Here is a 57,377-nt window from a genome sequence, read left to right as displayed (position 1 = left end):
GATAACGGCCTTAGTGGTTACGCGAAGAGCCTTGCATGACCAGCTTGATCAATGGCCCCAGCGTGGTGCCCAGACGAACCAGTCGAGTCAGGCTGCTGACGCCACCGCTCTTGGCGCCCTTGCCCGTCAGAAAGCCCAGCAAGGTGACGGCGGCCACGCCCCAGAGTGGAGCGTGTTTGATGCCGAAGCCATCCTGCAGGTTTTGCGTCATCCCGCGCACACGCTGCAAGGGTTGCAGCAGTTGCGCGGATTCATGGCGGATTTCCTGACGATGCATTTCCATGCGCAGGCGGATCAGCGCCTTACGCATTTCGGTGCGCGAGCTGTTGTGAGGCAGTTCAGGCAGGTTCATGGCAGCAGGCGCTCCCGATCGTTGGCCAACTCTTCCAGGGTGCCGTGGAAGGGCGACGATTCATCGAAAATCGCCGCTCTCAAGCGCATCGCACAGAAAATGGCCGCAAGGGTGTAGAAAACACAGAGCCCGATGATGGCCGCCAGTCGATAGGTGTCCCAAAACAGGATCAACACCAGCGTCGACAACCCCACCAGCAACAGCAAGGCAAAAACCAGCGTCAGGCCTGCGAATAGCAACAGGCTTACCGTGCGGGCTTTTTGCTCCTGCAATTCGATGCCGAACAGTTCGACATGGCTATGCAGCAGTCCAAGAAAAGCGGCACCCAGGCGCCGCGGTGAGGAGCTTGGGCCCGTCGCGGACGAGCCGGATTCGCCGATCGCCATATCAGCGCCGAGTAGCCAGCAAGCCAAGCAGGAAACCCACGCCGGCCGCGATCCCGACCGATTGCCATGGGTTGGCCTGGACATAGTCTTCGGTGGCGGTAACGGCGGCCTGGCTGCGTTCGCGCAGGGAGTCTTCGGTCAGTTTCAAGGTTTCGCGCGCACGCAGCAGACTGTCGTGGATTTGCTCGCGCAGTTCATCAGCCTGATCGCCGGCCAGCGTTGCGGTGTGTTCCAGCAACCGTTCGGTGTCGCTGACCAGAGTCTGAAAATCGTTCATCAGGATTTCTTGAGCAGTCTTTGCCTTGATGCTGGCCATGGGTGGATCTCCGTAAGTGACTTCTGAAACGTTCGAGTATGAGCCTTGCGCGAAGGTTCAGTACAAATGACTGGTACAACTTTTGCTACGTCGTGGTGCGTCTGCCTGCGCCGTTGCGCTGTTGCTGGGCAGGATTCGAGCAAAACCTTATCTCAAATAATGAAAACTCGCGCAAAGGTTCCAACCTTGTGCGCCAAAGTGGCTCATCGGGATCAATCTGCTGATCCCGGCAAGTCGCAACTTGGTGCATGAATTGTCTGCGCGAACTGCTTTGGTGCTTTTTTAGCCTTCAGGTCTGCCAACCCCATGGAAAATCTGCAAAGCGCTGTGGACAGTCTGGTCCATAGCTCCAATACGTTGTTCATTCTGATCGGCGCGGTCATGGTGCTGGCGATGCACGCCGGTTTCGCCTTTCTTGAAGTCGGCACGGTTCGACAAAAGAACCAGGTCAACGCCTTGTCGAAGATCCTCAGCGATTTCGCCATTTCGACCCTGGCCTACTTCTTTATAGGCTATTGGATTTCCTATGGGGTGACCTTCATGCAACCGGCGGCTGTGATCAATGCGGATCATGGCTATGGGCTGGTGAAGTTTTTCTTCCTGCTGACCTTTGCTGCGGCGATACCCGCGATCATTTCCGGCGGCATCGCCGAGCGTGCCCGCTTCGTTCCGCAGTTGTGCGCAACGGCACTGATCGTGGCGTTCATCTATCCGTTCTTCGAGGGCATGATCTGGAACGGCAACTTTGGCTTGCAAGCCTGGTTGCTGGAGCGCTTTGGCGCCAGCTTCCATGATTTCGCCGGCTCGGTGGTGGTCCACGCCATGGGTGGTTGGCTGGCTCTGGCGGCGGTGTTGTTGCTCGGGCCGCGCAATGGTCGTTATCGCGAAGGGCGATTGGTGGCGTTCGCGCCCTCGAGCATTCCCTTTTTGGCGTTGGGGTCGTGGATCCTGATCGTTGGCTGGTTCGGTTTCAACGTGATGAGCGCGCAAACCCTGCAAGGTGTCAGCGGACTGGTGGCGGTGAACTCGCTGATGGCCATGGTCGGCGGTACCGTGGCGGCGCTGATCGTCGGGCGCAATGACCCGGGTTTTCTGCATAACGGCCCGCTGGCCGGACTGGTGGCGATCTGTGCCGGTTCCGATCTGATGCACCCGGTGGGCGCGCTGATCACGGGCGTCATCGCCGGCGCATTGTTTGTCTGGTGCTTCACTGCGGCTCAAGTCAAATGGCGCATCGACGATGTGTTGGGCGTTTGGCCGTTGCATGGTTTGTGCGGCGTCTGGGGCGGGATCGCCTGCGGCATCTTCGGCCAGAGCGCATTGGGTGGGCTGGGCGGCGTGAGTCTGATCAGCCAGTTGATCGGCACCGCGCTGGGGGTGGTCGTGGCGCTGGCCGGTGGCTTTGCCGTGTATGGCGCGATCAAGGCGTTCCATGGTCTGCGCCTGAGTCAGGAAGAAGAGTATTACGGCGCGGACTTGTCGGTGCACAAGATCGGCGCCGTCAGTCAGGACTAGGTCTCTTCGTCGTCAGCGCCTGGATAGAAACCGTGCAGCAGGCGATAGCGGTCGTGCCGAATCTGGTCGGCCCGCTCCTGTACCTGATACGCGGGTAATCCCAGCATGATCAGCGCGTGGGAGGCGAGCATCAGGCTCGACTCCAGCAGTTCGGGCACGACTTCGCTGGCGCCGGCTGCCTTCAACTCGGCCAGTTGGCTGTCGTCGCGCGTGCGCACCAGAATCGGCACGGTCGCGTTGAGTCGCCGCGCTTCCTTGAGGATCAGCAATGCGATGTCACTCTGATCCACGGCGATCACCAGCAGCCTGGCGCGCTCCAGCCCTATCGCGACCAGCAGTTCACCGCGGCGTGAGTCGCCATAATGCACGCAGGTTTCACCGACGGCGGCTTCCTGGACACGCACCGGATCAGTATCCAGTGCGATGTAGGGTTGCTGCGCGTTGCGTAGCGCGCGTCCGATTGACTGACCTACACGACCGTAGCCACATATAACGACATGGTTGTGTAACCCGGCATTGAGCGCGCTGATTTCTTCAAGTTTTGCTTCTTCGTTGGGTTTGCGGTGCAGGCGTGTGGCGATGTGGGGGGCGGCGCGCAGCAACAACGGCGTGACGAGCATCGAACAGAAGGTCGCCGCCAGCAGCAGGCCGCCAAAATCAGCGGGCATCAATTTGTTCTGCTGCATCTGTGCCATCAGTGCAAAGCAGAACTCGCCGCCCTGGGCCAATGCCAGGCCGCTGCGCCAGGCGGTTTCGCCATCGCTGCCACGCCATTTGACCAGCAGCGCAACGACGCTGCCCTTGAGCAGCAACAACCCCAGGGTCAGGCCGAGAATAAGCAGGCCGTGGCTGGCGAACAACTGCAAGTCGATCAGCATGCCGATACTGACGAAGAACAGCCCGAGCAGAATGTCGCGGAACGGACGGATGTCGGCCTCGATCTGATGCCGGTAATGGCTTTCCCCCAGCAGCATGCCGGCGAGAAATGCACCCAGGGCAGGGGAGAGACCGAGCAGGTGCGTCAGCCACGCCGTCAGCAGAACAATCACCAGCGCCAGTAGCACGAACAGTTCCGGGGAACGGGCAGCCGCCACTTCATGGAACAGCCGCGGCAGCAACCAGCGACTGGCCAGCAGCAGGCCGACGAACAATACGACGGTTTTACCCAGCGTCAGTGGCAGCGCCCAATACCAGGCCTGATCGCTGCTGCCAGCGAACACGGGCACCAGGGTCAGCAGCAACACAGCCACGACGTCCTGGAACAGCAATACGGCAATGGCATTCTGGCCGTGACTGCTGAAAATCTCGCCGAGACTGCTCAGCTCTTTACTGACAATGGCCGTGGAAGACAGCGACAGGCCGGCGCCGAGTAACAGCGCAGGCGTGATCGACACGCCGAGCAGCATCAGCAAACCACCTAGCAGCATCCCGGAACACAGCACCTGCAGACTGCCAAGCCCGAACACCACTCGGCGCAACACGAGCATTTTCGACAGGGAGAACTCCAGACCAAGGGAGAACAGCAGAAACACCACGCCCAACTCGGCGAGGTCCGGCAGTTCTTCGCTTTCATTCACCCAGTTGAATGCAGTTGGCCCGACGATCAGCCCCACGCACAAGTAGCCCAGCACCGGTGGCAATCGCAGGCGCTGGAACAGTGCAATCACCACCAGGGAGGAGGCGAGGATGATCAACAGGTTAGCGAACACAAAAAACTCCGGTGGTGGGCGCTGGCAATTCAAGCGTAGAGGCAAATAGTCTGTGAGCATCGCGCAAAGGATATTGAAAGCGACTGATGTGCGTCAGCGTATTGCCGCGATCCATTGCGGTTATGGCCCAAGGGTAGAGTATTCAATGGCTCGACGGCTTTTCGGGGCGGGCCTAGAATGATGACTTAATTTTTTCGGTTGAGCGCTCATGCTTCCTGAATGTCAGCTGTTCGGCACCCTTGGGTGTCATCTCTGTGAAGTCGCCGAAGCCATGCTGATGGAATTTGTCGAGCGCGGTCTGCTGGTGGAACTGGTGGATATTGCGGACGACGAAACATGGTTCGAAGCTTACAGTCTGCGTATTCCGATATTACGGCGGGTCGATACTGGCGCTGAGTTGGGCTGGCCGTTCAGTGCCGATCAGGTAGTGGCGTTCCTGCGTTAAGCGGTTGCTGCGGTGGCGTTGTTCCGGCTGTCGAACTTTGCGATGGATCCCCTTGGCTTTACCGGTACTGATCGGATACTGTATGCGCATACAGTTATTCGTGATGCCTGCCTTGTACCTCTGGTTTTCGGGTTTGGGCAGGCGGTCCGGGCGTAAGAGGGATGAATCGTGGTCAATGTCGAACAATTGAAGAACAGCGTGAACCGGATGTCGGCAGACGTGGTGCGCGAGGCAGTCCTCGAATTGCGTCTGGATGGCTTGGTGACAGAAGGAAAAACTCCCTTCAATAAACTGCATTTCAATACCTGTTTCGCCGAAATCGAAGCCTTGTTCCAGCGCGCGGGTTATCACCGGCAGCTGGATGTCGTGGGCTATCAGGGCTTGTTGTATGCGCTTTATGATCCTGGTCGCTGGGAGGCAGTCGATGTGCTGCGCTGGCTCAAGGAGTTCACCGAAGCGGCAGCGCGCGCGCAGATACCGGCATGAGGATTCTCTTCTAGGTTCGTTCCGGCCGCTGTTGGATAATGCCGCCCTGTATTGAGGGTTAGAACTTTCGTATGTCCACTTCAACTTTTTCTGCTGCACACAACCAGGCCAGCACGCTCTACTTGCCGCCTGGTCCGTGGCAGACCGTACTCGATTGTCTGTGCGAACACTTCAGCGCCATCGGTCGTGAACAATGGCTGGACAGAATCGCTCGCGGTCGTGTCCTCGACGGTCACGGAATGCCGATCGCCCTTGATCTGCCTTACAAGGAAGGCTTGCGGATTCATTATTTCCGTGAGGTGCCGGACGAAAAGCCGATCCCGGTGGTTGAGTCGATTCTGTACGCGGATGAGCATCTGGTCGTGGCGGACAAGCCGCATTTTCTGCCAGTGACTCCGGCGGGTGAATACGTGGAGCAGACCCTGTTGCGACGACTGATCCGTCGACTCGATAACCCGCATCTGGTGCCTTTGCATCGCATTGACCGGCATACGGCGGGGCTGGTGCTGTTTTCCGCCAACCCTCAGAGCCGTTCTGCCTATCAGTCGTTGTTTCCTACGCGGCAAATCGAAAAGCGCTACGAGGCAATTGCCCGAGCGTTGCCCGAACTCTCATTTCCATTGGTCCATAAGAGCCGGCTCATTGATGGCGAGCCTTTTTTCCGCATGCAGGAAGGTCCGGGCGTCAGCAATACCGAGACGGCTGTCGAAGTCAGGGAGAAGAACGGTGATCTCTGGCGTTATGCGCTTTACCCGGTGACTGGCAAGAAGCATCAGTTACGGGTGCACATGACAGCCTTGGGCGCCAGCATCTGCAACGACCCGTTTTATCCGCAGGTACTCAAGGATGTTGAGGATGACTATGCCAATCCTTTGAAACTGCTCGCTCAGGGGCTACGGTTTGTGGACCCGGTCACCGGCCAGGAAAGAGCATTCGAAAGCACCATCACCCTGCAGTGGTGATCACGAAGTTCAGCGAGTCTGTTGATCTTCAGCCACGAAAAAGCCCGCATAAAGCGGGCTTTTCCATATCCGGTTGTTACCGCAAAAATTACAGCTCTTTAACGGTACGAACCTGATCCTTGTTGATGCGGGTCTGCTTGCCATCCAGTTGTTCGAATTCGTAGAAACCCGAATCCTTATCGTACTTTGGCGCGTCGACAGCCTGGATTTCTCGACCGTCATTCAAGGTGATCACTGTAGGCGATGCGCAACCGGCGAGGGTAGCGAGACCCAGTGCGAGCATGAAAGTGGCGAGGGGCCGTTGAGTCATGAGTGTGTCTCCGAATATGAATTCTTTTGGTTACCGAGCTTGAGACGTGTACAGCGAGCGCAAGTTCCTTCTCCTGTCAGTCTGACACAGTGTTGTGGACACTTAATAGTTCTGGTGTGTTGAGGTTGGCCAGGCGTGGGTCATTGTCGGGGCATTGCAGGGCGGTAGCGCCCAGTTTGCGCATCAGGCGACCCGGGCTGCGTTCGCCGTCGTTCCAGGCACTGTCGAAATCGGCCGAGAGTGCCACGGGGATGATGCACAGCAGAGGCTCCCAATGTTCGCCATGGCGCAGCATCAGCGGTTGGTCCGGGTGCTGGCTGGCGGCGTCGCGCATGCTATTGAGCAGCGCGGCGTCGATGCGTGGTACGTCACACGGCAGTACCAGCAGATGCGTATGGCGGGCGGCCTTCAGGCCTGCGCGAATACCGGCCAGGGGGCCAGGAAAGTCGCCTTCATCGTCATGAACCAGCTGGTCGGCGTAGGGCGCGTACTTTTCCAGGTTTCTGTTGCAGGAGATGATCAGGTCATCGCTCAGTGAACGGGTCTTGCGGTGCAAGTGGGCAATCAATGGCTCGCCGTGCCATTCCAGCAGCCCTTTGTCCTGACCGCCCATGCGTTGGCCACGACCACCTGCCAGGAGCAGAATGGAACAGGGCGGCAAATGTGTATTCGAGGTCATGGCAGGTCTCCATGGGGGCGGCGAAAAAATGAGGCGCTGTGATATAACACCGGGCTGTTTCTCCTACAACTGGATGAGCCTATGAAAGCCAAGGCTGATGTACCTTTCGCACCGCTCAACATCGCGGTGCTGACGGTCAGCGATACCCGTACCCTGGAAACCGATACCTCCGGCCAGGTCTTCGTCGACGGTTTGAGTGCTGCCGGGCATAACCTGGCGGCCCGGGTTCTACTCAAAGATGATCTCTACAAAATTCGCGCGCAAGTCGCCAACTGGATTGCCGACGATGTCGTGCAGGTGGTGCTGATCACTGGCGGTACCGGTTTTACGGGACGCGACAGCACCCCGGAAGCGGTAAGTTGCCTGCTCGACAAACAGGTCGACGGTTTTGGTGAGCTGTTCAGGCAGATATCGGTGGCGGATATTGGCACCTCTACCGTTCAGTCCCGTGCCTTGGCCGGCCTGGCTAATGGCACGCTGGTCTGCTGCCTGCCAGGTTCGACAAATGCCGTACGCACCGGTTGGGATGGCATTCTTGCCGAGCAACTGGATTCGCGGCACCGCCCGTGCAATTTCGTCGCTCATCTCAAACAGGCGGCACCCTGTGAATCCCGCGGGTAAGCCAGGCAAGACTGGCAGTCTGATGGCTGTCGAGGTGGCACTGGCACGCTTGCTGGCAATGGCCGAAGCTTCACCGATTTGTGAGCGTGAACGCTTGCCATTGGCGCAGGTTCAGGGTCGGGTGCTGGCCGATGACCTGGTCTCGACACTTGATCTGCCACCGTGGCCCAACAGTGCCATGGACGGCTATGCCTTGCGCGTGGCCGACTGGACTGGAGAGCCATTGGTGGTCAGCCAGAAGATTTTTGCCGGTCTGGCTCCGGAGCCCTTGAAGCCTGGTACCTGTGCACGAATCTTCACCGGTGCGCCAGTGCCCGCCGGTGCAGATTGCGTCGAGATGCAGGAAAACACCGAGGTTCAGGCGGATGAGCGAGTACGTTTCACCGAAACCATGACCCCGGGACAAAACATTCGTCCTCAAGGCCAGGAAGCTACTGTCGGTGAATTGATTCTGCCCGCCGGCACGCGCCTCGGGCCGATCGAACAGGGGTTGGCTGCATCGCTGGGATGCGCAGAGCTGAACGTGATTCGCAAGGTTCGCGTTGCTGTTCTGTCCACCGGGGATGAACTGATTGAACCGGGTCAGGCTCTGGGGCCGGGGCAGATCTACAACAGCAATCGAGTGTTGTTGTGCAGTTGGCTGCAGCGCCTGGGCTGTGAGGTGATCGATGCCGGAATTCTTCCGGATGATTTAGCGGCCACCCGCACTCAACTGGGTGAATTGAAAGATGTCGATCTGATCCTTTCCACCGGTGGTGTCTCGGTGGGAGAGGCTGACTTTCTGGGCATTGCCTTGCGTGAAGAGGGCGAGTTGACGTTGTGGAAACTCGCCATCAAACCCGGCAAACCGCTGACATTCGGGCATTTTCGCGGCGTACCTGTGATTGGTTTGCCTGGCAATCCGGCTTCAACGCTGGTGACCTTTGCTTTGTTGGCAAGGCCCTATCTCTTGCGCCGACAGGGTGTAAAAGAGGTTGAGCCCCTGAAGTTTCAGGTGCCTGCAGGGTTTGCATGGCCAAAAGCAGGCAATCGACGCGAGTACTTGCGCGGACGTCTGGAGAATGGCCGGGCGATTATCTACAGGAATCAGAGTTCTGGTGTACTGCGTAGCGCTGCCTGGGCTGATGGTCTGGTTGAGGTGCTGGAGGATCGCACGCTGATCGAAGGTGACTATGTGAGCTTCATCCCGCTGAGCGAAGTCCTGAGCTGACTCCTGCCGCTGGCTTGCTACGCAAACCCGGTTGATCGAACCGGGTTTTGCGTTCATGGCTTACCCTTGGTGAGCCAGGAGTGTCACGAGCTGGTCGAAACGGCTATTGGCGATCCAGGCCAGCACCCCGATGACGACGGCTGTTCCAATAGCCGAATAGGCAAGCCTGTGTTTTATGGATTTGACGTCACTACGGACTTCATCCATGTCTCGTCGGATGTATTTGAGGTGTGTCTCCAATTCAACGACGCGAGATTCCATAGCAGCTTCTCCAATGGGCTTTGCGCTGTTTTTGAACTCAGCTTGATGATTGGCGAGTTTTTCTGCGAACGGTACGACCGGAATGACCGGTGACCTGATCTCTTGGCTTTGCATGGCACGTCCTTGTGTAGTTCCTGCTGATGTTTGATAACCGCAGGCGCCAAGGTGTACCAATCGCATGGGTCGGTCAATTGAGCCGATTCCTCACTTCTTGTAAGAAAAAACTCCGCCTTGTAGGACGCTATAGGGCTCGACTTCAAATAATTTAAATTCTTGCGACTTTTGTGCGGTGCGACGAGGTCAACATCTCCCATACGGATTCAATCATGGGAGTGACCACTAATGAGCGAACGCAAGGCGCTGTTGATTCTGCATGGCAAGCAAGCGCTCAACGAGGCGGTTCGTTCGGCCGTTGCGGACAAGCGCAAACAGGGTTGGGAGCTGGCCGTTCGAGTAACCTGGGAGGCGGGTGACGCACAGCGTCTGGTAGATGAAGCGCTGGCGGCAGGCTACACGCAGATCATCGCCGGTGGCGGTGACGGTACCTTGCGTGATATTGCCGAAGCCTTGGCGGCGCATTCGACACAGGCCAGTCTGGTACTGATGCCCTTGGGGACCGCCAATGATTTTGCGCGTGCCGCCGGCGTTCCTCTGGAGCCCGCGCAGGCGCTGGAACTTCTCGACGCTGCGCCGAGCGCCATTGATCTGGGGGAGGTCGACGGGCAGGTGTTCCTGAATATGGCCACGGGCGGTTTTGGCAGTCAGGTCACGGCAAACACCTCGGAGGACTTGAAAAAAATCCTCGGGGGCGCGGCTTACCTGTTCACCGGTTTATCGCGCTTCAGTGAGTTGCACGCAGCCTATGGCGAGTTGCAGGGGCCTGATTTCCAGTGGAGTGGCGAGCTGTTGGCATTGGGCATCGGCAATGGCCGACAGGCCGGCGGTGGGCATGTGTTGTGTCCACAAGCGCTTGCTGACGACGGTCTGCTGGACATCAGTATTCTGCCTGCGCCGCAGGAAGTCGTCGGCACCTTGAAAACCCTGCTGGCGGATGGCTTCGGCATCGACAACATGTTTGTGCGAGTCCGGTTGCCATGGGTCGAAATCAAGGTCTCGGAAGGCCTCTACATCAACCTCGATGGCGAACCTCTGGAAGGTGACAACTTGCGTTTCTCGGCACGTCCAGCGGCACTGCGCGTGCATTTGCCTGAAAACTCGCCGCTGCTGGGCTCATCGCAATCGATCAATCATCCAGGCTAATGATCTGCTCGCGAACGGCGAACAGCACCAGGCCCGCCACATCGTAGATCTGCAAGCGCTTCATGATCTGCGAACGGTGGGTTTCAACGGTCTTGATGCTGAGGCCCAGGCCATTGGCAATTTCCCGGGTGGATTTTCCGCGAACGATCAGCCGAAGGATTTCCAGCTGACGCGCCGTCAAGTTGTGCGAGTCGGCAAGTTCCGGCTGGTTTTTCTGCGTTCGGGTCAGGGCCTGGTTGATGACGGTGTGGGCGATGGCCGGGCTCAGGTAGCGTTCGTTGTTACGCAAGGCATCCAGGGCATGTTCGAGCTCGGTGGCCGTTGTGTCCTTGAGCAGGTAGCCATGTGCACCGGATTCCAGTGCCTGCATGATGAGTGCTGGATCAGTGTGCATCGACAGGATCAGCACCTTGCTCTGCGGGCGTACTCGCTTGAGTCGTTGCAAGGCGTCAAGGCCACTGGTTTCCTTCATGGAAATATCCAGCAGGATGATGTCGGGGGACAGTTGCTCGACCATCTCGAGCAACTGCGAGCCGTCATTGGCCTCACCGATTACCGCGTAGCCGGGAATATCCAGCACCAGAGCGCGCACGCCTGCTCTGATAAGCGAGTGGTCATCCACCAGAAGTAAGTTACAAGTCAACGCATAACCTTATTCGTACTGGCCCGTTCGAGCGCACGAGGCGCCCAGGGGAAGAGTGCTTCGATTTGAGTACCTTTGCCCGGTTCGCTGGTCACGCTCAGTGTGCCTCCCAGCTGATTGATCCGTTCCGACATCCCCGCCATTCCACGTTGCCCCTCACGACCTGGATCGGTCGCTGGTGCGAATCCCAGGCCATCGTCACTGATCAACAGTGTCAGGCCCTGAGGTTGACGTTGCAGGCGGACCAACAGATTTTTCGCTTCGGCATGGCGCAATATATTGGTCACCGCTTCCTGGGTGATTCGAAAGGCGGCCAGCGTCATTTCCTCCGGTATACCGGCCAAACGCTGATGGCATTCCAGGCTCCAGTGCACCGGCGTGTTGGCCAGCGTCTTGAGTAAATGCGCCCGCAGACTGGCTTCCAGCCCGAGACTGGTCAGCTGCCTCGGATTGAGAATGGCCGATACGTCTCGCACTTTGGCCAGGGTTTCTTCCAGCGTGTCGCAGAGTACCGAACACTGGCCTTGAAGTTCTTCGGGCATTCGGCGTTTGAGCCAGTCGCTTTGAAGTTTTGCCGCGGTCAGCAATTGGCCGATGTCGTCATGCAGTTCCCGACTGAGCCGGCGACGTTCGTTTTCCTGAACCTCCAACAGCCGGTCAGCCAACTCCTGGGGTTGAAACTTTATCGACTTGCGCGAAAGACAATACTGCACCCAGACGCAGGCCAATGCGGCGAAATTGAGTACCAGCAGACTCAGCGGCAGGCGAGTGGACAGGCTATAAATCAGCAGGCAGCCAAGGGCCGAGCAGGTACACAACACAAGCGTGACCAGGCGGGCGTTTTTTCGGGAGAGTGGCTTTAGGGTGATCGACTTGAGGCTGGCGTACATAGCGGATGGAGCCAATGGATGTTCGCTGCGGGAAGACCGGTCATCGTGGATGACGGGTCTCTGTCTGGAGTCACTCTGCCATTAATTGACGTCAACTAATGGGCGGCATAATACCACTTAAGATACCGTTGGTCGCGTTTGGTATATAGGTCTGCCGAGTCAGGGAATAAGCGTTTATGGACAGCAGTTCCATAATGGAAAAAGGCGGGTGGCAAGAATGGTTTATTTGTTTTCGAGTTGTTCGTTAGCAGGCATGGAATATTCAATTGCGACATGGGCCCGCTAAAGTTAGAGGGGTAGTCATGGCAATAAAAATTCGCAGCACGGCATGGAGGCCCGATAATTCAGGCTTGCCGACCTGCAAAGGAAACGAGTGTGAACGGTTTGGAATTAGCGGGGGGCTGAAACTGACTGTGTCCGACCTGAAAGGCGAAGGCTTCGATCAGGGATGTCTGTTCGCTGTCATCAAGGCTGAGTTGGCCGGTCTTCTGATCGATAAGCTCGAGTTGCCAGGCGATCAACGTCAGGCAGTCTTTCAGCGCACTCAGGGCCTGGTCGTGTAAATCCATGTGATTCTGGGCATGGCTCAGCAAACCATGGATATGCAACGAAAACTCCGAAACGGCTGCCAGAGCGAGGGCATCAGCCTTGTTGGCCAGTTTGAGCAGGGTGCTAAGCATGCAGTCGATGGCATCCTTGTCATTGCTGATCAGTTGCAAATGACTCAGGCATTCCTCGGTTTTAACCAGGAGTGTCTCTGCTTCGACGAGAAACTCAGGGAGCCGGTGAGCCCATTCTTTACGATCGTTCGGCATGTTTATCTCCACAACGTCATGTCAAATGCGGGAATGTCGTGTGTGTCGACGGGGACGATCAGAGTCCCCGCATTGCCATGCCGTCGTGAGATCGCGCGCCGGCCTGACTGGCTGCAGGCTGGGGAACTCGATAGGGTGGATGGCCACTTACCTGCGATCGCACACAAAAGCCTGACTCCGTTCATGCAATGAGAATGGCGTCACATTAATGGCTATTGGATATTGCGAATATCAGGTTGGACCTGATTGTTACTAGGGGAATCCCTTACACGGGGGAACCAACCGAACGAAACGAGGTCTCGCGGCAGGCAATGGGGCAGATGAAATCGCCTGGCCAGTAAAGCATGATGTTAATGTGACATCAATGTTTGGTCGTGGCATTTTACACGGGGGTCAAGGTCCGGCGAAAACAGCCGATAACCCCCTTTAGTGAATTCATCAGAACAAGCCCAGGAGTCATTGATGGCCGGCATTCTCGACACGGTAGACCAACGCACGCAACTGGTGGGTGAGAATCGCCTGGAAATTCTCATGTTCCGGCTGGCCGGACGTCAATTGTTCGCGATCAACGTGTTCAAAGTGCAGGAAGTGCTGCAACTGCCGAAGCTGACTCTGATGCCCCAACGTCATCCGTTTGTCTGCGGTGTGGTTAATTTGCGTGGCCAGACCCTGCCGGTGATCGACCTGTCCCAGGCCATCGGTATGCGTCCGCTGGTGCCAAGCCCGACCAGTACGATCATCGTCACCGAGTACAACCGTTCGGTGCAGGCGTTCCTGGTCGGTGGCGTGGACCGTATCGTCAACATGAACTGGGAAGCCATTCTGCCGCCACCGGCCAGCGCCGGTCGCCAGCATTACCTGACGGCCATCAGCAAGGTCGACGATCAGTTGGTGGAAATCATCGACGTCGAAAAAGTCCTGGCGGAAATCGTCCCGTACAACGCCAAGGTATCGCGCGACAAACTCGACGATCCGGTTCTGGAACGTGCCCGTGGCCGTGAAGTGCTGCTGGTGGACGACTCGAACGTGGCCCTGTCGCAATTGCGCGACACCCTGGGTCAGTTGGGCGTGAAGATGCACATCGCCAGCGATGGCTTGAAGGCACTGAACATGCTCAAGGCCTGGGCCGATACCGGTGTGAACATGACCGACAAACTGCTGATGATCTTCACCGACGCAGAAATGCCGGAAATGGACGGCTATCGCCTGACCACGGAAATCCGCAACGACCCACGTTTGCGAGGCCTCTACGTGGTTCTGCATACCTCGTTGTCCGGCAGCTTCAACGACTCGATGGTGAAGAAGGTCGGCTGCGACAACTTCCTCTCAAAATTCCAGCCGGACAAACTCGTCGATGTGGTGCGCCAGCGCTTGATGCTCGATGAAGTGCCTGCCTGATAACGGTGCAAGAGGCTGGCCTGAAGTCAGCCTTTGATTCGGCGATCAAGCTCGTATAGGGTGGCGTTTTTGCCCACCAGGGAGCTGGCCATGTTGCGTCTGAGCGCGCTTTATCGTTATCCGTTGAAATCCGGCAAGGGCGAGATCCTGCAGAAGGTCAGCCTCGACAAGCTGGGCCTGGACGGTGATCGACGCTGGATGCTGGTGGACGAGGCCAGCGGGCGCTTTCTGACTCAACGTGCAGTGGCGCAGATGAGTCAGCTGTCGGCGTTGTGGAATGCCGACGGTGGCTTGACCCTCAGTGCGCCGGGCCGCTCACCGATCGAAATCGCCTTGCCTGCCAGCGACGCGGAACTGCGTGGCGTGACCATCTGGCGCGACACACTGCGTGTACCGGATGCCGGTGACGAGGCGGGTGCCTGGGTCAGTGAATTCATTGGCAAACCGACTCGCCTGGTACAAGTCCCTCTTGATCGCGCACGGACCACCCAGGCCGGCTACGGCAAGGATGACGATCAGGTGGCCTTTGCCGATGGCTTTCCGCTGTTGCTGATCGGACAGGCATCGTTGGAAGACTTGTCGCAAAAAGTCGGCCGCCCGCTGGAAATGCTGCGCTTTCGGCCCAACCTGGTGATCGAGGGCAGCGAGGCGTATGCCGAAGATGGCTGGAAGCGCATTCGCATCGGCGATGTCGAGTTCCGCGTGGTCAAGTCGTGTTCACGCTGCATTTTGACCACCATCGACCCGCAAACCGGCGAGCGCAGCGATGATCGCGAGCCTCTGGCCACGTTGCAGAAATACCGTGCCGAGGCCGATGGCGCGATGTTCGGACAGAACCTGGTCAACGACAGCAATGGTCAACTTGAGGTCGGAATGCCGGTGACGGTCCTGGAATAAGGCAATCAGAATAAAAAATGCCCGTGTCCAAGGACACGGGCATTTTTTTTGTCGCTGTGAAAACCCAGGGTTTTAGCCGCGGTATTCGCACAGGTAAGCGGTGTCGACGGCCACTTTCAGCTGGAACTTGCTGTTGGCGGGTACGTTGAACTGGCTGCCGGCGGCGAAGGTTTCCCAGTCGCTGCTGTCCGGCAGTTTGACGGTCAGGGCGCCGGACACCACGTGCATGATTTCACGCTGGCTGGTGCCGAATTCGTATTCGCCCGGAGCCATGACGCCGAGGGTCGCAGGACCTTCAGCGGTGCCAAAGGCGATCGACTTGACGGTGCCGTCGAAGTACTCGTTGACTTTAAACATGGGCGATTCCTCGAAAAGGGCTAAAAAGGGCTGGCCAGTATGCACAAGGCCCATGTCGGCGTCACCTCTCTAAGTCGGAAGAACCAGTGGCAATAATCGTGCGGTATTGCGCGCATCTTCCAGCGCCCGATGTTGTTGGCCACTGAACTGCATGCCCGCCAGTTGCAGCGCGCCGTTAAGCCCCAGCGGCCGTTCCAGCCGACGAGCCTTGGCAAAGCGCTGTTTGAGGTTCATGTGCGGCACCCGGCTCAGGGCGCTGTCGAGTTGCAGGCGCTCCCACTCCTGAACCAACTGTTTGCGATCGTAATCGCCCCAACTGACCCAGCCTTCGAGGCGCGAGTGATGCTGGCCGAGCCAGTGTTCAAACGACGCCCAGACCTCACTCAGAGGCTGCGCGGCATCGATGTTGGCCTGGGTGATGCGGGTCAGTTGCCGGCAAAACGGCGTCAGCAAGGGCCGACGCAGCGGCCGGACGAAACGCTGGAAAGCATCCAGTTCGCGTCCCTTGCGGTCCACCAGGGTGGCGCCGATTTCGATGATTTCCATTTCCGTTACTGGCCAACCACCCTCATCGGTGGTGGCTTCTAGATCAATGACCAGCCAGTGAGGCATCGCAGGGTTCCTGGTATCCGCGTCCTGATAGGGCTTGAGCGTAGCCAAACCCGGCGGATCCGCCTAGCGGCTTATTCGACCTCCAACAAAATCTGACGATTTTTCACCTGATCGCCCACCCTGACCTGCAAGCGTTTGAGCACGCCGTCGATGCCCGACTTGAGCGGATGCTCCATTTTCATGGCTTCCAGCACGACCAACAACTGGCCTTTACTGACCGGGCTGCCCTCAGTCACCAGCACATCGACGATCGCCCCGTCCATCGGAGCCTTGAGTGTGCCGGTGCTGACGCTGGCCTGGCTATTGACCACGGCCTGCGTCCGGTCCATCAGCCGCACACTGCCGGGACGGGTGAACAGCCAGAGTTGCCCGGTCTCAAGACGGTAAGCATGACGTCGCCGGACACCGTTGATTTCCAGGCTGGCCCAACGTCCGTCGCACTGGATGACCTTCAATTCAAAGGGCGTTGTGGCCACTTGAATCCGATACGGTTCACCCGACACCGCGTTCAATTCCACCGGCCAATCCTGATCCTCAAGGCCGATTCGATAGTGCAAGGGCACGCTGGCGTTGTTGCGCCAACCGGCCAGTGGCGCGTGATGAGCCTGCGCCGAAGCTTGATAGAACAGCGCAGCAGCGATCGCCAGTTCTTCGGCGCTCGGCACATGCGCATGCAGGCAGGGATGCTCGGCAAAGTGTGCCGGGATGAACCCGGTACTGAACTCGCCACTGATGAACTGCGGGTGTTCGAGCAAGCTGGCGAGCAAGCGCTGATTGCTTTGCACGCCAAGCAGCACGCTGTCCTGCACCGCCCGCAGCAACTGGCGCCGGGCTTCTTCGCGGGTGGCGCCGTGGGCGATGATCTTGCCCAGCAGCGGGTCATAAAACGGGCTGACTGTCTGGCCTTCAATCAGGCCATGGTCGATCCGCACGCCGCGCTGCAACGCAGGCTCCCACGCGGTGATACGGCCAGTTTGTGGGAGAAAACCGTGTGCCGGATCTTCGGCGTACAAACGGACTTCCATGGCATGGCCGCTGAGCTGGACCTGCTCCTGTCGCAAGGGCAGAGGCAGCCCTTCGGCGACGTGCAACTGCCAGGCCACCAGATCGAGGCCGGTGATCAATTCGGTCACCGGGTGCTCCACCTGGAGTCGGGTGTTCATCTCCAGGAAGTAAAACTGCCCACGCGCATCCAGCAGGAACTCGACAGTGCCAGCGCCGACGTAATTCACTGCGCGACCCGCCTTGAGCGCCGCTTCGCCCATGGCCTGACGCAACTCGGAGGTCATCACCGGGCAGGGCGCTTCTTCGATGACTTTTTGATGGCGACGCTGAATCGAACAGTCGCGCTCGCCAAGGTAGATCAGGTTGCCGTGCTGGTCGCCGAACAGTTGAACTTCGACGTGACGCGGGTCGATCAGCGCTTGCTCGAGAATCAGTTCGTCACTGCCAAACCCGTGCAAAGCCTCGGAGCGGGCGGTGCGCAGTTGCTCGAGCAAATCACTGGCCTCGTGCACCAGGCGCATGCCACGTCCGCCACCGCCGGCACTGGCCTTGATCATCAGTGGATAGCCGATGCGTGCGGCTTCGCGGCTCAGGGTTGCGTCGTCCTGTTCTTTGCCCTGATAACCCTTGATGCACGGCACACCGGCTTCGAGCATGGCGAGTTTCGACAGGCGTTTGCTGCCCATCAGTTCGATGGCTTCGGGGCTGGGGCCGATGAAGGTGATGCCGGCATCCTGGCAGGCGCGGGCGAAGTCGGCGTTTTCCGAGAGGAAGCCGTAGCCCGGATGGATCGCGTCAGCGCCGGTGCGCCGGGCGGCGTCGAGAATGGCCGGGATATTCAGATAGGACTGCTGCACCGGGGCCGGGCCGATGTTCACGGCTTCGTCGGCCATCTGCACATGCAGGGCATCGGCGTCGGCATCGCTGAAGATTGCGACCGTGCGATAACCCAGGGCCTGGGCGGTGCGCTGGATGCGGCAGGCGATTTCACCGCGGTTGGCGATCAGGATTTTTCTGAGTCCGGGCATGGGTCTTCTCTGAAGTTTTGCGGTGGATGTGATGGCCTCTTCGCGAGCAAGCCCGCTCCCACAGGGGAATGCATTTCAAATGTGGGAGCGGGCTTGCTCGCGAAGCTTTTAAGGTGCCCACCCCGGTTTGCGTTTTTGTACGAAGGCCATGGTCCCCTCAATACCTTCAGCCCCGGTCACCGCCTCGCTGAACCAGTCGGCCGCTTCATCCAGCAACGCATTCGATGGCTGTCCGGCACTCGCCAGCAACAGCTTTTTGGTCGTCGCATTCGCCTCCGGCGCGCAGCACAACACGTGGGCCAGAATTTCATCGAGACGCTCGGCCAACGCTTGCGCGTCATGCTCGACAAAATGCACCAATCCCATGCGCCGTGCGTGTGTGCCATCGAAACGTGCCGCGGTCAGCGCCAGTCGGCGAGTCTGGGTCAGGCCGATGCGCTGCACCACGAACGGCGCGATTTGCGCTGGTAGCAGACCGAGGCTGGTTTCCGGCAGACCAAATTGCGCCTGGTGATCGGCCAAGGAGACGTCGCTGACGCAGGCCAGGCCAAAACCACCGCCGAGCACCGCGCCTTGCAGTACCGTGATCACCACTTGTGGTGCGTGTTGCACCTCTTGCAGCAGCGCACCAAACGCTCGATTCAAGTCGCGATAAGCGCTCGGGCCTTGAGCGCGTGCGTTGGCCATGTCCTTGATGTCACCTCCGGCGCAAAAATGCCCGCCGGCACCACCGATCACCAAGGCACGAATCTCACGGTCATCGCGCACGGCCAACAGCACGGCACGCAGTTCCGCGACCATCAACAGGCTCATGGCATTGCGGCTTTCCGGGCGGTTGAGGGTGATGTGCAGAACGCCGTTGTGCGATTCCAGCAACAAGGTCTGGCAAACCGGCAGGGTACTCATTTCTTTTTCCCCGGCAGGATGCCCATGAGTTTGCAGATGATCCCCAGCATGATCTCGTCGGCACCGCCGCCGATCGACACCAGCCGCACGTCACGGTACGCGCGGGCCACCGGGTTGTCCCACATGAAGCCCATGCCGCCCCAGTATTGCAGGCAGCTGTCGCTGACCTCACGGCCCAGTCGTCCGGCCTTGAGTTTGGCCATCGACGCCAGACGCGTGACGTCCTGGCCTTTGATGTACTGCTCGGTGGCCTGATAGACCAGCGCCCGCAGGCATTCGATTTCGGTTTGCAGTTCGGCCAGGCGGAAGTGGATGACCTGATTGTCGATCAGCGCATTGCCGAAGGTTTTACGTTCCTTGCAGTACTCGATGGTGCTGTCGATGCAGTACTCCAGGCCCTTGATCATGTTCGCCGCGCCGAACAGCCGTTCCTCCTGGAATTGCAGCATCTGCATCATGAACCCCGCGCCTTCATGGCCGATGCGGTTGCGTTGCGGCACGCGCACGTTGTCGAAAAACACCTGGGCGGTTTCCGAACTGAGCATGCCGAGCTTGTCCAGGTGCGAGCTGAGGCTGATGCCGGCGGTGCTCATCGGCACCATGATCAGCGACTTGTTGATGTGCGGTTTGTCGTCCGAGGTGTTGGCCAGCAGGCAGATGAAATCCGCGCTCGGCGAGTTGGTAATCCACATCTTGCTGCCGTTGATCACGTAGTCGTCGCCGTCCTTGCGGGCGGTGGTTTTCAAACCGGCCACATCGGAACCGGCGCCGACTTCGGAAACGCCGATGCAGCCGACCTGCTCGCCAGTGATCGCCGGCCGCAGGAATTCTTCACGCAGTTCATCGGAGCCGAAACGCGCCAGGGCCGGGGTGCACATGTCGGTCTGTACGCCAATGGACATCGGAATGCCGCCGCAGTGGATGGTGCCGAACTCTTCAGCCGCGACGATCGAGTAGCTGTAATCGAGCCCCATGCCGCCAAACTTTTCCGGTTTGGAAATCCCCAGCAGGCCGAGGTCACCGGCCTTGCGGAAGATCTCGTGGATCGGAAAGCGTCCGGCCTTTTCCCATTCATCGACGTGAGGATTGATCTCGTGATCGACGAATTGGCGGACGGTGCGGCGCAGTGCTTCGTGTTCCTGGGTGAAGATCATTTTTATTGTTCTCCTTATCGCCCTTAGAAGCGGGCTACACCAAAACTGTTGGATTGCAGCGGCCGCACTTCGGCCTCATGACAGATATCCAGCAAGTACCCGAGCAAGGTCCGGGTATCCCGGGGATCAATCACCCCGTCGTCCCACAAACTGGCGCTGCCATAGAGCGCGGTGGACTGGCTGTCGAGTTTCTGCGCGGTGACCTGTTCCAGCATGTCGAGCATTTTCGGGTCGGGCACCAGACCGTCCTTGGCCTGTTTGGCCTCGGTGACGATTCGCAGCACTTTGCCGGCCTGGGCGCCGCCCATCACCGCCGTGCGGCTGTTGGGCCAGGCGAAAATGAAGCGCGGATCGAGGCCGCGGCCGCACATCGCGTAGTTGCCGGCGCCGTAGGAGCCACCGACGACGATGGTCAGTTTAGGCACGCGGGCATTGGCCACCGCTTGAATCATTTTCGCGCCGTGTTTGATCACGCCTTGCTGCTCCGACTCGGTGCCGACCATGAACCCGGTGGTGTTGTGAAAAAACAGCAGCGGCGTCTGGCTCTGGTCGCAGAGCTGAATGAACTGCGCCGCCTTGCTTGCGCCTTTGGGCGTGATGGGGCCGTTGTTGCCGATGAACCCACAGGCTCGGCCTTGAATCTGCAAATGGCCGCAGACGGTTTGCTGATCGAACTCACCCTTGAATTCTAGAAAGTTCGAGCCATCGGCAATCCGCGCGATGATTTCGCGTACGTCATAGGGCTTTTTTGGGTCATCAGGAATCAGCCCGAGCAACTCGTCGATGGGGTAGAGCGGTTCTTCCCACCGACGTTCGGGTACCCAGGGCAGCTGATCATTCCACGGCAACAGGCTGACAATCTCGCGCACCTGGCGCACGCCATCGGCATCGTTCTCGGCCAGGTATTCCGCGGTACCGGCGATTTGCGCATGCATCTCGGCGCCGCCCAGTGCTTCATCGGTGGCGACTTCCCCGGTGGCAGCCTTGAGCAACGGCGGACCGGCCAGAAACAGCTTGGCCTTGCCACGCACCACCACCACGTAATCCGACAACCCTGGCTGATAGGCGCCGCCCGCCGTGGCCGAGCCATGGACCACGGTGATTTGCGGCAGGCCCATGGCCGACATCCGCGCCTGATTGGCAAAGCTGCGGGCACCTTCGACGAAAATCTCCGCCGCGTAATTGAGGTTGGCGCCACCGCTTTCGGCCAGGGTAATGACCGGCAGTTTGTTCTCCATGGCGATCTGTTGCAGGCGCAGGGATTTTTTCAAACCGCTGGGGGAAATGGTCCCGCCCTTGATCGCACTGTTGTTCGCCACCACCAGCGCCCGCACGCCGGACACGTAGCCGATCCCGGCGATCAACCCGCCGCCTGCGGAGCTGCCATCTTTGTCGTCATGCAGTTTGTAGCCGGCCAGGCTGGCCAGTTCGAGGAACGGTGCGCCGGGGTCCAGCAGCAGATTGAGGCGTTCCCTGGGCAACAATTGGCCGCGCTTGTCGAACCTGGGTTTGGCTTCGGCTGCCTTGTTCAGCAGGTTCTGCTCGAGCTGACGGACGTGTTCGATGCCGACCAGCATCGCCGCACGATTGCGCGCGAACTGTTCGCAGAACGGGTCCGCTTGCGACTGAATCACCGGCATGGCTTATTCCTTATCCTTGAGGACGTCCGGCAAGTAGGCGCGATGGAAACCGTTATACGACTCGCTGATCTGCGCCTTGTGTATCGGCCAGGCGCGCCCGCCCAGGCTGGCGGCACCGTCGATGCGCAAGGTGCTGCCACTGACAAACGCTGCGGCCGGGCTGAGCAGGAAAACGATCGCGGCGCTGACTTCCGATTCGGTGCCGATGCGTTTCAGTGGAACGTGCTCACGCAAGGTCGGGATCACCGCTTTGAACGCGCCTTCGTAGGTGTCCATGCCACTGGACGCGATCCAGCCCGGTGCCACGGCGTTGACCCGCACCCCGGCATAACCCCATTCGAACGCGGCGGTCTTGGTGAGGTTGTCCATGCCTGAACGCGCCGCGCCCGAGTGGCCCATGCCGGGCATGCCGCCCCACATGTCGGCGAGCATGTTGACGATGGCGCCGCCGTGCGTGCTCATGGACTGGTTGAACACTTCCCGGGCCATCAGGAAGCCGCCCATCAGGTTGGTGCGCAACACCGTATCGAAGCCTTTTTGATTGATCGACGCCAGCGGCGACGGGTACTGCCCGCCGGCGTTATTGACCAGGCCGTGAATCGGTCCGTGCTTGCGGATTAATTCGCTGACTACATGCTTGACCGCTTCTTCCTCACGAATATCGCAGACCATCCAGTCAGCCTTGCCGCCATCTTCGGTAATCTCGGCCACGACGTTTTTCAGCTTGTCGGCTTTGCGCCCGAGCAGCAGCACATGGGCGCCGAGGGCCGCCAGTTCGTGAGCGGTGCAACGGCCGATGCCGCTGCCGCCACCGGTGACGATGATGTTTTGGCCTGCAAACAAATCGGCTTTGAAAATCGAATCGTAAGCCATGGCGACAGTCCTCTAGTTGACCTGGTCGGCGATGCGCTGAGGCACCGGTATCTGAATTTCCAGCAGTTGCTGGGCGAAGGCTTTGCCTTGCGGGTCGATCCGCAGGCTGGCCACGCCACCGCCTCCCAAGGCGTTCTCCAGCAGAAAATTAAGGCTGTGGGTGCCCGGCAGGTACCAGCGTTCGACACGTCCGTGGATCGGGTCGAGGACATGACTCATCCAGTCGACGATCACTTCCGGCGTCAAGGCTTCGGCAATCCACGGCAGGTACTCCGGCTCGCGGGCCATGACGCCGATGTTGCTGTGGTTGCCCTTGTCACCGGAGCGCGCCACGGCAAGTTTGACCAGGGCCACGCTGGCATCGGCCCGGTCTGAGGGTTTCGGTGGGGCGCACGCCACGGGCAGGTCGGCGGTGTCGAGCACATCAACGGCGGGCAGGGCGCAAGGGTGGCGCTGGCCCTTGAGATCAATTTCCAGCGTGCAGGCGGTTTTGTCGATAAGGAACGAGAACAGCCGGATCAGCGGATACACCGTCGGCCGTCCACCGACAATCCCGGTCAGTCCCGGCGCCATGCCGGTGGCGGCCTGGGCGATCTCCCGGGAGAACACAATCAACGCCTGTTTACCCGGATGGCGCACCGCAAGTTTGATCACCACTTCGCGGCTGTCCTGGCGCTGACCGTGGGGGCCGTAAGTGGCCTCGCTGCCGAGCAGTTCGATGTTCACTTCGCTGTAGGGGGGCCAACCGCGCTGGCTGAAGATTTCCGACGTCTTGTTGATGATCGCTTCGCTGACTCGACGCGCCTTGTCGACCGCATCGATCCCGGCGATCAGGCAACTGGCGGTGCAGCGGAAACCGTCTGGGTACGTTGCGCTGACCTTGTACTGATCGGTCGGCGGCAAGCCTTTTGCGCCGTGCACCCGAACCGCGTTTTTGCCTTGTTGCACGAGTTTGACTTCAGTGAAATCGCAGACCACGTCCGGCAGCAGATACGCCTGCGGGTTACCGATTTCATACAGCATCTGCTCGCCGACCGTCAGTGGGGTGACTAGCCCGCCGGAGCCTTCGGGTTTGCTGACGATGAACTGGCTGTCGGCGCTGACTTCGACGATGGGGAAGCCGATGTGCTCGTAGTCGGGCACCTCGCGCCAATCGGTGAAGTTGCCGCCGGTGCATTGGGCGCCGCATTCGATGATGTGCCCGGCCAATGCGGCCTGGGCGAGTTTGTCGTAGTCGTGCCACGACCAGCCGAACTCATGCACCAGCGCGGCACTGACCACGGCGCTGTCGACCACGCGCCCGGTGATGACGATGTCGGCACCCAGACGCAGGGCTTCGACGATGCCGGGTGCGCCGAGGTAGGCGTTGGTCGAGACGCACATCGGCGGCAAGGGTGCACCGCTGAACATTTCATGGATACCGCCGCTGCTCAGCTGTTTGAGCTGCGGCTGCAGGTCATCACCCAGCAGCACGGCGATTTTCAGCGCCACTCCGGCCTTGTCGCAGGCCGCTTGCAGGGCGGCGGCGCAGGCTTGCGGGTTAACCCCGCCGGCGTTGCTGATGACGCGGATTTTCTGTTCGGCGAGTTGACCCAACAGCGGGCTGAGGACTTCGATGAAGTCGCTGGCGTAACCGGCCTGGGGATCTTTCATCCGCGCGCCGGCCATGATCGACATCGTAATTTCGGCCAGATAATCGAAGACCAGAAAATCCAGACGCCCGCCTTCGACCAGTTGCGCGGCGGCGGTCGAGGTGTCGCCCCAGAAGGCGCTGGCGCAACCGATGCGGATTGTTTTTGGCACAGTCAACTCCATAACCACCCCCGACAGAAGTGCATCGAGACTACCAAGCAAGCGCTTGGTTTGTAAACGGCTGAAATATCTTCTGCCCGAGCGCTTGCTTGGTCGCTCCGGCCAGCTTAAATTGCCCGCGCAACCCCGCAGTTTTAGCGGCGAGCGGCGTATTTGATTGATCGACTGTAGGAGAGAACGGGTGGACGAGCAAAAAGCCCTGAGGGTGATGCGCGAATTGGTCGACAGCGGCCAATTGACCGACCCGGACAGTGCCCGCGGCAAACTGCTGCAAGTGGCGGCCCACCTGTTCCGTAACAAAGGTTACGAACGCACCACCGTGCGCGATCTGGCCGGCGCCGTGGGGATTCAGTCAGGCAGCATTTTTCATCACTTCAAAAGCAAGGACGAGATCCTGCGGGCGGTGATGGAAGAAACCATTCGCTACAACACTGCGTTGATGCGTGCAGCCCTGGCAGAAGCCGGCAGTGTGCGCGAGCGGGTACTGGCGCTGATTCGTTGTGAGTTGCAGTCGATCATGGGCGGCAGCGGCGAGGCCATGGCGGTGTTGGTGTATGAATGGCGCTCGCTGTCTGCAGACGGGCAGGCGCAGGTGCTGGCGCTGCGTGATATTTATGAAGACCTCTGGCTGCAAGTGTTGGGTGAAGCCAAGGATGCCGGTTTTATCCGCGGCGATGTGTTCATTACACGTCGTTTCCTGACCGGAGCGTTGTCCTGGACTACCACCTGGTTTCGCGCCGGCGGCAGCATGAGCCTCGATCAATTGGCCGATGAGGCATTGATTCTCGTGCTGGAAGAAAAGCAGTAGTTTTGTTTTGAATCAGAAGGAAACTGGCTAAGTCGCCGAAACCGCCTAGCTTGAATGCATTGAAGCGTATTTTTTTGGGAGTGGGATGTTTTGATGTCTTCGCCAATTCGGACGGCTTCGCGGCTTTTGCTGGCGACGCTTGCGGTGTTATGTATGGTTCCATCCCAGGCTGCACAGCAGGTGCGGGTCGGTGCCGCACATTTTCCCCCCTATACCGTGCGCCCGGAATCCGGTGCCGACACCGGTTTGCTGCCGCAACTGGTCGAGGCGCTCAATGCCTTGCAGAACGACTATCAGTTCGAGCTGGTGCCCACTTCCATTCCTCGACGTTTCAACGACTTCAAGGAAGGCCGGGTTGATATGGCGATTTTCGAGAACCCGGACTGGGGCTGGAAGGACATCCCGCATACCCTCGTCGACATGGGCCTGGAAGATGCAGAAATCTTTGTCGCGCAGAAGAAACCCGATCGCGATGAGAATTACTTCAAGGACCTGACAGGCAAACGCCTGGCGCTGTACAGCGGCTATCACTACGAGTTTGCCAATTTCAATGCCGATCCCAAGTATCTGGCCGACACCTACAAGGCCACGTTGACCTATTCCCATGACAGCAACTTGCTGATGGTGCTGCGCGCACGAGCGGACATTGCCTTGGTAACACGTTCCTACCTGAGCGATTACCTGCTGCGTAACGAGAAAGTCGGCGAGCAATTGTTGGTTTCCCAACGCATCGATCAGGTCTATCACCATTACGCGCTGATCCGCCCTCAGGCGCCGATTACTGGCGAAGCATTCGGCAGGTTGCTGCAAGACCTGCGAGATAATGGCCAGATGCTGAAGATTTTCGATCCCTATAAAATTGCCCTGGTGCCGGTGCGCAAACCCTGATTCATGCCACGGGACGCGTATTTACCGACTTCTCTTAAATTTCCCGCACTGGCTCACGTCACCTCGTTGAACTGTCGACGATTAACGTGAGCCCGACCCATGTCCACTCTGAATGACCTGACTGCCCTGGCCTTGCCGACAGGAAGCCGTCTTGTAGCTGATGAAACCGAAAGCCGCCTGTCTCTCAGCCTTGAAGGGCAGTCGCTGATTCAGTTGCAGCTGACTCGCGAGCCCGAGTTGCATGTGCAGGTAGAGGAACGCTTTGGCCATCCCGTCGGTCAGGCAGTCTGGGCGGCCTGTTATTGGCTGTTTGCCCGTGACCCAGCCTGCCAGCGCCTGACCTGGCAACTCGATGAAGCCCCCACCGAAGCATTGCTCAGCGGGTTGCTGATCCCTACCGAAATCGTCGGCCAGTATCGTTGCGAGCGAACGCTGTTCTGGCAGTTGCCTCAGCCTTGGCTGGGCGCGTCACTGACATCGGGTTATCCGCAGCAAATGGTCATCAGTGGCGGCAAGCGTCATCCGCTGCGCCCGGTGAAACCGCGTGGTGAAGTCTATCGGCGTTTTGATGCACGCCTCGGTGCCTGGATTTCCCTGCGCACGGTGGACATTGACCTGGACCTGGCGCGTTTCAATCGTTGGCAGAACAGCCCGCGTGTGGCGAGTTTCTGGCAGGAGGAGGGCAGCCTTGAACAGCATCACGAGTACCTGAGCAAACTTGAAGCCGATCCCCACACCCTGACGCTGATCGGTTGTTTCGATGATCAGCCGTTTGCCTACTTTGAAGCGTATTGGGCCAAGGAAGATCGCATCGCGCCATTCTATGACACCGGCGATTACGACCGCGGTATTCACATGCTGGTGGGTGAAGAAAATCACCGCGGCCCGCACAAGGTGGGGAGCTGGTTATCGGCGTTGACGCATTACCTGTTTCTCGACGATCCACGCACTCAGCGAGTGGTTGCCGAGCCTCGCGCCGACAACGCGAAAATGATCGGGCATATGCAGAACCAGGGTTACCACTGCGAAAAAGCGTTCGACTTCCCGCACAAACGCGCGGCGTTGATGGTGTTGGGGCGTGAGCGGTTTTTTGATCGGTGTGCATTGGCGTGATGCATACGGCTCAAGGTCTGTTTCAGTCTTGAGTCAGCCTTCGCGAGCAAGCCCGCTCCCACATTGGATCTTCTGTGAACACAAGCTTTGTGAACACTGGAGATCCAATGTGGGAGCGGGCTTGCTCGCGAAGGGGGCGACGCGAATCTCAGATCTTAGCGACGGGCAAAGGTATCCACACGACTGCCCGACACCTTGCGGCAGTGCACCAGCGCATCGCGAATCATGAAGTTCACCAGGGTCGGTGAGACTCCTAGCTCCTTGGCGATGTCCTTTTGCGGCACGCCGTGCAGGCGATACATCTCGAAGGCGTAGCGGGTGCGGCTGGGCAGCTCGGTCAGCGCGTCGGCGATGTGTTCCAGCGTCGAGAAGTTGATGTGCGAGGTTTCCGGCGAAGCGCCTTGAATCACCACGTTCAGGCCTTCCTCTTCAGGGCCCGAATACTTCTGCTCCAGCGCCTGTTTGCGGTAGTGATCGATCGCCAGGTTGCGCACGATCTGGAACAGGTAGCTGAGTTGAGCCTTGAACGAGGACGTGATCTGCGGCGCGGATTGCAGCCGGAAGAACGCATCTTGCACCACGTCTTCAGCACGCGACCGGCAACCGGTAATGCGGGCTGCAATCTTGACCAGAATCAGTCGATTGTCGACGAAGGCCTGAAGTAGCGGTGAATCGCACCTGCTTGTGGATACTTGTTCCGTCATGGAAATCACCTTGCTGCCAATAGGTTCGTGGGACGGCTCGCGGGGGCTGAGCCGTCCAACATATCGAGCGACAAATTATTCTTAATGATAATGATTGTCAAATGAGAAAGAGAACTAATGCTCCGCGAAGGTGCAGAGTGAGAACTGCGACACGCTGCCGCACCGCAGTCCCATTGGCGATCAAGCCTTCCGACTAATTATTTAAAGACGTCAACCGTTCTCATTGGTGAATGGTTCCGGCTAGCCGCTGCAGCCAAAACAGCATTCCCAAGCCTTGCGCGGTCGGCGAAGACCGCGCCCTGCACGCCTTCGAAGGGGCGTGACGTCAGAAAACCGATTTCACTTTGCAAGCCGAATTCAGGCAGGAAACCTCATGACCGACGCGTTCGAACTCCCCAGCACACTGGTCCAAGCCCTTCAGCGCCGAGCGGCCCTGACGCCGGACCGGGTGGCCTTGCGTTTTCTTGCCGAAACCCAGGATCAGGCTGTGGTGCTCAGTTATCGCGAGCTGGATCAGCGGGCGCGGACCATTGCTGGCGCGTTGCAGGCCGAGGCTGCGTTTGGCGATCGAGCGGTGCTGCTGTTTCCCAGCGGCCCGGATTACGTCGCGGCGTTCTTCGGCTGCCTGTACGCCGGTGTGATCGCGGTGCCGGCCTATCCGCCGGAGTCGGCGCGTCGTCATCACCAGGATCGTCTGCTGTCGATCATCAGCGATGCCGAACCGCGTCTGCTGCTGACCAGCGCCGCTCTGCGCGATGCGTTGCAGCAAATAGAGGGCGCGCCGTCGTTGCTGTGTGTCGATACGCTCGACAGTGCGTTGGCCGAACGCTGGGTGGCGCCGGACCTTGCAGACGACCACATCGCGTTCCTGCAATACACCTCCGGTTCCACCGCGCTGCCTAAAGGGGTGCAAGTCAGCCACGGCAACCTGGTGGCGAATGAGCTGCTGATTCGCCACGGCTTCGGCATTGATTTGAACCCCGACGATGTGATCGTCAGCTGGTTGCCGCTGTACCACGACATGGGGCTGATCGGCGGTCTGTTGCAGCCGATTTTCAGCGGTGTGCCGTGCGTGTTGATGTCGCCGGCGTATTTCCTTGGCCGGCCGTTGCGCTGGCTGGAAGCGATCAGCGAGTACGGCGGCACCATCAGTGGCGGGCCGGATTTTGCCTATCGGTTGTGCAGTGAGCGGGTCAGTGAATCGGCCCTGGAACGCCTCGACCTGAGCGGCTGGCGCGTGGCGTATTCCGGTTCCGAACCGATTCGCCTCGATACGCTGGATCGCTTCGCCGAGAAGTTCGCGGCCTGCGGTTTCACCCAAGACAGTTTCATGGCGTCCTACGGGTTGGCCGAAGCGACGCTGTTCGTGGCCGGCAGCCCTCGCGGCCAGGGCATTGGCAACCTGCGCGTGGACGATCAAGCCTTGGCACAAAACCGTGCCGAGCCAGGCGAGGGCAGCGCGATCATGAGTTGCGGCATCAGTCAGCCGAATCACGCGGTGCTGATTGTCGATCCGATTGCGCTCAACGAGTTGGCTGACAATGCGGTCGGCGAAGTCTGGGCCGCCGGGCCAAGCATCGCCCACGGCTACTGGCGTAACCCCGAAGCCAGCGCCAAAACCTTCGTTCAGCACGCTGGCCGTACGTGGCTGCGTACCGGCGACCTGGGTTTTATGCGCGGCGGTGAACTGTTCATCACAGGGCGCCTGAAAGACATGTTGATCGTCCGTGGCCACAACCTTTATCCGCAGGACATCGAGCAAACCATCGAACGCGAAGTGGAGGTGGTGCGCAAAGGTCGTGTGGCCGCTTTTGCCGTGAACATCGAGGGTCAGGAAGGCATTGGCATTGCGGCGGAAATCAGCCGCAGCGTGCAAAAGATCCTCCCGCCTGACGCCCTGATCAAAGCCATCCGCCAAGCCGTGGCCGAGGCGTATCAGGAGGCGCCAAGCGTGGTGGTGTTGCTCAATCCGGGCGCGTTGCCCAAGACCTCCAGCGGCAAACTGCAACGCTCGGCATGCCGCAATCGTCTGGCGGACGGCAGCCTCGACAGCTATGCGCTGTTCCCGTCGGCAGACATCGAAAGCAAATCCGCGACTGAATCAGGTTCCGAACTGCAAACCCTGATCGGCCAGATCTGGTGCGAGCAACTGGAGGTCAAACAGATCAGCGCCGACGATCACTTCTTCCTGCTGGGCGGCAACTCCATCGCCGCCACTCAGGTGGTCGCACGTCTGCGAGAAACACTCGGTCTGGAGCTGAACCTGCGCCTGTTGTTTGAAGCGCCGACCCTCGGCGCGTTTGCCGCCGCAGTCGCTCAGCAACAACAGGACGGCGGACTCGCCCAAGGCGCGATCACTTCGTTGTCGCGCACCGAAGCCATGCCGCAATCGCTTGCGCAAAACCGCCTGTGGATCACCTGGCAACTCGACCCGCAGAGCAGCGCCTACAACATTCCCGGCGCCTTGCGCCTGCGCGGCGAACTGGATGAAGACGCCTTGCGCGCCAGTTTCCAACAGCTGATCGAACGCCATGAATCCCTGCGTACGCGGTTCTTCGAACGTGATGGTGTGGCGCTGCAACAGGTCGATGTAGCGAGTGAGTTCAAACTGCAACTCATCGATATCAGCGACCTGCCGGTTGCCGAGCGTGAAGTCCGTGCGCAGCAAATCCGTGAGGACGAAGCCCGTACTCAATTCGATCTGGAGAAAGGCCCGCTGCTGTGGGTGACCCTGGTACGCCTCGATGATGAGGACCATCAACTGTTGGTGACGATGCACCACATCATCGCCGATGGTTGGTCGCTGAACGTGCTGATCGACGAGTTCTCGCGCCTGTATGCCGCAGCGTCCCAAGGACAAACAGCGACGCTGGCAGCATTGCCCACGCAATACGCCGACTACGGCAGCTGGCAGCGTCAATGGCTGGCAGAAGGGGAGGGCGAGCGTCAGCTGGCTTACTGGAAAGCACAATTGGGCGATGATCATCCAACCCTGAGCCTGGCCACTGATCATCCGCGCTCGGCGCACCACGTTCACACGGCTGCCCGCCATTCTGTGAAGCTGGGCGCGACCCTGAGCGATGCGATTCGCCAGACCGCCCAGGCCCATGAATCCACTTCGTTCATGCTGTTGCTCGCCGCGTTCCAGAGCCTGCTGCATCGCTACAGCGGCCAGCGCGACATCCGCATCGGCGTGCCGAACGCCAACCGTCCGCGCCTGGAAACCCAAGGGTTGATCGGCTTCTTCATCAACACTCAGGTGCTGCGCGCCGAGTTGGATTCGCAGTTGCCATTCGTGGAGCTGCTGACGCAAACCCGTCAGGCCGCGTTGGGCGCACAAGCGCATCAGGACCTGCCGTTCGAACAATTGCTCGAAGCCTTCCCGCAAGCCCGCGAACAAGGTTTGTTCCAGGTCATGTTCAACCACCAGCAACGGGACTTGAGCGCACTGCGTCGCCTACCTGGGCTGCTGGCCGAAGAGCTGCCTTGGCATAGCCGCGAAGCCAAGTTCGACCTGCAGCTGCACAGCGAGGAAGGCAGAAATGGTCGCCTGAGCCTTTCTTTCGACTACGCCAGCGAACTGTTCGACGTGGCGACTATCGAGCGTCTGGCCGAGCATTTCGTCAACCTGCTGCAAGCCGTTTGCGAACAACCGCAAACCGCCATCGGCGATCTGCAATTGCTGACCTCGTCCGAGCTCGATCAGCAAGCATCGTGGAGCGCCGCACCATGCACACCGGCCAGCGTTTGGCTGCCCGAATTGCTCAACGAACAAGCACGCCAAACCCCTGAACGCACCGCGCTGATGTGGAACGGCGGCGCCATGGACTTCGCCGAACTGCACACCCAATCCAATCGACTGGCCCATTACCTGCGCGACAAAGGCGTCGGCCCGGACGTCTGCGTGGCCATCGCCGCCGAGCGTTCGCCGCAGTTGCTGATCGGCCTGCTGGCGATCATCAAGGCCGGTGGCGCCTACGTGCCGCTGGACCCGGATTACCCGGTCGAGCGCCTGGCCTACATGCTTAGCGACAGCGGCGTCGAGTTGCTGCTGACCCAAACTCAATTGCTTGAGCGCTTGCCGGCTGCCGATGGCGTCAGCGTGATCGCCATGGACGCCTTGCATCTGGAGAGCTGGCCGAGCCACACACCGGGCCTGCACTTGCACGGCGACAACCTGGCGTACGTGATTTATACCTCCGGCTCCACCGGCCAGCCGAAGGGCGTCGGCAACACCCACGCAGCCCTCGCCGAGCGCCTGCAATGGATGCAGACCACCTATCGTTTGAACGACACCGACGTGCTGATGCAAAAGGCGCCGATCAGTTTTGACGTGTCGGTGTGGGAGTGTTTCTGGCCACTGATTACAGGTGCGCGTTTGCTAATTGCCGGCCCCGGTGAACACCGCGATCCGCATCGTATTGTGCAACTGGTTCAGCAATTCGGCGTGACCACGCTGCACTTCGTACCGCCGCTGCTTTCGTTGTTCATCGACGAACCGCTGACCGCCGAGTGCACCAGCCTGCGCCGCGTATTCTCCGGTGGCGAAGCCTTGCCCGCCGAACTGCGCAACCGCGTGCTGGAACAACTGCCCGCCGTGCAATTGCACAACCGCTACGGCCCGACCGAAACCGCGATCAACGTCACTCATTGGCACTGCACAACCGCCGATGGCGAACGCTCGCCGATTGGTCGTCCGCTGGGCAATGTGCTGTGCCGCGTGCTCGATGAGTCACTCAATCCCGTGCCGGCTGGTGTGCCGGGTGAACTGTGCATCAGCGGTATCGGTCTGGCCCGTGGCTATTTGGGTCGTCCGGGTCTGACCGCTGAACGCTTCGTCGTCGATCCGCTGGGAGAGCAGGGCGCGCGTTTGTACCGCACCGGTGACCGTGCACGCTGGACCGCCGATGGCGTGATCGAATACCTCGGCCGTCTCGATCAGCAGGTCAAACTGCGTGGCTTCCGCGTTGAACCGGAAGAAATCGAAGCACGATTGCTGGCTCAGAATGGCGTCGCTCAAGCCGTGGTGCTGGTGCGCGAAACGGCGGCCGGTGGACAGTTGATCGGTTACTACACCGCAACCGATTCCACAGAAGATGTTGATGCTCAAACTGTCCGTCTGAAAACCGCGCTGGCCGCCGAGTTGCCGGAATACATGGTTCCGGCGCAGCTGATGCGCCTGGACGAAATGCCCCTGAGCCCCAGTGGCAAACTCGACCGTCGCGCCTTGCCGGAGCCACAGTGGCAGGTGCGTAAGCACGTCGAGCCGGTCACTGCCCTCGAGCAACAAATCGCCGGCATCTGGCGCGAAGTGCTGGGCCAAACACAGATCGGCCTGCGTGACGATTTCTTCGCCCTCGGCGGCCATTCCTTGCTGGCCACGCAAATCATTTCCCGCACCCGTCAGGCCTGCGACGTTGAGTTGCCGCTGCGCGCGCTGTTCGAAAACAGTGAACTGGGCGCGTTTGCCGAACAGGTTCAACTGATCCAGGCCAGCGGCAAAACCAACCAGCAGCCGCCGATCGAGAAAGTCGATCGCAGCCAACCGGTGCCGTTGTCCTATTCCCAGCAGCGCATGTGGTTCCTCTGGCAGATGGAACCGGACAGCCCGGCCTACAACGTCGGCGGCATGGCGCGGCTGCGCGGGGTGCTCGATGTCGGGCGCTTCGAAGCCGCGCTGCAAGCACTGATCATGCGTCATGAAACCCTGCGCACCACGTTCCCGAGCCTCGACGGTGTGGCCCGGCAACAGGTTCGACCGGACACCGGGATGCGCATGGACTGGAAGGACTTCACCTCGCTGGATGCCGATGGTCGTGAGTGGGCGGTGCAGCAACTGGCCGACGACGAGGCGCATACACCCTTCGATCTGGAAACCGGACCGCTGCTGCGCGCCTGCATGGTCAAGACCGCCGAGCAGGAACACTACTTGGTGCTGACCCTGCACCACATCGTCACCGAAGGCTGGGCGATGGACATCTTCGCCCGGGAACTGAGCGCGCTTTACGAGGCCTTTGTCGATGACCGCGAATCGCCGCTGGAGCCGCTGCCGGTGCAATATCTGGATTACAGCGTCTGGCAGCGCCAGTGGCTGGAGTCCGGCGAACGTCAGCGCCAACTCGACTACTGGACCGCGCAACTGGGCCGCGAACATCCGCTGCTGGAATTGCCGGGCGACCGTCCGCGTCCTCCCGTGCAAAGCCATCAGGGCGAACTGTTCCGTTTCGACCTGAGCGATGATCTTGCCGCGCGCGTTCGTGCCTTCAACGCACAAAACGGTCTGACCCTGTTCATGACCATGACCGCCGCGCTGGCCGTGCTGCTTTACCGCTACAGCGGCCAGACCGACCTGCGCATCGGCGCGCCGGTGGCCAACCGGATTCGTCCGGAAAGCGAAGGGCTGATCGGTGCGTTCCTCAATACTCAGGTGTTGCGTTGCCAGCTTGACGGGCAGATGTCCGTCGGCGAGTTGTTCGAGCAGGTTCGCCATACCGTGATCGAAGGCCAGTCCCATCAGGACCTGCCGTTCGATCATCTGGTGGAGGCGTTGCAGCCACCGCGCAGCGCCGCTTACAACCCGTTGTTCCAGGTGATGTGCAACGTGCAACGCTGGGAATTCCAGCAGAGCCGCACACTCGCCGGCATGACCGTCGAATACCTGGCCAACGATGCCCGCGCAACCAAGTTCGACCTCAACCTGGAAGTCACCGACCTCGACCATCGCCTGGGTTGCTGCCTGACCTACAGCACCGATCTGTTCGATGAACCACGTATCGCTCGGATGGCCGGGCATTGGCGCAACCTGCTGGAATCGCTGCTGGCCGATCCGCAGCAGCGCCTCAGTGAGCTGCCGCTGCTGGAAGCCACCGAACAACAAAACCTGCTCGACAGCCTCGGCGTCGAGCCGGGCGAGCATCGTCTCGACCAGTGCATTCATCACCTGTTCAGCGAGCAGGCGCTGGCCCGTAAAGACGCACCGGCACTGACCTTCGCCGGGCAAACCCTGAGCTACGCCGAACTCGACAGCCGCGCCAATCGCCTGGCCTGGATGCTCCGCGAGCGGGGCGTCGGGCCGCAGGTTCGGGTCGGTCTGGCACTTGAGCGTTCGCTGGACATGGTCGTCGGCTTGTTGGCGATCCTCAAGGCGGGCGGCGCCTACGTGCCGCTGGATCCGGAATACCCGCTGGACCGTTTGCACTACATGATCGAAGACAGCGGCATTGGTTTGTTGCTCAGCGATGCGGCGATGTTCAAGGCGCTCGGTGAATTGCCATCGACCATTGCGCGTTGGTGTCTGGAAGAAGACGTGGCTGAACTGGCCAACTACCCGGCCACCGAGCTGCCGTTTATCAGCCTGCCGCAACATCAGGCGTACCTGATTTACACCTCGGGCTCCACCGGTAAGCCGAAAGGCGTGGTGGTGTCCCACGGTGAAATCGCTATGCATTGCCAAGCGGTCATTGAACGTTTCGGCATGCGCCCGGACGATTGCGAACTGCACTTCTATTCCATCAACTTCGACGCCGCGACCGAGCGTTTGCTGGTGCCGTTGTTGAGTGGTGCTCAGGTTGTGTTGCGAGCGCAGGGCCAGTGGGACGCGGAAGAAATCTGCGGGCTGATTCGCCGTCACAACATCAACATTCTCGGCTTCACCCCGAGCTACGGCAGCCAATTGGCGCAGTGGCTGGCGACTCAGGGCGAAATCCTGCCGGTGCGCATGTGCATCACCGGCGGTGAAGCGCTGACTGGCGAGCATCTGGCGCGGATTCGCGCGGCATTCAAGCCGAGCCTGTTTTTCAACGCCTACGGCCCGACCGAAACCGTGGTCATGCCTCTGGCCAGTCTGGCGCCCGAGCAATTGGAAGAAGGCCTCGGCAGCGTGCCGATCGGCAGTGTGATTGGCGCTCGCGTGGCGTACATCCTCGATGCCGATCTGGCGCTGGTGCCGCAAGGCGCGACCGGTGAGTTGTACGTCGGCGGTGCTGGTCTGGCGCAGGGTTATCACCAGCGTCCGGGGATGACGGCCGAACGTTTTGTGGCTGATCCGTTCGCCACCAATGGCGGGCGTCTGTACCGCACCGGCGATCTGGTGCGCCAACGCGCCGACGGTCTGGTGGAATACCTCGGACGCATTGACCATCAAGTGAAAATTCGTGGTTTCCGCATTGAGCTGGGCGAAATCGAAACCCGGCTGCTGGAGCATGAATCGATCCGTGAAGCCGTGGTGCTGGCGCTGGATGCCCCGAGCGGCAAACAACTGGTCGGCTATCTGGTGACTGAAGTCGCCGAGCAAGACAAAGCGCAACAACACACACTGCGTGAAGCGTTGAAGGCGCACCTCAAATCCCAGTTGCCGGATTACATGGTGCCAACGCATTTGATCCTGCTGGCCAGCATGCCGCTGACCGCCAACGGCAAACTCGACCGCCGCGCGTTGCCGGCGCCGGACCCGGAGCTGAACCGTCAGCAATACGTGGCACCGAGCAACGAGCTTGAACTGACGCTGGCTGCCATCTGGTGCGAAGTGCTGAACGTTCTGCAGGTCGGCCTCAATGACAACTTCTTCGAACTGGGCGGCGATTCGATTCTGTCGATCCAGGTGGTCAGCCGTGCGCGGCAGCAGGGCATTCACTTCAGCCCGCGTGACCTGTTCCAGCACCAGACCGTGCAGACCCTGGCCGCCGTGGCGACCCGCACCGAGCAGATCACCGCCGAACAAGGTTTGCTGACCGGCGAATCGCGTCTGACGCCGATCCAGCACTGGTTCTTCGACACCGACATCCCCCAGCGCCAACACTGGAACCAGGCGTTGCTGCTGGAACCGACTGTGGCATTGGAACCTCATCGTCTGGAGCAAGCGCTGCTGGCAGTGATCGAGCAGCACGACGCCTTACGTTTGCGCTTCTCTGAAATTGCAGGCCAATGGCAAGCCGAGCACCAGGCGGTTTCCGACACGCCGGTGCTGTGGCAAGTGCGCGTTTCGTCCATGGACAAATGCACGGCACTGTTCGCCGATGCCCAGCGCAGCCTCGACCTTGAGGAAGGGCCGCTGATGCGCGCGCTGCTGGTCGATGGTCCTGAGGAGCAACAGCGACTGTTTATCGGCATTCACCACTTGGTCGTGGATGGGGTTTCGTGGCGGGTGTTGCTGGACGATTTGCAAACGGTGTATCGCCAACTGGACGCGGGGCAGTCGGCAAAACTGCCGGCGAAAACCAGTGCCTTCAAGGACTGGGCCGCACGCTTGCAGGCGTATGCCGGCAGTGAATCCTTGCGTGAGGAATTGAGTTGGTGGCAGTCTCAACTGGCCGGTGAAAGCGCCGATTTGCCGTGTGATCGCCCCGAGGGTGGCCGGCAGAATGGTCATGCGCAAACCGTCAGCGTGCGCCTCGATGTCGAGCGTACTCGCCAACTGCTGCAACAGGCACCGAGTGCCTATCGCACCCAGGTCAACGACTTGCTGCTGACCGCATTGGCCCGCGTGCTGTGCCGCTGGAGCGGTCACGAATCGGCGCTGATTCAACTCGAAGGCCACGGCCGTGAAACGCTGTTCGACGAGATCGACCTGACCCGCACCGTCGGCTGGTTCACCAGCGCTTATCCGCTGCGGCTGATGCCAGCGGACGGGCAGGGCGCCTCGATCAAGGCGATCAAGGAACAACTGCGCGCGGTGCCACACAAAGGTCTGGGTTATGGCGTGTTGCGTTATCTCGCCGATGACTCGAGCCGGCAGGCCATGGCTGCCTTGCCGGTGGCGCCGATCACCTTTAACTACCTCGGTCAATTCGACCAGAGCTTTGGCGCAGACGCATTGTTCCGTCCTCTCGATGAAGCGGTCGGCGCGGCCCATGATCCTCGCGCGCCGCTGCCCAATGAGCTGAGCGTCGACAGTCAGGTCTATGGCGGTGAGCTGGTGCTGCGTTGGACCTTCAGCGCCGAACGCCACGATCTGCAGACCATCACTGAGTTGGCAGATGCCTACCTCGGCGAATTGCAGAGTCTGATCGAACATTGCCTGCGCGACGATGCGGGCGGCCTGACGCCGTCGGACTTCCCGTTGGCGAAACTGACCCAGCCGCAACTCGACGCGCTGCCAATCCCGGCAGCTGCCATCGAAGACGTCTACCCGCTGACCCCGATGCAGGAAGGCATGCTGCTGCACACCTTGCTGGAACCGGGCACCGGCCTCTACTACATGCAGGATCGCTACCGCATCAACAGCGAACTGGATCCGCAGCGTTTCGCTCAGGCCTGGCAAGCGGTGATCGCCCGCCACGAAGCCCTGCGCGCGTCGTTTTGCTGGAACGTCGGCGAAGACATGCTGCAAGTTATCCACAAGCCGGGCAGCACGCCAATCGAGTACCTGGACTGGACGGCAATCGTCGAAACCGAGCAGGAGCCGAAGTTGCAGGCGCTGCTGAAAAGCGAGCGCGAGGCCGGGTTCGATCTGCTCAATCAGGCACCGTTCCACCTGCGCCTGATCAAGGTCGGCGCGGCGCACTACTGGTTCATGATGAGCAACCACCACATCCTCATCGATGCCTGGTGCCGTTCGCTACTGATGAACGATTTCTTCGAAATCTACACCGCCCTCGGCGAAGGTCGGGAAGCGCAGCTGGCCATGCCACCGCGTTATCGCGACTACATCGGCTGGTTGCAACGCCAGAACCTGGCCGAGGCGCGGCAGTGGTGGAAAGCCAACCTGCAAGGCTTCGAGCGGACCACGCCGATTCCGAGCGACCGGCCGTTCCTGCGTGAACATGCCGGCGAAAGCGGCGGCATGATCGTCGGCGACCGCTACACACGGCTCGATGCCCGTGACGGTGCGCAACTGCGCGAACTGGCTCAGGCCCATCAGCTGACCATCAACACCTTTGCCCAAGCGGCATGGGCACTGGTGTTGCGCCGTTTGAGCGGCGATCGCGACGTGCTGTTCGGCGTCACAGTGGCCGGGCGTCCGGTGGACATGCCGGAGATGCAGCGCACCGTCGGGCTGTTCATCAACAGCATCGCGCTGCGGGTGAAAATGCCGGAAGACGATCAGCGTTGCAGCGTTCGTCAATGGTTGAGCGGTTTGCTCGACAGCAACATGCAACTGCGCGAGTACGAATACCTGCCGCTGGTGAGCATTCAGGAAAACAGCGAGCTGCCCAAGGGCCAACCGTTGTTCGACAGCCTGTTTGTGTTCGAAAACGCCCCGGTGGAAGTCTCGGTGTTGGACCGTGCGCAAAGCCTCAACGCGACCTCGGATTCTGGCCGAACCCACACCAACTTCCCGCTGACGGCGGTCTGCTATCCGGGCGATGACCTGGGCTTGCACCTGTCTTACGACCAGCGATATTTCGATGAGTCCACCGTCGAGCGCATGCTCGGCGAGTTCAAGCGGTTGCTGCTGGCACTGGTCGAAGGTTTCCACGGCGACATGGCCGATCTGCCGCTGCTGGGTCTTGATGAGCAAGACTTCCTGATTCACGGCTGCAACCAGAGCGAACACGATTACCCGCTGGAGCAGAGTTATGTCTCATTGTTTGAAGCGCAGGTTGCCGAGCATCCACAGCGCATTGCCGCCAGTTGCCTGGAGCAGCAGCACAGCTACCTTGAGCTGAATGAGCGCAGTAACCGTCTCGGTCACGCCTTGATCGCCGCTGGCGTGAGGCTGGATCAACCGGTGGCGTTGCTGGCTGAACGTAACCTCGATCTGCTGGGCATGATCATCGGCAGCTTCAAGGCTGGCGCGGGTTATTTGCCGCTGGACCCGGGGCTGCCGAGTCAGCGTCTGAGCCGGATCATCGACCTGAGCCGCACGCCGTTGCTGGTCTGCACTCAGGCCTGCCGCGAGCAAGCGCTGGCGCTGCTGGACGAGTTCGGTTGCGCCAACCGGCCGAAGTTGTTGGTCTGGGAAGAGGTGCAGGCGAGCGATGTTTCGGTTGCCAACCCGGGCATCTACAGCGGCCCGGACAACCTCGCCTACGTGATCTACACCTCGGGTTCGACTGGCCTGCCGAAGGGCGTGATGGTCGAACAGCGCGGCATGCTCAACAACCAGTTGAGCAAGGTGCCATACCTGAACTTGAGCGATGCCGATGTGATCGCTCAGACCGCCTCGCAAAGTTTCGACATTTCGGTCTGGCAGTTCCTCGCCGCACCGCTGTTCGGCGCTCGGGTGGACATCGTGCCGAACACCATCGCCCATGATCCGCAAGGGTTGCTGGCGCATGTGTCGACCCAGGGCATTACCGTGCTGGAAAGCGTGCCGTCGCTGATTCAGGGCATGCTCGTCCAGGAACGCATGAGCCTCGACGGTCTGCGCTGGATGCTGCCGACCGGTGAGGCAATGCCGCCGGAGCTGGCGCACCAGTGGCTGCTGCGCTACCCGGAGATCGGGTTGGTGAATGCTTACGGTCCGGCGGAATGCTCGGATGACGTGGCGTTCTTCCGCGTTGACATGGCGTCAACCCGTGGCAGTTATCTGCCGATCGGCACGCCGACCGACAACAATCGCTTGTACCTGCTTGATGGCGCGCTGGAACTGGTGCCGCTGGGTGCGGTGGGCGAGTTGTGTGTCGCCGGCACCGGGGTCGGGCGCGGTTATGTGAGCGATCCGTTGCGCACCGCTCAAGTGTTTGTCCCGAACCCGTTTGGTGAGCCGGGTGACCGTCTGTATCGCACCGGCGACCTGGCCCGTCGTCGCAGTGACGGCGTGCTGGAATACGTCGGGCGGATCGACCATCAAGTGAAGATTCGTGGTTACCGCATTGAGCTGGGTGAAATCGAAGCGCGTCTGCATGAGCAACCGGAAGTCCGCGAAGCGGCGGTCGGTGTACAGGAAGGCGTGAACGGCAAACATCTGGTCGGCTATTTGGTGGCGACTGATGCTTTGATCAATCCAACCGAGCGGCTGGAGCGCATCAAACAACGCCTGCGCGCTGAATTGCCGGAATACATGGTGCCGCTGCATTGGTTGTGGCTCGATCGGATGCCGCTGAATGCCAACGGAAAGTTGGATCGCAAGGCTTTGCCCGCGCTTGAGATCGGCCAGTTGCAGAGTCAGGACTATCAGGCGCCGCGCAATGAACTGGAGCAGACGCTGGCGGATATCTGGGCCGAGGTGCTGAAGGTCGAGAAGGTGGGGATTCGCGACAACTTCTTCGAGCTGGGCGGGCATTCGCTGCTGGCGACGCAAATCGCTTCGCGGGTACAGAAAGCCCTGCAACGTGATGTACCGCTGCGGGCGATGTTTGAATGCAGCACGGTGGCGGAATTGGCCGAATACATCGACGGATTGGCGGCGAGTGATATCACCGAGGAGAAGGTGGATCGCCTTAATGACCTGATGGCGGAGTTGGAAGGGCTTTGATTCTATAGCGTCTGTTCTGGCCCCTTCGCGAGCAAGCCCGCCCCCACATTTGATCTGTGTACGCAGGACTAATGTGGGAGCGGGCTTGCTCGCGAAAGGGCCGGTACAGACACTGCAAGGTTGACTGTGGAACGACACCGGCACAGTCTGCCTGCTACATTTTTTGCGAGAGGAGACAGTCAATGCCCTTCGTTACGGTTGATGGACAACCCCTTCACTACCTTGATCAAGGCAGCGGTCCTGCCGTTCTGCTGGCCGGCAGTTATCTGTGGGACCAGACCATGTGGGCGCCGCAGATCGCCGCCCTGTCGCAGCAATACCGGGTGATTGCTCCGGACCTCTGGGGCCACGGTGAATCCGGGCGGATGCCTGAATGCACACAGTCGCTGGATGACATTGCGCGCCAGGCACTGGCCCTGCTCGATCATCTGGACATCGACCGTGTCACGCTGGTCGGTCTTTCGGTCGGCGGCATGTGGGGCGTGCGTCTGGCGCTGTCGGCACCGCAGCGGATCAACGGTCTGGTGCTGATGGACACCTACGTCGGTGTCGAGCCGGAACCGACTCGCCAGTACTATTTCTCTCTGTTCAAACAGATCGAAGACACCGGCGTGATTGCGCCGCAGCTGCTCGATATCGTCGTGCCGATCTTCTTCCGCCCAGGCATCGATCCACAGTCGGCGTTGTATCAGGATTTCCGCGCAAAACTGGCCGCACTGCCGCCGGAGCGTCTGCGCGAAAGCATCGTGCCGATGGGGCGGATTACGTTTGGGCGGGATGATCTGTTGCCGCGACTGGGCGAGTTGAATCCTGAAACTACGCTGCTGATGTGTGGTGACCAGGACAAACCGCGGCCGCCGTCGGAGACGAAGGAGATGGCCGAGTTAATCGGTTGCCCGTATCTGCTGGTGCCGGAGGCCGGGCATATCTCCAATCTGGAAAATTCTGAGTTTGTTACTGAGGCCTTGGTTATGTTCCTGGCAGACAGGGCTTCGTGTAGCGCTTGATAAAAAATATTGTTAAAACGTCACCAAAACCTTCGGTATGAGTATCCTGTAGGAGTTGCTGAAGGTTCGGGCGGTGTTCGGACTATTTATTGATCTATGGCTGGGCGAGTGCAGCGTTACGACAATGAGTTTTTCCAGCGCCATTCAGTATGGTCAGTATTAATTCCCAAGCCTTTGAATTTTTCTTCAACGTACTTTAAACATGCACCGCCATCAGGCATGTAATGCCCAGACGCGTCATTTACCAATCCTATGACATCACGAATGCCCCAGCCGTCCTGAATGTTATCCAGTCTGAATTCGCCAGCACATATAACTGGTCGGCCACTGCCCAGTTGGCTGTGCCTGACATAGTCGTTACGTACTTCGTGCTTCCAGAGTTTGTAGATAATCGAACCTTCGGGAGTGTAGACCCATGTGTAACTGTCATGGGAACCGTTGGCGTTCAGGATTTCGGTCTGTCGACTTTTCAAACGTTCACCCACCAATTTGCCGTCGATCATTCCAACAAGTTGGCCTACGCCATCGATTTTTGATGGGTCATAAGTTCGCCACGACCGAAGGTCGCCGATCCACGGCAACCAGCGAACGGGGTAGGTCTGCGTGTTCACATCTATGGGGCGGTAGTCCGTGTTGAGCCACTCGGACCATGATATTTGTCCGCCCCATACTTGTTGTAAATGAACGGAGGAGTTGGAGAGCCATTGGTGAATTTTCTTAAAAGACTTATTGGTGAAAATACGGTTGGCGGTCAGTACCAATGATTCCAGCTCCCAATCATCACTGGCGATCGGATGCTCGACTGGAAGTTGGTGTAGCGAAATATTTTTCAGTTCGCTGATGTGAACGCTTTGCTTGCCGAAGAAGCGGGGAATATCTATATCAACAGTAATTTTCTGGCCGACTCTGGGGGCGTCACAAAATAATTGCATGTTTCCATTGTGACCCATGCTTATATAGATTTTGTCGTCGGTGCCCGCCCATGATTTATTCTGAATGGTTGCCGATATGCTGAGCTCTGTAATATTGGAGCTGCGTTCGAAGTTACGTAGGTGGTCTGTGAGGGTGTTCATTTTTTAGTGTCCTTTCTGGGTGTTAAAGTCCTTTGTTTTCAGGAAGATAAATGATTGTTTCATTGGTGTCTCGTCGGGGGTGCTACGGGATGTTAAAGTTGCAGCGAAGACGATTGGGGAAATAACTGCCCCCTGCTTGAGCGGCCAGCGGGCAGGATGATTACTCGGTTATAAGTTGGTATGTTATGTGCGTGGCCCGAGAATTTGCACTAATTTGTCCGGCGACGGCGCGCCTTGCTGTTGTTGCAGCTCGCCCTTGTCGTCCATGTAGAAAATCGCCGGGGTGGCCTGCAGCTCCAGGTCTTCCATCAACTGCATGTTGGCCGCCAGTTTCGCCTGAATCTCCGGGGGCACGTTTTTCAGGGCTTTTAGCGAGCTGTTCTTGCCTGACTTTTCATGGTTTTCCAGCGCTTTCTGCGGATCCTTGGCGGCCAGTAGTGCAGCCGATTTCCCCGGACTGTCTTCGCGAATGATGCCGACCATGATGTGCCGCAACTGCACCTTGCCCGCCTTGACCCATGGCCGTGCCTGTTCCCAGAACACGTTGCAATAAGGGCAGTTCGGATCGCTGAACAGGTACACGATCCGCGGCGCATCTTTCTTCCCGTCGCCGATCCAGTTGCTGGCTTCCATCTTGCCCCAGACTTCCTTGGCCATCGGTGCGTAAACCAGCTTCTGCAACGGCGCGCTGCTCAGGTCGTTGCCGTCGGCGTCGTACAGATTGCCGAGCAGCACATGCTTGCCATCCGGGGTCAGGTACAACGCCATGCCACGGTTCTGGTACTGCGCCGCATAACCGCGCAAGCCGTCGGGTGCGTCGAATTGGCCGACGATTTTTGCGCCCTTGGCTTCGATTTTCTTGATCGCTTCGGGCAATTCTTCGGCGGCCTGCACCGACGGTAGATGCAGCAGGGCGGCGGCCAGGGTCAACGTCAGCAGGTGGCGGAGGCGGGGCATGGCAATTTCCTTGAAGAGGTGGCCGGTACGGCAGGATTCGGGGTGTCGAAGTTTTCCAGGGCGCGGGCCAGGCTGGCTTCCGACAGCTCACCCAGATGGCTGCCCAACAGGCGACCGTCGGGGCTATAGAACAGCGTAGTCGGCAACGCCATGGAGCCGACGGCCTGACCCAATCGGCCACTGCCGTCGAACAGCACGTTGGACAGGCTCAGGCCCTGGGTTTCCAGAAAAGTACTGACGCTTTGCATGCTTTCAGCCTGATTGACGAACAGGAACGTCAGGTCCGGGCGGTGTTGCTGGGCGTTTTCCAGCACCGGCATTTCCCGACGGCACGGCGGACACCAGGTGGCCCAGAGATTGATCACCAATGGGCCGCCCTTGTAATCGGCCAGTTGCACGGTTTCACCGGCGGCATTGCGCAGGGTGATTTCCGGCAGGCGTGTGCCTTGTTCGTAAATCGTCAGGGAGAAGGTCGCCAGCAGCCAGAACGCCAGACCGCTGGCCACGCCAAAGCCCAACGGGCGGCGCAAGCCCGGGCGACGCCAGCCTCGATACAACGCGGCCAGCAGCAGCACGATCACACCGGGCCAGGCGAGGAAACCGCTGTCGCGCAGGTCGATGATCTGCCAGGGGTCATCGCGATAATGGGCCCAGTAAACGGCCACGAAACCGACCCGTGCGGCCAGCATGCCCAGCAGGAACAGGCTGAACAGCACCGACTCCGGATTCTCGCCGCCGCGCTTGGCCACCCGCCAGCCGACGAAAGTCGCCAGCGCCAGGGCACTGATCAGCAGCAGGTGATTGAGCGCGATGGCAAAAGTGCCGAGGGTAAAGGTCAGCATTAACGGGCGTCTCGGGTGGTGGTCCAGCGTTGCAGGAAAGTGTCGGCATCGACTTCGCCGGTGATGCGCTGGCTGCGACGCTCGATGCCGTCGGCGCCGATCCACAGCAGGCTCGGTGGCCCTGGCACTTTATAACGGCCGAGCAGTTCGCGGCTGGCGGCATTGTCGGCGGTGACGTCCAGCCGTAGCAAGCGCACATCGCTCAAGGCTTGCAGTACGTGAGGTTTGCCGAACACCTGTTTTTCCATGACCTTGCACGACACGCACCAGTCGGCGTAGTAGTCCAGCAGCACCCATTGGCCCTGAGCCTGTGCCGTGTCGAGTTCCCGTTGCAGAGCTGCCGGGTCCTTGATCGTGGTGAATGCGTCGTGGCCGACCGGGTTTGCGGCGCTGCTCGAGTTTGAAGCGCTGTAGACCTGCAAAGGCTTCACCAAGTCATCACTGCCACCGGCAGCACCGATCAGCAGCAGGCTGCCCCACACACCCAGCAATAGTGAGCTGGCGCCGAACACATGGGCGACGCGACTGAAACCTTCCGACTGCTTCCAGGCGCTGTACGCGGCAATCAGCAGCAACGCACCGCACAAACCAATCCACAGTGATTCATCCAGCACCGGGCGCAGCATCAACAACGCGGTGGCGAGGAACAGGAAGCCGAATATGCCCTTAAGCAGGTTCATCCAGGCGCCGGGTTTGGGCAGGAATCGATTGCCGACGGTGACCAACAACAGCAGCGGCACACCGATGCCGATGCCCATGGTGAACAGAATCAGCCCGCCATGCAGCGCATTGCCGCTTTGAGCGATGTAGAGCAAGGCGCCCGCCAGCGGGGCAGTCATGCACGGACCCACCAGCAAACCGGACAAGGCCCCCAACACACCGGCGCCGAATAGGCTGCCGCCGCGCTGATTGCGCGAGACGTTTTCCAATCGATCACGCACGGCCACCGGCAGTTGCAACTCGAAGAAACCGAACATCGGCAACGCCAGCAACACAAACACAGCCGCGAAACTGCCCAGCAACCAAGGGTTCTGCAACAACGCCTGCAGATTCGCCCCGAGCAGCGCGGCCAGCACGCCCATCGCCGCATACACCAGCGCCATGCTCACGACGTAACTGGTGGCCAAGGCGAAGCCGCGCTTGGGCGTGGCGCCACTGCCGACGATCAAACCGGCGAGAATCGGCAGCATGGGCAACGAGCAAGGGGTGAAAGCGAGTAATAGGCCCAAGCCAAAGAACACCAGCAAGCTCCAGCCCAAACCGCGCTGTTGCAATCCGCTGGCCAAGGCTTGATCCGGCGCCTCGTTTGTCGCAGAAGTGGCCGCGTTGCCGCCCAGATCCACGACCTGCGTTTGCGGCGGGTAACACAACCCTGCATCGGCACAGCCCTGGAAGCCCACTTTGATTTGACCCGTGGCACCTGCCGGGATCTTCAGTTCCAGACCCTGACGATAGACCTGCTGTTCGCCGAAGAACTCATCGCTGTGCGCTTCGCCTTCAGGTAGTACTGGATGGTGCTCAGCGGGCAAGCCATCGAATTTCAGGCGTTTCTGATAAAGGTAATAACCGTCGGCGATCTGCCAATAGAGCTGGGTTTCACCGGACTCAAGGCGTTCGGAAGTGAAAACGAATGCCTTTTCCACGGGCAAAAATTCGGGTTTGGTCGCGAACGGATCAGTCCCTGCCTGGGCCGCACCCGAGATCAAGAGAACAAAAAATAAAAACAGTCGACGCATGGGTAAGCCTTAGCCCTGTGCAAGTGAGGTGCAGAATGGGAGGCGGCGATTAACCGATGATTAACCACAGTGGTCTTGTGGCAATGGCGCTTGCGGCATAATGTCCGCTTAATCGGCCACCGGCCTAATCACCTTTTTTCAACAGGTCTCACCATGCACGTACTGGTTTGCGAAGACGACGAGTTGATCGCCAGCGGCATTGTCGCCGGCCTCACCGCTCAGGGCCTGACGGTAGAACATGTCGCCACCGCATCGTCTGCCCGGGCGATGCTCAAGGTCGCCGAGTTCGATGTGATGGTGCTCGACCTCGGTCTGCCCGATGAGGACGGTTTGAAGCTGCTGCAGCAGTTGCGGCACAGCGGTCTGGAAATCCCGGTGTTGATCCTCACCGCCCGGGATTCAGTCACCGACCGTGTTGATGGCTTGCAGGCTGGCGCTGACGATTACTTGCTCAAGCCTTTCGACCTGCGCGAACTGGCCGCGCGCCTGCACACCTTGTTGCGACGAGTGGCGGGGCGCAGCGTCAACCTGATCGAACATGGCCGTCTGACTTACGACCCAAGCAGTCGCGAAACCATGCTCGGCGGCCAGCCGGTGGACCTTTCCCGTCGTGAGCAGTCGCTGTTGCAGGCCTTGCTGCATAATCGGGGACGGGTGCTGTCCACCGAGCAACTGAAAGACAGCGTGTATGGTTTTAACGATGAGCTGGAAAGCAACGCTCTCAATGTGCATATCCATCACCTGCGGCGCAAACTCGGCAATGGCATTGTCGAGACGGTGCGCGGTCTGGGCTATCGCCTGGGGCCGGCCGATGGCGCAGAGGAATTGAAAAAGTGATGAGCCTGCGTTTGCGTCTGAGCCTGACTCTCGGCGCCGCTTTTGCCCTGATCTGGGCCTTGGCCGCGGCCTGGATGCTCAGCGACCTGCGCAATCAGATGATGTTTTCCCTCGACCAGCGGCTTGTAGCGTCGGCACGCATGGTCGCCGGCCTGATGGAGCAATTGCCGCCATTGCCGAGCAAAGGCGAGGGTACCCATTTCAGCGCTGAACAACTGAACCTCCCCGGCGGCATGGCCTGCCAGGTCAGTTCATTGCGCGGCGAAATCCTCGCCCGCAGTCACACCGATCCGCAACAAACCCTGGAAGCCGAGAAAATGGGCTTCCACGACCAGATGATCGACGGTGCACCGTGGCGCAGTTTCACCCTGGCCCGCGGCGACGTGCGCATCACCACCGCCGACCGGCAGATCGAGCGTGAGGCCTTGAACATGTCGATCCTGCTGGCGGCTTCGGTGCCGGTGGGCGTGGCCTTGCTCGGTTGCCTGTGCCTGCTTTGGCTGGGAATCGGTCAGGGGCTGGCACCACTCAACCGCATGCGCGATGCCTTGATGCGCCGCAGCGCCGACTCTCTGGAACCGCTGCAGATCCAGCCGCTGCCCAGCGAACTGCAACCGTTACTGGACACCCAGAATCAGCTGTTCCAGCGCATCGGCAAGACCATCGAACGGGAACGCCGTCTGACCGGTGACGCCGCTCACGAGCTGCGCAGCCCGCTGACGGCGATCAAGACCCACCTGCAAGTGGCGCGCATGACCGATGGCGCAGCCCGGGATCAATCCCTGGCCCGGGCCGAAGAGGGCGCCGATCGCCTGCACCGAACCCTTGAACAACTGCTGTTGCTGGCGCGGGTCGAGGGCAGTCTGTCGTTCGATGACGGCGTGCAATGCAGCGCCGAGCAGGTGGCGAAACTGGCGATTCAGGACGCCGCCAGCGGGGATCGTCAGCGGATCAAGCTGCAGATGCCGAGCAAATTCTCCGCTGCACCGGTGCAAATGCCAGCAGTTTTGTCGATTGCGGCGTTGCGCAACCTGTTGGACAACGCCCTGCGTCATACCCCTGGCGAAGGAGCGGTGGAGCTGAGCCTGGAAACCACTGGCAGTTGCGTGCGCTTTTTGGTCCGCGACCACGGCCCGGGGATTGCGGAAGACGATCTGCAACACCTGACCCAACGCTTCTGGCGCAACGGCCAGAGCACCGGCTGCGGCCTGGGTCTGGCGATTGTTCAGGCAATCGTCCAGCGCTGCGGCTGTACGTTGCATTTCGACAGCCAACCGGATGGGTTGCGGGTTGAGTTGACCATGCCCTTGCAACCAATCTAACAACCACAACCGATCCCTGTAGGAGGTTCTGTGTTGCACATCAAATGTAACTCCTCTCCATTGGCATTCTAGCCGTCACCAGCGCTATCGTCCCCGGCAGCTTTTTCTCAATGGATTGAGGTAACAGCGCCATGGATGCACCCCTACACATTTGCAAGGCAACCCCCGCCGACGCCGGCATCATCAGCCGGATCGTCGAGCGATCCATCCGCGTGGGTTGCGCGCTCGACCATCGCAACGATCCACTCACCGTCGCCACCTGGACCCACAACAAAACCATCGAACACGTGCAGCCGTGGCTGACCGACGAGCGGTTGTACCTGAACATCGCCCTGTTGCACGACAAACCGGTCGGCGTCGCGATGGCTGCGATCAGCGGCAAGGTCGCGTTTTGTTACGTGCAACCGGAATGGTTTCGTCGCGGGGCCGGGCAAGCGCTGGTGCGCGACCTCGAAGGCTGGCTGACCGATCAGGGTTTGCGCCAGGCACGACTCAACAGCACTCGCACCAGTGAAGCGTTTTACCGTCATTTGGGTTACCAGCCTTGCGCCGAAACCTTCGCCGTAGCCGGGCTCCACGCGATTCCCATGCACAAAGCCCTGATACCCCCTTCATAGAAAGCTGATCGAGGGTCTAAATCCTCGGCGCCCTGATGCGTTTCCAGAACAGGAAAACCTTATTGAGGGGTCGAGAGATGTCAGTCGCTACCAGCCTTATGGAAGATCAGTCGGCCCGGATCACTTCGGCGCCGACCGAGACGCTTTATCAGTTCAACGAATCGCCGCTGCTGGCCCGTCAAAACCAGCAGGAATCGAATGCCCGCAGCTATCCGCGACGCATTCCCCTGGCCCTCAAGCGTGCCAAGGGCATTTATGTCGAAGACGTCGAAGGCCGCCGTTTCATCGACTGCCTGGCTGGCGCAGGGACGTTGGCCCTTGGGCACAACCATGCGGTGGTGATCGAAGCGATCCAGCAAGTGCTGACCGATGAACTGCCGCTGCACACCCTCGACCTGACCACCCCGGTCAAGGATCAATTCGTCCAGGACCTGTTCGGTCTGCTGCCGCCGGCATTGGCCGCTGAAGCGAAGATCCAGTTCTGCGGCCCGACCGGCACCGACGCGGTGGAAGCCGCGCTGAAACTGGTGCGCACCGCCACCGGGCGCAGCACCGTGTTGTCGTTCCAGGGCGGTTATCACGGCATGAGCCAGGGCGCGCTGAGCCTGATGGGCAGTCTGGGGCCGAAAAAACCCTTGGGTGCCTTGCTCAGCAGCGGCGTGCAGTTCATGCCGTATCCCTACGATTACCGCTGTCCGTTCGGGCTCGGCGGCGCGCAAGGCGTGCAGGTCAACCTGAATTACCTGGAAAACCTGCTCAATGATCCCGAGGCTGGCGTGCAATTGCCAGCCGCGGTGATCGTTGAAGTGGTGCAGGGCGAGGGTGGGGTGATCCCGGCCGATCTCGACTGGCTGCGCGGCCTGCGGCGGATTACCGAAAAGGCCGGCGTGGCGCTGATCGTCGACGAGATTCAGAGCGGTTTTGCCCGCACCGGTAAGATGTTCGCCTTCGAACACGCCGGGATCATTCCGGATGTGGTGGTCATGTCCAAAGCCATCGGCGGCAGTTTGCCACTGGCGGTGGTGGTTTACCGTGACTGGCTCGACACCTGGCTGCCGGGCGCCCATGCCGGGACCTTCCGTGGCAATCAAATGGCGATGGCCGCAGGTTCTGCGGTGATGCGTTACCTGACCGAACACAAGGTCTGCGAGCACGCTGCCGCCATGGGCGAACGCTTGAGCGAACACCTGCGCATCCTGCAACGGGACTTCCCGCAACTGGGTGATATTCGCGGTCGTGGCTTGATGCTGGGTGTTGAGCTGGTCGATCCAACGGGCGAGCCGGATGCCTTGGGGCATCCACCGATCTTCGGTCGTCTGGCGCCGCTGGTGCAGCGTGAATGCCTCAAGCGCGGCTTGATTCTTGAACTGGGCGGCCGTCATGGCGGCGTGGTGCGTTTCCTGCCGCCGCTGGTGATCACTGCCGCAGAAATCGATCGGGTAGCCGAGATTTTCGGCCGGGCCATGGCTGCTGCCACCGCCAGCCTCTAAATTTTTCAGCCTCTGACACGTTCCTTCTACATGACGGCTGCGCACGCAGTGCAGCCCCCCCTACAGCGATGGAGAAACACCATGACTTCAGTATTCGACCGCGAGGACATCCTCTTTCAGGTCGTGGTCAACCACGAAGAGCAGTACTCGATCTGGCCCGACTACAAAGCCGTGCCAGCAGGCTGGCGCACCGTGGGCAAAAGCGGCCTGAAAAAGGAATGCCTGGCTTACATCGAAGAAACCTGGACTGACATGCGTCCGCTGAGCTTGCGCCAGAAAATGGAAGAACAGGCAGCTGTCGCTCACTGAGTCACAGCGCAAAAATAAGCCCGCTGAACCGATATCGGTCAGCGGGCTTTTTATTGGTGTTGATCTTAGGCCGATGGCTTGCCGCTCAACCCCTTGATCAGCAAATCCACATTTCCTTCCAGCTCGGCCACCGGATCCGCCGCATCCACACTCAACACCACCAACCGACTCCCGGCCTCGGCAATCGCCGCTTTCACCGCCTCCGACGGCTGCCGGTGGTGCAACACCACCGCCACGTCATTGTCCTTGAGCGTCGCACCCAATTGCTTGAGCGCTTCGGGTGTCCACTCGGCATCCGGTCGCGCATCGAGGCCAATCAGCTCCAGGTTTAGACCGCCAATCAGATAGCCAAAGTGATCACTCAGGCTCATCACGCTGAGGTTGTCGGCACTGGCCAGCCGCGCTTCGCTGTCGGCGCTGAACTTGAGCAAGCGCTGTTTGAGCGCCGCCAGGTTAGCCTCGATCTTCGGCTTGACCTCGGGCGCCAGACGCACCAGGTCCGCCGCCATCACGTCCGCCATCCGCCCCATATTGTTGCTGGAAAACCACGGCTGACTGTTCAACCCATCAACCTTGTTGCCAGGCTGCACGGCGATGCCGGGCAGGGCGCCGTCCACCGGGCGGGCGGCGTCGACCTCGACGATGCGGATGTTGCTACGCCGGGAAATCGGGTATAGCGGATCATCCGCCCACAGCGAACGCAGACCAATCACCGCATCGGCGTCGGTCGCCAGTTTGGCCAGCGCCGGAGCGCCACGACCTGTGAAGTACGCGGTCTGCCGGCTACCGGGCAGGTTCGCCGGCGCGGCACGTTCAAGGTTGACGTCGGTGCCTTTGAGCAAGACTTCGCCCAGACCATAAGTGATCGGCAAGGACGCCAGCACGCGCAGCGGTTTGGCGCTGTCAGCTGCAAAGGTTGTGTTGACCAGTCCGCACAGGGCTGCGGCCAGGGTCAGTTGACGCAGAGAGAAGGACATTTATCCGAGATTCCCTTTCAGGCTGGGGACAACGCCACGCGCAATGGCGGCGAGAGCGAAGGCGATACCGGCCACCAGAATGATCGCGGCGCCGGACGGGATAGGCAGGTCGAATACAATCGGCGCGAGAATCCCGCACAGCGTGCTGACCGTGGCGATCAGCACCGAACACCAGAAGAAGCCCTTCAGCGACTGACTCAGCAATCGCGCCGCCGCTGCCGGAATCACCAACAGGGCACCGACCAGAATCGCGCCGATGACTTTCACCGCCGCCACGGTGATCAGGGTCACCAGAATCACAAACAGATAATCCAGCGTCTTCACCGCCACACCACGGACCGCCGCCAGTTGCGGATTGAAACTGGCCAGCATGATGCGGTTGTACAGCGGCAAGGCCAGCGCCATGACCAGCGAACCGACGATGGCCAACACCAGCAGGTCATTGCCGTTGACGGTCAGTACCGAACCGAACAACACGTTTTCGAGGATGTGCACGTTGATCTTGCCCGCCAGAATCAGCAGCAGACTGGCACCCAGCGCCAACGACACCGACAGAAACACACCGATCAACGTATCCGGCGCCAGACCCGTGCGGTTGCGCAGGTAGTTCAGCAAAACGCCGAACAACAAGCAGTAGCCGAACAGGCTGCCGTAAGGCCCGGTGTACGGTTCGCCCAGCAGAATGCCGATGGCCACGCCGGTCAGCGCCGCGTGGCCCACCGCTTCGGAGAAAAACGCGAAACGCTTGACCACCACCAACGTACCCAAACCGCCCAGCACCGGGCCGATCAGCAAACCGGCGAGCAACGCATTGACCACAAATCCATAGGCCAGCGCCTCAGGCAGATAACCTGACGAGGCCCAACCCTGGACCATCAAACGAAAGGCTTCATAACTCATCAGGCAGCGCTCCGTGGATGGGTCGAGAACAGGGTCAGCAGGCGTTCCGGGGTCAGCGCCTGTTTCGGCGTGGCATCGAACAGCACCCGGCGATTGAGCCCGGTGACGCGATCCGCCAGACGACCCACGGCTTCCAGATCATGCTCGATCCACAGCACGGTGATGCCGCTCTGGCGCCAGTCGCCAAGCAGCCGTTCGAACACCTGAATTCCCGCCTCATCCAAAGCTGACATCGGTTCATCCAACACCAGCAACAGCGGCGCCGGAATCAACCCTTGAGCCAGCAACACACGCTGACGCTCACCGCCGGACAACGCGCCCATGCGCCGCTTGCGTTTGTCCTGCATGCCGACCCGTTCCAGGGCTTCGCCAATCGCTGCGGCGTAGTGCTTGCTCAAACCGAGAAACGCCGGACGCCGCTGGCACATCGCGGCCATGAAATCGTCGACGGTCATCGGCAAACCCCGATCGAATTCCAGGGCTTGAGGCACGTAGCCGATGGTTCCGGGTGGGCCGGGCCATTGCAGACTCAGGCGACCCTGATGCGGCATCTGCCCGAGCAAGGTCTTGATCAGCGAACTCTTGCCGCCACCGTTGGGGCCGACCAGCGCATGCACGCTGCCGGGCTGGACCTGAAAAGTGACGTTGTCGAGGATCGTCGTGCGGCCGAGGGTCAGGCTGACCTCCGCAAAATCCAAGGTCGGCCCCGAAACCTGTGGGAGCGGGCTTGCTCGCGAAAGCGGTGGGTCAGTCAACGTTGAGGTCGACTGACACTCCCTCTTCGCGAGCAAGCCCGCTCCCACAGGGGATTCGCTGATGGTTTCTTTAGCGGTCATTTGCCGGACTCCTGAATCGCCCGGACCACGGTGTTGAGGTTGCCGGTCATTTCCTTTTCATACTTGTCGGCGGTGTACTCGCCATAGGAAATGTGCGACAGCGGGTACAGCTTCACCCCGGATTCACGCTGAATGGTCTCGACGTAGGTGGACGGGAAATCCATCTCCGAGAAGATCACTTTCACGTCCAGTTCCCGCAGTTGATCGATGGTCTTTTTCAGCTGGCTCGGGCTCGGTTCGATGCCGTGCGCCGGTTCGACCACCGCGGTCACTTCCAGGCCGAATTCGCGCAGCAAATAGTCGTACGCCGCGTGAACCGTGGCCACTCGCAGTTCGGCGTTCGGTGCCTGGGTCAGTTTCGCCAGGGCATCAGCGCGCATCTGCCGCAGGCGTTTGCCGTAGGCGCGGGCGTTCTGGGTGTAGGTCTTGGCATTGGCCGGGTCGAGCTTGCCCAGTTCCCGGGCGATGTTGTTGACCTGGGCAATCGAGGCGCTGATCGACAGGAACGTGTGCGGGTTTACGACCTTGCCGGCGCCACGAGCGGCGACGCCGGTAGCGGCCAGCAACGGCACGTTTTCGTTGGCTTCGATCACTGGGACGTTTGGGGTTTCGCTGGCGGCGATCATGCGGTCGGCGAAGTCGTCATGGCCGACACCGTTCAGCACGACCACGTCCAGACCGCTGATGCGCTTGATGTCTTCGGCGCGCGGCTCGTAGGCATGCGGGTTGAAACCGGCCGGAATCAGCGGCACCACCTCGGCCTTGTCACCGACGATGTTCGCCACGTAACTGTAATAAGGGTGCAGGGTGATGCCGATGCGCAGGCGCTTGGCCTCGTCAGCACTGGCCAGCGGGGTCAGCAGACAAGCCAGTAAGCCGACCAACATCAGGCGCAAGAAAGAATGTTGAGATGAAATAGGCATGGGAAAGCGGTCTTCTCTCGGGTGAAGGCGAGGGTTCAGTGCCGGTGCTGGCGGGTCACGCCGGCATCGAATTGCGCGACGATCTGCTGCCAGCCGGCGCTTTCCAGCGCGGCGTCGGTGAGGTTGGTCGGGGCCGCGAGGGCGTTGCCGCGGTTGAGCCAGACGTCCGGCGCATCGTCGTCAGCGGTCAAACGCATCAGAAACGAACCCGCCACGGTGGGCGTCTGGCTCTGGCCGAAGTAAGCCTTGGCGTCGAGCAATTGCCAGGCATGACCGCCACGGCTGACGGAACTGGCGTCCTGGGCGAACGGTGCAAAACCTTCATCGGCGAGGGCGGCGGGGGCGGGTAGCGCCTGTTGCTCCTGACGCAGCAGATGAATTTCGTCGAGCGTCACCCGCAGGTCGGCGTAGATGCCTTGCTCGGACGCGCTCAAGTCACGGCGGGCATCCAGTTGATGGCTGCCAACGCTGCTGACTTCCTGAGACTCACCGCGCCACGCGACCACCGAGCCGGCAACCGCGAGGATCATCAGGCACAACAGCAGCACGTAAAGGGTTTCATGGCCGGCACCGGCCGGGCGGACGATTTGCGTAGTCGGCGTACTCATGGGGCTTCGATGTCGGCTTGGTCGATCTCGACGACGTGACCGGGACCTGCGTCGAACAGCACGTAGAACTCGGCGCCGGGCTTCTTGAAGGTCAGGGTTGAATCGGCGCCGAGCTTGCCCGGCACCAGGATGGTTTCGTCGTAACCGATCACGTCCAGGGTCACCCCCGGCGCGCCGCTGCCGTCGGAGAAACCGCCGGTGCATTTGATCTGCTCGGCGTCGATGGCTTTGCATTCGCACATCGGGTTGTGGGCCAGGGCGCTGGCGCTGAAACCGGCGCAGAGCACCAGCAGCGTGGCGCTTAGAGGACGTAGAACGTTGATCATGGTTTGCCTCCTTGTTGGTTCAGCCAGGCGAGGGTGGCCGGGGATGCCTGGCTCAGGGGGACGGAGGCCTGATGCATGGCGCCATCCCAGCCTTCCATGGTGATCCACAGTTCGGCGTCGGCTTTGGTCTTCTCGGGGATCGGCAACATCGCGCCCATGCGGTACGGCGTGCCGAAGAAAATCACCCCGGCAGCGCGCAGGCTGCGCGGTTTGCCAATGCGCAGGTACGTCGCCTTGACCTGTTCGCGGCAGCTGTCGCACAGCGCCGCGTTGAAGCTTTTCATGTAACCGGCCGGACCATCAAGGGTCGGCGCTTCGTTGCGCAACTCGGCCAGGCGCAGGCTCCAGGGGCCTACCTGAACCTCTCCGATCTCCCGCTCGCCCAGGCCGGTGTCACCGCGAAACAGCGCCGCGTCGGCGAAGTACTTGGGCATAAAACCCAGCGGCACCAGCAACAGCAGAACGTTGATGTGGAAGCGCCATTTGTGCCAGAAACGGCTCAGTTTTGAAGCCGGTTTATCAGCGATGAACAGGCTCATTGGCTGACCTCCGTGGTTTCACGGCTGTTGGCCGCAGCGGTCTGACTGCGCGGGCGTTTATGGCTGCGCTTGAAGGCGTTGGCCGTGGCCAGGGCGGTGCGCTTGGTCCAGATCAACAGGCCGCTGAGGACCATCATGCTGAGGATCAGACCGAAGAAGAACCAGATCAACTTGATCCACATGCCGCCGAAATCCCCGGTGTGCAGAGGACGCATGGATTCGGTCACCAGCTCCAGGCCGGAACGGTCCGACAACAGGCGGGTGGCGGCGATGTCGCCGGTGTACGGGTTGATATCGGCGGTCTGGAACATCAGCGGATACCAACTGCGTCCGCCCACCGAGAGGTAGCTATAGGCATTGGCGGGCAGGCTGACGAAGCTGTCGTCCAGTCCGGGAATACGTTCCTTGGCTTCGCGGATTGCTGTTTCCAGGCTGATCATCGGCGCCGGCGAACCGTCGGCAGTCAGCGGGACACTTTCACGCGGAACCACGGCAGCGACCGGCGCGGTGCTGATCGAAATCTGGTTATCGAACATGAACGCCTGAATCAGAAACCAGGTGCTGGTGATGGAAATCACCGCGATAAACCAGATCGACCAGATGCCGCTGAGGCGGTGAAAGTCGCCCCAGAAAATTCGTGCACCGTGACGAATGCGCAACGTCGGG

Annotated in this window: 50 protein-coding genes (1 of these 50 only partly in view); 19 read left to right on the top strand and 31 right to left on the bottom strand. The window is 60.1% G+C overall.

The window, feature by feature from the left end:
• Positions 1-10: 10 nt before the first annotated feature.
• Genes ACSQ87_RS23380 through ACSQ87_RS23370 form a run of 3 tightly spaced genes read right to left on the bottom strand, consistent with a single transcriptional unit; the run spans position 11 to position 1,054 of the window.
• Positions 11-352 carry a hypothetical protein gene (locus tag ACSQ87_RS23380; RefSeq protein WP_150656981.1) on the bottom strand — a complete coding sequence of 114 codons (342 nt, stop codon included), beginning with the start codon at positions 350-352 and terminating at the stop codon, positions 11-13.
• Positions 349-738, bottom strand: a complete 390-nt coding sequence (locus tag ACSQ87_RS23375) for a phage holin family protein (protein ID WP_223431706.1) — start codon at positions 736-738, stop codon at positions 349-351. Before ACSQ87_RS23375 ends, ACSQ87_RS23380 begins: the two co-directional genes overlap by 4 nt.
• Before the next feature lies 1 nt (position 739).
• Positions 740-1,054, bottom strand: a complete 315-nt coding sequence (locus ACSQ87_RS23370) for a DUF883 family protein (RefSeq protein ID WP_150656980.1) — start codon at positions 1,052-1,054, stop codon at positions 740-742.
• A 306-nt stretch (positions 1,055-1,360) separates the two neighbouring features.
• Between ACSQ87_RS23370 and ACSQ87_RS23365 the strand changes: the two genes are divergently transcribed.
• Positions 1,361-2,569, top strand: coding sequence for an ammonium transporter (locus ACSQ87_RS23365; protein WP_056742431.1), 1,209 nt, complete (start codon positions 1,361-1,363; stop codon positions 2,567-2,569).
• Here the strand turns inward: ACSQ87_RS23365 and ACSQ87_RS23360 are convergent.
• Positions 2,566-4,278 (bottom strand): cation:proton antiporter, encoded by a 1,713-nt coding sequence (locus tag ACSQ87_RS23360; protein WP_223431707.1) that lies wholly within the window; start codon positions 4,276-4,278, stop codon positions 2,566-2,568. The genes ACSQ87_RS23365 and ACSQ87_RS23360 overlap by 4 nt on opposite strands.
• 208 nt (positions 4,279-4,486) lie before the next feature.
• Between ACSQ87_RS23360 and ACSQ87_RS23355 the strand changes: the two genes are divergently transcribed.
• From ACSQ87_RS23355 to ACSQ87_RS23345, 3 genes are all read left to right on the top strand, one after another.
• Positions 4,487-4,723 (top strand): glutaredoxin family protein, encoded by a 237-nt coding sequence (locus tag ACSQ87_RS23355; RefSeq protein WP_046049177.1) that lies wholly within the window; start codon positions 4,487-4,489, stop codon positions 4,721-4,723.
• 168 nt (positions 4,724-4,891) lie between these two features.
• Positions 4,892-5,209, top strand: a complete 318-nt coding sequence (locus ACSQ87_RS23350) for a hypothetical protein (RefSeq protein WP_046049178.1) — start codon at positions 4,892-4,894, stop codon at positions 5,207-5,209.
• Between the two features lie 71 nt (positions 5,210-5,280).
• The gene (locus ACSQ87_RS23345) at positions 5,281-6,171 is read left to right on the top strand and encodes a pseudouridine synthase (RefSeq protein WP_223431708.1); all 891 of its coding nucleotides are present in this window, start codon (positions 5,281-5,283) and stop codon (positions 6,169-6,171) included.
• A gap of 88 nt (positions 6,172-6,259) precedes the next feature.
• Here ACSQ87_RS23345 and ACSQ87_RS23340 read toward each other — a convergent pair whose 3' ends face one another.
• On the bottom strand, positions 6,260-6,481 hold the full coding sequence (locus ACSQ87_RS23340) for a YgdI/YgdR family lipoprotein (RefSeq protein WP_150656976.1): 222 nt from the start codon (positions 6,479-6,481) through the stop codon (positions 6,260-6,262).
• Positions 6,482-6,557: 76 nt separating this feature from the next.
• Positions 6,558-7,160, bottom strand: coding sequence for a molybdenum cofactor guanylyltransferase MobA (mobA, locus tag ACSQ87_RS23335; protein ID WP_223431709.1), 603 nt, complete (start codon positions 7,158-7,160; stop codon positions 6,558-6,560).
• Between the two features lie 81 nt (positions 7,161-7,241).
• On the opposite strand from mobA, the gene moaB reads away from it, so the two are divergent.
• Both moaB and ACSQ87_RS23325 read left to right on the top strand, forming a co-directional pair.
• A complete protein-coding gene (gene moaB, locus ACSQ87_RS23330; RefSeq protein ID WP_046049182.1) occupies positions 7,242-7,781 on the top strand; it encodes a molybdenum cofactor biosynthesis protein B in 540 nt (179 codons plus the stop codon).
• Complete coding sequence (locus ACSQ87_RS23325; protein ID WP_223431710.1) at positions 7,765-8,991, top strand: molybdopterin molybdotransferase MoeA; 1,227 nt, start codon at positions 7,765-7,767, stop codon at positions 8,989-8,991. The genes moaB and ACSQ87_RS23325 overlap by 17 nt, the downstream gene beginning before the upstream one ends.
• 60 nt (positions 8,992-9,051) lie before the next feature.
• Here the strand turns inward: ACSQ87_RS23325 and ACSQ87_RS23320 are convergent, their stop codons facing one another.
• Positions 9,052-9,366 carry a hypothetical protein gene (locus ACSQ87_RS23320; RefSeq protein WP_223431711.1) on the bottom strand — a complete coding sequence of 105 codons (315 nt, stop codon included), beginning with the start codon at positions 9,364-9,366 and terminating at the stop codon, positions 9,052-9,054.
• A 228-nt stretch (positions 9,367-9,594) separates the two neighbouring features.
• On the opposite strand from ACSQ87_RS23320, the gene yegS reads away from it, so the two are divergent.
• Entirely contained in the window at positions 9,595-10,512 is a 918-nt protein-coding gene (gene yegS / locus ACSQ87_RS23315) for a lipid kinase YegS (RefSeq protein WP_223431712.1), read from the top strand.
• Here yegS and ACSQ87_RS23310 read toward each other — a convergent pair.
• The 3 genes from ACSQ87_RS23310 to ACSQ87_RS23300 form a co-directional block, all read right to left on the bottom strand.
• Positions 10,496-11,155, bottom strand: coding sequence for a response regulator (locus ACSQ87_RS23310; protein WP_150656971.1), 660 nt, complete (start codon positions 11,153-11,155; stop codon positions 10,496-10,498). The two genes, yegS and ACSQ87_RS23310, sit on opposite strands and share 17 nt — an antisense overlap.
• Positions 11,152-12,045 carry a sensor histidine kinase gene (locus ACSQ87_RS23305; RefSeq protein ID WP_150657244.1) on the bottom strand — a complete coding sequence of 298 codons (894 nt, stop codon included), beginning with the start codon at positions 12,043-12,045 and terminating at the stop codon, positions 11,152-11,154. Before ACSQ87_RS23305 ends, ACSQ87_RS23310 begins: the two co-directional genes overlap by 4 nt.
• A 344-nt stretch (positions 12,046-12,389) precedes the next feature.
• Positions 12,390-12,860 carry a hypothetical protein gene (locus ACSQ87_RS23300; protein WP_150656970.1) on the bottom strand — a complete coding sequence of 157 codons (471 nt, stop codon included), beginning with the start codon at positions 12,858-12,860 and terminating at the stop codon, positions 12,390-12,392.
• Between the two features lie 462 nt (positions 12,861-13,322).
• On the opposite strand from ACSQ87_RS23300, the gene ACSQ87_RS23295 reads away from it, so the two are divergent.
• Entirely contained in the window at positions 13,323-14,258 is a 936-nt protein-coding gene (locus ACSQ87_RS23295; RefSeq protein WP_046049189.1) for a chemotaxis protein CheV, read from the top strand.
• A 90-nt stretch (positions 14,259-14,348) separates the two neighbouring features.
• Positions 14,349-15,155, top strand: a complete 807-nt coding sequence (locus ACSQ87_RS23290; RefSeq protein WP_436274482.1) for an MOSC domain-containing protein — start codon at positions 14,349-14,351, stop codon at positions 15,153-15,155.
• A gap of 72 nt (positions 15,156-15,227) precedes the next feature.
• Here ACSQ87_RS23290 and ACSQ87_RS23285 read toward each other — a convergent pair whose 3' ends face one another.
• The 8 genes from ACSQ87_RS23285 to ACSQ87_RS23250 all read right to left on the bottom strand — a co-directional run bounded on the left by ACSQ87_RS23285 (position 15,228) and on the right by ACSQ87_RS23250 (position 24,533).
• Complete coding sequence (locus tag ACSQ87_RS23285) at positions 15,228-15,512, bottom strand: pyrimidine/purine nucleoside phosphorylase (protein ID WP_046049191.1); 285 nt, start codon at positions 15,510-15,512, stop codon at positions 15,228-15,230.
• 69 nt (positions 15,513-15,581) lie between these two features.
• A complete protein-coding gene (locus ACSQ87_RS23280) occupies positions 15,582-16,124 on the bottom strand; it encodes an exonuclease domain-containing protein (protein WP_095131916.1) in 543 nt (180 codons plus the stop codon).
• A gap of 71 nt (positions 16,125-16,195) precedes the next feature.
• Positions 16,196-18,157: an acetyl-CoA carboxylase biotin carboxylase subunit gene (locus ACSQ87_RS23275; protein ID WP_436274481.1), complete on the bottom strand. Its 1,962-nt coding sequence runs from the start codon at positions 18,155-18,157 to the stop codon at positions 16,196-16,198.
• Between the two features lie 108 nt (positions 18,158-18,265).
• A complete protein-coding gene (locus ACSQ87_RS23270) occupies positions 18,266-19,063 on the bottom strand; it encodes an enoyl-CoA hydratase/isomerase family protein (RefSeq protein ID WP_223431716.1) in 798 nt (265 codons plus the stop codon).
• On the bottom strand, positions 19,060-20,217 hold the full coding sequence (gene atuD, locus ACSQ87_RS23265) for a citronellyl-CoA dehydrogenase (RefSeq protein WP_223431717.1): 1,158 nt from the start codon (positions 20,215-20,217) through the stop codon (positions 19,060-19,062). Before atuD ends, ACSQ87_RS23270 begins: the two co-directional genes overlap by 4 nt.
• 23 nt (positions 20,218-20,240) lie before the next feature.
• Complete coding sequence (gene atuC / locus ACSQ87_RS23260; protein ID WP_223431718.1) at positions 20,241-21,857, bottom strand: geranyl-CoA carboxylase subunit beta; 1,617 nt, start codon at positions 21,855-21,857, stop codon at positions 20,241-20,243.
• Between the two features lie 3 nt (positions 21,858-21,860).
• The gene (locus ACSQ87_RS23255) at positions 21,861-22,730 is read right to left on the bottom strand and encodes an SDR family oxidoreductase (protein WP_150656964.1); all 870 of its coding nucleotides are present in this window, start codon (positions 22,728-22,730) and stop codon (positions 21,861-21,863) included.
• Positions 22,731-22,742: 12 nt separating this feature from the next.
• The gene (locus ACSQ87_RS23250; RefSeq protein ID WP_223431719.1) at positions 22,743-24,533 is read right to left on the bottom strand and encodes an acyclic terpene utilization AtuA family protein; all 1,791 of its coding nucleotides are present in this window, start codon (positions 24,531-24,533) and stop codon (positions 22,743-22,745) included.
• A 190-nt stretch (positions 24,534-24,723) separates the two neighbouring features.
• Here ACSQ87_RS23250 and ACSQ87_RS23245 point away from each other — a divergent pair, with 190 nt between their 5' ends.
• From ACSQ87_RS23245 to ACSQ87_RS23235, 3 genes are all read left to right on the top strand, one after another.
• The gene (locus ACSQ87_RS23245) at positions 24,724-25,350 is read left to right on the top strand and encodes a TetR/AcrR family transcriptional regulator (protein WP_223431720.1); all 627 of its coding nucleotides are present in this window, start codon (positions 24,724-24,726) and stop codon (positions 25,348-25,350) included.
• Between the two features lie 93 nt (positions 25,351-25,443).
• On the top strand, positions 25,444-26,238 hold the full coding sequence (locus tag ACSQ87_RS23240) for a substrate-binding periplasmic protein (protein ID WP_223431721.1): 795 nt from the start codon (positions 25,444-25,446) through the stop codon (positions 26,236-26,238).
• Positions 26,239-26,337: 99 nt separating this feature from the next.
• Positions 26,338-27,351 carry a GNAT family N-acetyltransferase gene (locus tag ACSQ87_RS23235; protein WP_436274480.1) on the top strand — a complete coding sequence of 338 codons (1,014 nt, stop codon included), beginning with the start codon at positions 26,338-26,340 and terminating at the stop codon, positions 27,349-27,351.
• Positions 27,352-27,506: 155 nt separating this feature from the next.
• Here the strand turns inward: ACSQ87_RS23235 and ACSQ87_RS23230 are convergent, their stop codons facing one another.
• Positions 27,507-28,055 carry an RNA polymerase factor sigma-70 gene (locus tag ACSQ87_RS23230; RefSeq protein ID WP_008145913.1) on the bottom strand — a complete coding sequence of 183 codons (549 nt, stop codon included), beginning with the start codon at positions 28,053-28,055 and terminating at the stop codon, positions 27,507-27,509.
• A gap of 373 nt (positions 28,056-28,428) precedes the next feature.
• On the opposite strand from ACSQ87_RS23230, the gene ACSQ87_RS23225 reads away from it, so the two are divergent.
• On the top strand, positions 28,429-41,412 hold the full coding sequence (locus tag ACSQ87_RS23225) for a non-ribosomal peptide synthetase (protein WP_436274479.1): 12,984 nt from the start codon (positions 28,429-28,431) through the stop codon (positions 41,410-41,412).
• Between the two features lie 182 nt (positions 41,413-41,594).
• Complete coding sequence (locus ACSQ87_RS23220) at positions 41,595-42,419, top strand: alpha/beta fold hydrolase (protein ID WP_436274478.1); 825 nt, start codon at positions 41,595-41,597, stop codon at positions 42,417-42,419.
• Positions 42,420-42,535: 116 nt separating this feature from the next.
• Here the strand turns inward: ACSQ87_RS23220 and ACSQ87_RS23215 are convergent, their stop codons facing one another.
• From ACSQ87_RS23215 to dsbD, 4 genes are all read right to left on the bottom strand, one after another.
• Complete coding sequence (locus ACSQ87_RS23215) at positions 42,536-43,492, bottom strand: hypothetical protein (RefSeq protein WP_223431726.1); 957 nt, start codon at positions 43,490-43,492, stop codon at positions 42,536-42,538.
• Between the two features lie 183 nt (positions 43,493-43,675).
• Entirely contained in the window at positions 43,676-44,449 is a 774-nt protein-coding gene (dsbG, locus tag ACSQ87_RS23210; RefSeq protein ID WP_436274477.1) for a thiol:disulfide interchange protein DsbG, read from the bottom strand.
• Positions 44,425-45,291 (bottom strand): prolipoprotein diacylglyceryl transferase family protein, encoded by an 867-nt coding sequence (locus ACSQ87_RS23205; protein WP_436274476.1) that lies wholly within the window; start codon positions 45,289-45,291, stop codon positions 44,425-44,427. The genes dsbG and ACSQ87_RS23205 overlap by 25 nt, the downstream gene beginning before the upstream one ends.
• On the bottom strand, positions 45,291-47,027 hold the full coding sequence (dsbD, locus tag ACSQ87_RS23200; protein ID WP_436274475.1) for a protein-disulfide reductase DsbD: 1,737 nt from the start codon (positions 47,025-47,027) through the stop codon (positions 45,291-45,293). Before dsbD ends, ACSQ87_RS23205 begins: the two co-directional genes overlap by 1 nt.
• A gap of 153 nt (positions 47,028-47,180) precedes the next feature.
• On the opposite strand from dsbD, the gene ACSQ87_RS23195 reads away from it, so the two are divergent.
• From ACSQ87_RS23195 to ACSQ87_RS23175, 5 genes are all read left to right on the top strand, one after another.
• Positions 47,181-47,864, top strand: coding sequence for a response regulator (locus ACSQ87_RS23195; protein ID WP_074878741.1), 684 nt, complete (start codon positions 47,181-47,183; stop codon positions 47,862-47,864).
• Complete coding sequence (locus ACSQ87_RS23190; RefSeq protein WP_223431730.1) at positions 47,861-49,186, top strand: ATP-binding protein; 1,326 nt, start codon at positions 47,861-47,863, stop codon at positions 49,184-49,186. The genes ACSQ87_RS23195 and ACSQ87_RS23190 overlap by 4 nt, the downstream gene beginning before the upstream one ends.
• 131 nt (positions 49,187-49,317) lie before the next feature.
• Positions 49,318-49,803, top strand: coding sequence for an N-acetyltransferase family protein (locus ACSQ87_RS23185; RefSeq protein WP_436274474.1), 486 nt, complete (start codon positions 49,318-49,320; stop codon positions 49,801-49,803).
• A gap of 77 nt (positions 49,804-49,880) precedes the next feature.
• Positions 49,881-51,293 carry an aspartate aminotransferase family protein gene (locus tag ACSQ87_RS23180; RefSeq protein WP_436274473.1) on the top strand — a complete coding sequence of 471 codons (1,413 nt, stop codon included), beginning with the start codon at positions 49,881-49,883 and terminating at the stop codon, positions 51,291-51,293.
• A gap of 81 nt (positions 51,294-51,374) precedes the next feature.
• Positions 51,375-51,602 (top strand): MbtH family protein, encoded by a 228-nt coding sequence (locus ACSQ87_RS23175; RefSeq protein ID WP_008152757.1) that lies wholly within the window; start codon positions 51,375-51,377, stop codon positions 51,600-51,602.
• Positions 51,603-51,667: 65 nt separating this feature from the next.
• Here ACSQ87_RS23175 and ACSQ87_RS23170 read toward each other — a convergent pair whose 3' ends face one another.
• The 8 genes in view from ACSQ87_RS23170 to ACSQ87_RS23135 are tightly spaced (at most 35 nt apart) and all read right to left on the bottom strand, a layout consistent with a single transcriptional unit that may run on beyond the window.
• On the bottom strand, positions 51,668-52,579 hold the full coding sequence (locus ACSQ87_RS23170; RefSeq protein WP_436274472.1) for a metal ABC transporter substrate-binding protein: 912 nt from the start codon (positions 52,577-52,579) through the stop codon (positions 51,668-51,670).
• Complete coding sequence (locus tag ACSQ87_RS23165) at positions 52,580-53,479, bottom strand: metal ABC transporter permease (RefSeq protein WP_223431734.1); 900 nt, start codon at positions 53,477-53,479, stop codon at positions 52,580-52,582. It lies immediately after the preceding gene.
• Positions 53,479-54,315 carry a metal ABC transporter ATP-binding protein gene (locus ACSQ87_RS23160; RefSeq protein WP_436274471.1) on the bottom strand — a complete coding sequence of 279 codons (837 nt, stop codon included), beginning with the start codon at positions 54,313-54,315 and terminating at the stop codon, positions 53,479-53,481. The genes ACSQ87_RS23165 and ACSQ87_RS23160 overlap by 1 nt, the downstream gene beginning before the upstream one ends.
• Positions 54,312-55,238, bottom strand: coding sequence for a metal ABC transporter substrate-binding protein (locus ACSQ87_RS23155; RefSeq protein ID WP_223431736.1), 927 nt, complete (start codon positions 55,236-55,238; stop codon positions 54,312-54,314). The genes ACSQ87_RS23160 and ACSQ87_RS23155 overlap by 4 nt, the downstream gene beginning before the upstream one ends.
• 35 nt (positions 55,239-55,273) lie before the next feature.
• Positions 55,274-55,846, bottom strand: coding sequence for a DUF6162 family protein (locus ACSQ87_RS23150; protein WP_223431737.1), 573 nt, complete (start codon positions 55,844-55,846; stop codon positions 55,274-55,276).
• Positions 55,843-56,172: a hypothetical protein gene (locus ACSQ87_RS23145; protein WP_223431738.1), complete on the bottom strand. Its 330-nt coding sequence runs from the start codon at positions 56,170-56,172 to the stop codon at positions 55,843-55,845. Before ACSQ87_RS23145 ends, ACSQ87_RS23150 begins: the two co-directional genes overlap by 4 nt.
• On the bottom strand, positions 56,169-56,711 hold the full coding sequence (locus ACSQ87_RS23140; RefSeq protein WP_436274470.1) for a thiamine pyrophosphate-binding protein: 543 nt from the start codon (positions 56,709-56,711) through the stop codon (positions 56,169-56,171). The genes ACSQ87_RS23145 and ACSQ87_RS23140 overlap by 4 nt, the downstream gene beginning before the upstream one ends.
• On the bottom strand, positions 56,708-57,377 hold the 3' portion of the coding sequence (locus ACSQ87_RS23135) for a PepSY-associated TM helix domain-containing protein (protein ID WP_436274469.1). The gene runs 530 nt beyond the window's last position; only the last 670 of its 1,200 coding nucleotides appear in the window; the start codon falls outside the window, past its right edge; it ends in the stop codon at positions 56,708-56,710. Before ACSQ87_RS23135 ends, ACSQ87_RS23140 begins: the two co-directional genes overlap by 4 nt.

Source organism: Pseudomonas sp. LjRoot277 (genome assembly GCF_964253845.1).
Classification (GTDB): Bacteria; Pseudomonadota; Gammaproteobacteria; order Pseudomonadales; family Pseudomonadaceae; genus Aquipseudomonas.
Note: the sequence above shows the minus strand (reverse complement) of the source record. Positions and strands in the feature narration are given on the sequence as shown.

Bases quoted from the DNA above. Each gene is read 5' to 3' on its own strand.
- ACSQ87_RS23215 (WP_223431726.1), bottom strand. From the start codon at position 43,492: ATGAACACCCTCACAGACCACCTACGTAACTTCGAACGCAGCTCCAAT.
- ACSQ87_RS23205 (WP_436274476.1), bottom strand. From the start codon at position 45,291: ATGCTGACCTTTACCCTCGGCACTTTTGCCATCGCGCTCAATCACCTG.
- atuC (WP_223431718.1), bottom strand. From the start codon at position 21,857: ATGCCGGTGATTCAGTCGCAAGCGGACCCGTTCTGCGAACAGTTCGCG.
- ACSQ87_RS23340 (WP_150656976.1), bottom strand. From the start codon at position 6,481: ATGACTCAACGGCCCCTCGCCACTTTCATGCTCGCACTGGGTCTCGCT.
- ACSQ87_RS23295 (WP_046049189.1), top strand. From the start codon at position 13,323: ATGGCCGGCATTCTCGACACGGTAGACCAACGCACGCAACTGGTGGGT.
- ACSQ87_RS23235 (WP_436274480.1), top strand. From the start codon at position 26,338: ATGTCCACTCTGAATGACCTGACTGCCCTGGCCTTGCCGACAGGAAGC.
- yegS (WP_223431712.1), top strand. From the start codon at position 9,595: ATGAGCGAACGCAAGGCGCTGTTGATTCTGCATGGCAAGCAAGCGCTC.
- ACSQ87_RS23175 (WP_008152757.1), top strand. From the start codon at position 51,375: ATGACTTCAGTATTCGACCGCGAGGACATCCTCTTTCAGGTCGTGGTC.
- ACSQ87_RS23140 (WP_436274470.1), bottom strand. From the start codon at position 56,711: ATGAGCCTGTTCATCGCTGATAAACCGGCTTCAAAACTGAGCCGTTTC.
- ACSQ87_RS23280 (WP_095131916.1), bottom strand. From the start codon at position 16,124: ATGCCTCACTGGCTGGTCATTGATCTAGAAGCCACCACCGATGAGGGT.
- atuD (WP_223431717.1), bottom strand. From the start codon at position 20,217: ATGATCTTCACCCAGGAACACGAAGCACTGCGCCGCACCGTCCGCCAA.
- ACSQ87_RS23160 (WP_436274471.1), bottom strand. From the start codon at position 54,315: ATGACCGCTAAAGAAACCATCAGCGAATCCCCTGTGGGAGCGGGCTTG.
- ACSQ87_RS23320 (WP_223431711.1), bottom strand. From the start codon at position 9,366: ATGCAAAGCCAAGAGATCAGGTCACCGGTCATTCCGGTCGTACCGTTC.
- ACSQ87_RS23345 (WP_223431708.1), top strand. From the start codon at position 5,281: ATGTCCACTTCAACTTTTTCTGCTGCACACAACCAGGCCAGCACGCTC.
- ACSQ87_RS23155 (WP_223431736.1), bottom strand. From the start codon at position 55,238: ATGCCTATTTCATCTCAACATTCTTTCTTGCGCCTGATGTTGGTCGGC.
- ACSQ87_RS23305 (WP_150657244.1), bottom strand. From the start codon at position 12,045: ATGTACGCCAGCCTCAAGTCGATCACCCTAAAGCCACTCTCCCGAAAA.
- mobA (WP_223431709.1), bottom strand. From the start codon at position 7,160: ATGACCTCGAATACACATTTGCCGCCCTGTTCCATTCTGCTCCTGGCA.
- dsbD (WP_436274475.1), bottom strand. From the start codon at position 47,027: ATGCGTCGACTGTTTTTATTTTTTGTTCTCTTGATCTCGGGTGCGGCC.
- ACSQ87_RS23380 (WP_150656981.1), bottom strand. From the start codon at position 352: ATGAACCTGCCTGAACTGCCTCACAACAGCTCGCGCACCGAAATGCGT.
- ACSQ87_RS23230 (WP_008145913.1), bottom strand. From the start codon at position 28,055: ATGACGGAACAAGTATCCACAAGCAGGTGCGATTCACCGCTACTTCAG.
- ACSQ87_RS23285 (WP_046049191.1), bottom strand. From the start codon at position 15,512: ATGTTTAAAGTCAACGAGTACTTCGACGGCACCGTCAAGTCGATCGCC.
- ACSQ87_RS23240 (WP_223431721.1), top strand. From the start codon at position 25,444: ATGTCTTCGCCAATTCGGACGGCTTCGCGGCTTTTGCTGGCGACGCTT.
- ACSQ87_RS23225 (WP_436274479.1), top strand. From the start codon at position 28,429: ATGACCGACGCGTTCGAACTCCCCAGCACACTGGTCCAAGCCCTTCAG.
- ACSQ87_RS23165 (WP_223431734.1), bottom strand. From the start codon at position 53,479: ATGAGTTATGAAGCCTTTCGTTTGATGGTCCAGGGTTGGGCCTCGTCA.
- ACSQ87_RS23150 (WP_223431737.1), bottom strand. From the start codon at position 55,846: ATGAGTACGCCGACTACGCAAATCGTCCGCCCGGCCGGTGCCGGCCAT.
- ACSQ87_RS23355 (WP_046049177.1), top strand. From the start codon at position 4,487: ATGCTTCCTGAATGTCAGCTGTTCGGCACCCTTGGGTGTCATCTCTGT.
- ACSQ87_RS23375 (WP_223431706.1), bottom strand. From the start codon at position 738: ATGGCGATCGGCGAATCCGGCTCGTCCGCGACGGGCCCAAGCTCCTCA.
- ACSQ87_RS23290 (WP_436274482.1), top strand. From the start codon at position 14,349: ATGTTGCGTCTGAGCGCGCTTTATCGTTATCCGTTGAAATCCGGCAAG.
- ACSQ87_RS23185 (WP_436274474.1), top strand. From the start codon at position 49,318: ATGGATGCACCCCTACACATTTGCAAGGCAACCCCCGCCGACGCCGGC.
- ACSQ87_RS23300 (WP_150656970.1), bottom strand. From the start codon at position 12,860: ATGCCGAACGATCGTAAAGAATGGGCTCACCGGCTCCCTGAGTTTCTC.
- ACSQ87_RS23270 (WP_223431716.1), bottom strand. From the start codon at position 19,063: ATGAGTACCCTGCCGGTTTGCCAGACCTTGTTGCTGGAATCGCACAAC.
- ACSQ87_RS23255 (WP_150656964.1), bottom strand. From the start codon at position 22,730: ATGGCTTACGATTCGATTTTCAAAGCCGATTTGTTTGCAGGCCAAAAC.
- ACSQ87_RS23195 (WP_074878741.1), top strand. From the start codon at position 47,181: ATGCACGTACTGGTTTGCGAAGACGACGAGTTGATCGCCAGCGGCATT.
- ACSQ87_RS23365 (WP_056742431.1), top strand. From the start codon at position 1,361: ATGGAAAATCTGCAAAGCGCTGTGGACAGTCTGGTCCATAGCTCCAAT.
- dsbG (WP_436274477.1), bottom strand. From the start codon at position 44,449: ATGCCCCGCCTCCGCCACCTGCTGACGTTGACCCTGGCCGCCGCCCTG.
- ACSQ87_RS23170 (WP_436274472.1), bottom strand. From the start codon at position 52,579: ATGTCCTTCTCTCTGCGTCAACTGACCCTGGCCGCAGCCCTGTGCGGA.
- ACSQ87_RS23180 (WP_436274473.1), top strand. From the start codon at position 49,881: ATGTCAGTCGCTACCAGCCTTATGGAAGATCAGTCGGCCCGGATCACT.
- moaB (WP_046049182.1), top strand. From the start codon at position 7,242: ATGAAAGCCAAGGCTGATGTACCTTTCGCACCGCTCAACATCGCGGTG.
- ACSQ87_RS23275 (WP_436274481.1), bottom strand. From the start codon at position 18,157: ATGCCCGGACTCAGAAAAATCCTGATCGCCAACCGCGGTGAAATCGCC.
- ACSQ87_RS23370 (WP_150656980.1), bottom strand. From the start codon at position 1,054: ATGGCCAGCATCAAGGCAAAGACTGCTCAAGAAATCCTGATGAACGAT.
- ACSQ87_RS23220 (WP_436274478.1), top strand. From the start codon at position 41,595: ATGCCCTTCGTTACGGTTGATGGACAACCCCTTCACTACCTTGATCAA.
- ACSQ87_RS23145 (WP_223431738.1), bottom strand. From the start codon at position 56,172: ATGATCAACGTTCTACGTCCTCTAAGCGCCACGCTGCTGGTGCTCTGC.